This window comes from Terriglobus sp. ADX1, from assembly GCF_036877645.1.
In the GTDB taxonomy this organism is placed as follows: Bacteria; Acidobacteriota; Terriglobia; order Terriglobales; family Acidobacteriaceae; genus Terriglobus.
In genome coordinates this window covers 1-57671 of record NZ_JAEDXV010000028.1, presented here as the reverse complement: position 1 = coordinate 57671, position 57671 = coordinate 1, and the positions used below count along the sequence as shown (strand labels likewise).

46 protein-coding genes and 3 tRNA genes are annotated in these 57671 nt (G+C 56.9%); 34 read left to right on the top strand and 15 right to left on the bottom strand.

The genetic code is table 11. From position 1 onward, the window contains the following. Positions 1–198: 198 nt before the first annotated feature. Positions 199–651, bottom strand: coding sequence for a hypothetical protein (locus tag JAO32_RS16340; protein WP_334242346.1), 453 nt, complete (start codon positions 649–651; stop codon positions 199–201). A 133-nt stretch (positions 652–784) separates the two neighbouring features. Between JAO32_RS16340 and gyrA the strand changes: the two genes are divergently transcribed. Further along, entirely contained in the window at positions 785–3766 is a 2982-nt protein-coding gene (gene gyrA, locus JAO32_RS16335; protein ID WP_334242344.1) for a DNA gyrase subunit A, read from the top strand. 48 nt (positions 3767–3814) lie between these two features. Here the strand turns inward: gyrA and JAO32_RS16330 are convergent, their stop codons facing one another. Together JAO32_RS16330 and JAO32_RS16325 are read right to left on the bottom strand one after the other, a co-directional pair. After that, a complete protein-coding gene (locus tag JAO32_RS16330) occupies positions 3815–6454 on the bottom strand; it encodes a DEAD/DEAH box helicase family protein (protein ID WP_334242341.1) in 2640 nt (879 codons plus the stop codon). A gap of 28 nt (positions 6455–6482) precedes the next feature. Then, positions 6483–7139, bottom strand: coding sequence for a hypothetical protein (locus JAO32_RS16325; RefSeq protein WP_334242339.1), 657 nt, complete (start codon positions 7137–7139; stop codon positions 6483–6485). 1122 nt (positions 7140–8261) lie between these two features. Between JAO32_RS16325 and JAO32_RS16320 the strand changes: the two genes are divergently transcribed. Further along, a complete protein-coding gene (locus JAO32_RS16320) occupies positions 8262–9674 on the top strand; it encodes an outer membrane beta-barrel protein (protein ID WP_334242337.1) in 1413 nt (470 codons plus the stop codon). A gap of 70 nt (positions 9675–9744) precedes the next feature. Here the strand turns inward: JAO32_RS16320 and JAO32_RS16315 are convergent, their stop codons facing one another. Further along, positions 9745–10338, bottom strand: a complete 594-nt coding sequence (locus JAO32_RS16315) for a DUF1003 domain-containing protein (protein WP_334242335.1) — start codon at positions 10336–10338, stop codon at positions 9745–9747. Between the two features lie 92 nt (positions 10339–10430). On the opposite strand from JAO32_RS16315, the gene JAO32_RS16310 reads away from it, so the two are divergent. Both JAO32_RS16310 and JAO32_RS16305 read left to right on the top strand, forming a co-directional pair. Beyond that, positions 10431–10586 carry a DUF3309 domain-containing protein gene (locus tag JAO32_RS16310; RefSeq protein ID WP_334242334.1) on the top strand — a complete coding sequence of 52 codons (156 nt, stop codon included), beginning with the start codon at positions 10431–10433 and terminating at the stop codon, positions 10584–10586. A gap of 74 nt (positions 10587–10660) precedes the next feature. Further along, a complete protein-coding gene (locus tag JAO32_RS16305; protein WP_334242332.1) occupies positions 10661–11596 on the top strand; it encodes a CHAD domain-containing protein in 936 nt (311 codons plus the stop codon). A 45-nt stretch (positions 11597–11641) separates the two neighbouring features. Here the strand turns inward: JAO32_RS16305 and JAO32_RS16300 are convergent, their stop codons facing one another. Further along, entirely contained in the window at positions 11642–12484 is an 843-nt protein-coding gene (locus JAO32_RS16300) for a hypothetical protein (protein ID WP_334242330.1), read from the bottom strand. 122 nt (positions 12485–12606) lie between these two features. On the opposite strand from JAO32_RS16300, the gene JAO32_RS16295 reads away from it, so the two are divergent. Both JAO32_RS16295 and JAO32_RS16290 read left to right on the top strand, forming a co-directional pair. Further along, a complete protein-coding gene (locus JAO32_RS16295; RefSeq protein WP_334242327.1) occupies positions 12607–13809 on the top strand; it encodes a Gfo/Idh/MocA family protein in 1203 nt (400 codons plus the stop codon). A 47-nt stretch (positions 13810–13856) separates the two neighbouring features. Continuing rightward, positions 13857–14708 carry a sugar phosphate isomerase/epimerase family protein gene (locus JAO32_RS16290; RefSeq protein WP_334242325.1) on the top strand — a complete coding sequence of 284 codons (852 nt, stop codon included), beginning with the start codon at positions 13857–13859 and terminating at the stop codon, positions 14706–14708. Positions 14709–14837: 129 nt separating this feature from the next. On the opposite strand, the gene JAO32_RS16285 is transcribed toward JAO32_RS16290, so the two are convergent. Further along, positions 14838–16169 (bottom strand): Gfo/Idh/MocA family protein, encoded by a 1332-nt coding sequence (locus JAO32_RS16285; protein WP_334242323.1) that lies wholly within the window; start codon positions 16167–16169, stop codon positions 14838–14840. Between the two features lie 73 nt (positions 16170–16242). Here JAO32_RS16285 and JAO32_RS16280 point away from each other — a divergent pair, with 73 nt between their 5' ends. Together JAO32_RS16280 and JAO32_RS16275 are read left to right on the top strand one after the other, a co-directional pair. After that, positions 16243–16794, top strand: coding sequence for a regulatory protein RecX (locus tag JAO32_RS16280; RefSeq protein WP_334242321.1), 552 nt, complete (start codon positions 16243–16245; stop codon positions 16792–16794). A gap of 16 nt (positions 16795–16810) precedes the next feature. Beyond that, complete coding sequence (locus JAO32_RS16275; RefSeq protein ID WP_334242320.1) at positions 16811–17692, top strand: hypothetical protein; 882 nt, start codon at positions 16811–16813, stop codon at positions 17690–17692. Here the strand turns inward: JAO32_RS16275 and JAO32_RS16270 are convergent. From JAO32_RS16270 to JAO32_RS16260, 3 genes are all read right to left on the bottom strand, one after another. Beyond that, positions 17644–18828 carry a GGDEF domain-containing protein gene (locus JAO32_RS16270; protein ID WP_334242318.1) on the bottom strand — a complete coding sequence of 395 codons (1185 nt, stop codon included), beginning with the start codon at positions 18826–18828 and terminating at the stop codon, positions 17644–17646. The two genes, JAO32_RS16275 and JAO32_RS16270, sit on opposite strands and share 49 nt — an antisense overlap. A gap of 129 nt (positions 18829–18957) precedes the next feature. Next, positions 18958–20148 (bottom strand): GGDEF domain-containing protein, encoded by a 1191-nt coding sequence (locus tag JAO32_RS16265; protein WP_334242316.1) that lies wholly within the window; start codon positions 20146–20148, stop codon positions 18958–18960. Positions 20149–20303: 155 nt separating this feature from the next. Then, positions 20304–21779, bottom strand: coding sequence for an alpha-L-fucosidase (locus tag JAO32_RS16260; RefSeq protein WP_334242315.1), 1476 nt, complete (start codon positions 21777–21779; stop codon positions 20304–20306). 194 nt (positions 21780–21973) lie between these two features. Between JAO32_RS16260 and alaS the strand changes: the two genes are divergently transcribed. From alaS to JAO32_RS16220, 8 genes are all read left to right on the top strand, one after another. Further along, positions 21974–24898, top strand: a complete 2925-nt coding sequence (gene alaS, locus JAO32_RS16255) for an alanine--tRNA ligase (protein ID WP_334242313.1) — start codon at positions 21974–21976, stop codon at positions 24896–24898. A 47-nt stretch (positions 24899–24945) separates the two neighbouring features. Continuing rightward, the gene (locus JAO32_RS16250) at positions 24946–25278 is read left to right on the top strand and encodes a YegP family protein (protein ID WP_334242311.1); all 333 of its coding nucleotides are present in this window, start codon (positions 24946–24948) and stop codon (positions 25276–25278) included. Positions 25279–25712: 434 nt separating this feature from the next. Next, on the top strand, positions 25713–25976 hold the full coding sequence (locus JAO32_RS16245; RefSeq protein WP_334242309.1) for a hypothetical protein: 264 nt from the start codon (positions 25713–25715) through the stop codon (positions 25974–25976). Between the two features lie 68 nt (positions 25977–26044). Then, entirely contained in the window at positions 26045–28387 is a 2343-nt protein-coding gene (locus JAO32_RS16240; protein WP_334242306.1) for an N-acetylmuramoyl-L-alanine amidase, read from the top strand. A 41-nt stretch (positions 28388–28428) separates the two neighbouring features. Continuing rightward, entirely contained in the window at positions 28429–29565 is a 1137-nt protein-coding gene (locus tag JAO32_RS16235; RefSeq protein ID WP_334242304.1) for a DUF6599 family protein, read from the top strand. 322 nt (positions 29566–29887) lie between these two features. Next, positions 29888–29963, top strand: a tRNA-Thr gene (locus JAO32_RS16230). A gap of 144 nt (positions 29964–30107) precedes the next feature. Then, positions 30108–31598 (top strand): glycoside hydrolase family 32 protein, encoded by a 1491-nt coding sequence (locus JAO32_RS16225; protein WP_334242301.1) that lies wholly within the window; start codon positions 30108–30110, stop codon positions 31596–31598. 141 nt (positions 31599–31739) lie between these two features. After that, entirely contained in the window at positions 31740–32690 is a 951-nt protein-coding gene (locus JAO32_RS16220) for a tetratricopeptide repeat protein (protein ID WP_334242299.1), read from the top strand. Between the two features lie 68 nt (positions 32691–32758). Here JAO32_RS16220 and infC read toward each other — a convergent pair whose 3' ends face one another. Beyond that, the gene (gene infC, locus JAO32_RS16215) at positions 32759–33316 is read right to left on the bottom strand and encodes a translation initiation factor IF-3 (RefSeq protein ID WP_334242348.1); all 558 of its coding nucleotides are present in this window, start codon (positions 33314–33316) and stop codon (positions 32759–32761) included. A 283-nt stretch (positions 33317–33599) separates the two neighbouring features. Between infC and JAO32_RS16210 the strand changes: the two genes are divergently transcribed. After that, positions 33600–34214, top strand: a complete 615-nt coding sequence (locus JAO32_RS16210; protein WP_334242297.1) for a response regulator — start codon at positions 33600–33602, stop codon at positions 34212–34214. Between the two features lie 70 nt (positions 34215–34284). On the opposite strand, the gene JAO32_RS16205 is transcribed toward JAO32_RS16210, so the two are convergent. Next, on the bottom strand, positions 34285–34545 hold the full coding sequence (locus JAO32_RS16205) for a hypothetical protein (RefSeq protein WP_334242295.1): 261 nt from the start codon (positions 34543–34545) through the stop codon (positions 34285–34287). 181 nt (positions 34546–34726) lie between these two features. Between JAO32_RS16205 and JAO32_RS16200 the strand changes: the two genes are divergently transcribed. From JAO32_RS16200 to JAO32_RS16190, 3 genes are all read left to right on the top strand, one after another. Beyond that, a tRNA-Leu gene (locus JAO32_RS16200) sits at positions 34727–34813 on the top strand. A 107-nt stretch (positions 34814–34920) separates the two neighbouring features. Further along, complete coding sequence (trpC, locus tag JAO32_RS16195) at positions 34921–35721, top strand: indole-3-glycerol phosphate synthase TrpC (protein WP_334242293.1); 801 nt, start codon at positions 34921–34923, stop codon at positions 35719–35721. Positions 35722–35728: 7 nt separating this feature from the next. Then, positions 35729–36400: a phosphoribosylanthranilate isomerase gene (locus JAO32_RS16190; RefSeq protein WP_334242292.1), complete on the top strand. Its 672-nt coding sequence runs from the start codon at positions 35729–35731 to the stop codon at positions 36398–36400. Between the two features lie 103 nt (positions 36401–36503). Here the strand turns inward: JAO32_RS16190 and JAO32_RS16185 are convergent, their stop codons facing one another. Next, entirely contained in the window at positions 36504–36821 is a 318-nt protein-coding gene (locus JAO32_RS16185; RefSeq protein WP_334242290.1) for a hypothetical protein, read from the bottom strand. Positions 36822–37142: 321 nt separating this feature from the next. Here JAO32_RS16185 and trpB point away from each other — a divergent pair, with 321 nt between their 5' ends. From trpB to JAO32_RS16145, 8 genes are all read left to right on the top strand, one after another. Next, a complete protein-coding gene (gene trpB, locus JAO32_RS16180) occupies positions 37143–38378 on the top strand; it encodes a tryptophan synthase subunit beta (RefSeq protein WP_334242288.1) in 1236 nt (411 codons plus the stop codon). After that, the gene (gene trpA, locus JAO32_RS16175) at positions 38379–39140 is read left to right on the top strand and encodes a tryptophan synthase subunit alpha (RefSeq protein WP_334242286.1); all 762 of its coding nucleotides are present in this window, start codon (positions 38379–38381) and stop codon (positions 39138–39140) included. A 52-nt stretch (positions 39141–39192) separates the two neighbouring features. Further along, positions 39193–39459, top strand: coding sequence for a chorismate mutase (gene pheA, locus JAO32_RS16170; protein ID WP_334242284.1), 267 nt, complete (start codon positions 39193–39195; stop codon positions 39457–39459). A 72-nt stretch (positions 39460–39531) separates the two neighbouring features. Further along, the gene (aroF, locus tag JAO32_RS16165) at positions 39532–40551 is read left to right on the top strand and encodes a 3-deoxy-7-phosphoheptulonate synthase (RefSeq protein WP_334242282.1); all 1020 of its coding nucleotides are present in this window, start codon (positions 39532–39534) and stop codon (positions 40549–40551) included. 103 nt (positions 40552–40654) lie between these two features. Beyond that, complete coding sequence (locus JAO32_RS16160; RefSeq protein WP_334242280.1) at positions 40655–41338, top strand: dienelactone hydrolase family protein; 684 nt, start codon at positions 40655–40657, stop codon at positions 41336–41338. Continuing rightward, entirely contained in the window at positions 41335–42174 is an 840-nt protein-coding gene (locus JAO32_RS16155; RefSeq protein ID WP_334242279.1) for a prephenate dehydrogenase, read from the top strand. Before JAO32_RS16160 ends, JAO32_RS16155 begins: the two co-directional genes overlap by 4 nt. 61 nt (positions 42175–42235) lie before the next feature. Further along, entirely contained in the window at positions 42236–43693 is a 1458-nt protein-coding gene (locus tag JAO32_RS16150; protein ID WP_334242276.1) for a circularly permuted type 2 ATP-grasp protein, read from the top strand. A 294-nt stretch (positions 43694–43987) separates the two neighbouring features. Then, entirely contained in the window at positions 43988–45403 is a 1416-nt protein-coding gene (locus JAO32_RS16145) for a carbohydrate porin (protein ID WP_334242274.1), read from the top strand. Between the two features lie 136 nt (positions 45404–45539). On the opposite strand, the gene JAO32_RS16140 is transcribed toward JAO32_RS16145, so the two are convergent. Beyond that, on the bottom strand, positions 45540–48437 hold the full coding sequence (locus JAO32_RS16140; RefSeq protein ID WP_334242273.1) for an LssY C-terminal domain-containing protein: 2898 nt from the start codon (positions 48435–48437) through the stop codon (positions 45540–45542). A 464-nt stretch (positions 48438–48901) separates the two neighbouring features. Continuing rightward, positions 48902–48976 (bottom strand) — tRNA-Phe (locus tag JAO32_RS16135). Positions 48977–49210: 234 nt separating this feature from the next. Here JAO32_RS16135 and JAO32_RS16130 point away from each other — a divergent pair. Together JAO32_RS16130 and JAO32_RS16125 are read left to right on the top strand one after the other, a co-directional pair. Then, complete coding sequence (locus tag JAO32_RS16130; protein WP_334242271.1) at positions 49211–50770, top strand: adenosine deaminase family protein; 1560 nt, start codon at positions 49211–49213, stop codon at positions 50768–50770. Beyond that, on the top strand, positions 50767–51081 hold the full coding sequence (locus tag JAO32_RS16125; RefSeq protein ID WP_334242268.1) for a hypothetical protein: 315 nt from the start codon (positions 50767–50769) through the stop codon (positions 51079–51081). The genes JAO32_RS16130 and JAO32_RS16125 overlap by 4 nt, the downstream gene beginning before the upstream one ends. Positions 51082–51094: 13 nt before the next feature. On the opposite strand, the gene JAO32_RS16120 is transcribed toward JAO32_RS16125, so the two are convergent. Further along, on the bottom strand, positions 51095–51829 hold the full coding sequence (locus tag JAO32_RS16120) for a polysaccharide deacetylase family protein (protein ID WP_334242266.1): 735 nt from the start codon (positions 51827–51829) through the stop codon (positions 51095–51097). Between the two features lie 191 nt (positions 51830–52020). On the opposite strand from JAO32_RS16120, the gene JAO32_RS16115 reads away from it, so the two are divergent. The 4 genes from JAO32_RS16115 (at position 52021) to JAO32_RS16100 (ending at position 57638) form a co-directional block, all read left to right on the top strand. Continuing rightward, on the top strand, positions 52021–54825 hold the full coding sequence (locus JAO32_RS16115) for a PIG-L family deacetylase (RefSeq protein WP_334242264.1): 2805 nt from the start codon (positions 52021–52023) through the stop codon (positions 54823–54825). A 15-nt stretch (positions 54826–54840) separates the two neighbouring features. After that, a complete protein-coding gene (locus tag JAO32_RS16110; RefSeq protein ID WP_334242261.1) occupies positions 54841–55338 on the top strand; it encodes a metal-dependent transcriptional regulator in 498 nt (165 codons plus the stop codon). Positions 55339–55512: 174 nt separating this feature from the next. Further along, positions 55513–56424: a site-2 protease family protein gene (locus JAO32_RS16105; RefSeq protein WP_334242258.1), complete on the top strand. Its 912-nt coding sequence runs from the start codon at positions 55513–55515 to the stop codon at positions 56422–56424. 182 nt (positions 56425–56606) lie between these two features. Next, positions 56607–57638 carry a metallophosphoesterase gene (locus tag JAO32_RS16100; protein WP_334242256.1) on the top strand — a complete coding sequence of 344 codons (1032 nt, stop codon included), beginning with the start codon at positions 56607–56609 and terminating at the stop codon, positions 57636–57638. Positions 57639–57671 lie beyond the last annotated feature (33 nt).

Genomic DNA, 57671 nt, shown 5'->3' with positions numbered 1-57671 from the left:
TGCTTTCGGGCACAAAGAAGCCCTGCAAAGCAAAGCCGAACGAAGCGCAATCCCGCGAAGCTCCAACGAACGAAGTTCGTCATCCTGAGCGAAGCCGAAGGACCTGCATTCGTTAGCACCACGAGAATGCATCAGGAAAATCAACCAAACGAAAAGGGCCGAGGCGTTAACCTCGGCCCTTCCGAACATCGTTAAAACTTAATAGCCGTAGTAGCCGCGACGCGAATTCTGATTCGCCGCACCGGCAATCGCGCCCACACCGGCACCCGCCGCGCCACCAATCAGCGCACCCTTGCCGCCGCCCAGCAATCCGCCAAGCACCACACCGGCAATGCCGCCAATCGCCGCACCCGTACCCGGTCCAACGCCATGATGGTTGTCATAGTAGTAGGCGTCGTTCCGGTAGTAGCGAGTGTCATAACCGCCACGGTAGCCGTTATCACGATAGCCATCATTGCGATAACCATTGCCGTAATAGCTGCTGGCATACTGCCCCGGCCTCGGACCCTGCGCAGAAGCCGCTACTGGAGCCACCATACCCACCAGCAAAACACCCGACATCACCGCACGTCCAAACCGTTTCATCACGAACCGTCCTACGGCTTCCAGATCGCCGCGGCGCCCATCGCCGTCGTCGTCAAAAGCACGCATTCATGGAAACCCCATGTACAGAAAAAGTTGCACTGGAGTGGTTTTGGGAATTCCCGAAATGCCCCAAGCGTATCCGGCGATTCATTAGGAAAACAGGGCCATTCGATTCCCGCCATTTATACTGGTAGAGACAATGGCAGACGATCAGAACCAGCTTCCCCTCGGCTCAAACGGCGGCAACAACCCCGAAGAAAACGCGAAAGTTCCTGAAACCGCACCAGCAGGTTCAGGAGGTGACGGTGGCAACACGCCCACCGGCCCCGGCGCCGCGTTCATGATCCCCATCAACATTGAAGAAGAGATGCGCCGGTCGTATCTCGACTACTCCATGTCCGTCATCATCGGCCGCGCTCTCCCGGACGTCCGCGACGGCCTCAAGCCCGTGCATCGCCGCATCCTGTACGCCATGCAGGAGATGGGCCTCCAGAGCAACAAGAAGTACACCAAGTGCGCCAAGGTCGTAGGCCACGCCATGGGTAATTACCACCCCCACGGCGACTCCGCCATCTACGACGCCATGGTCCGCCTCGCCCAGCCCTTCTCCATGCGCTATCCGCTGGTCGACGGCCAGGGCAACTTCGGCTCCGTCGACGGCGACCCACCCGCCGCCATGCGTTACACCGAAGCCCGCATGATGAAGATCACCGGCGAAATGCTCGCCGACATCGACATGGACACCGTCGACTTCACCCCGAACTACGACGAATCCACGCTCGAACCCACGGTCCTCCCCGCGCGCTTCCCGAACCTCATCGTGAATGGCTCCAGCGGCATCGCCGTCGGCATGGCGACCAACATCCCCCCGCACAACCTCACGGAAATCATCAACGCCACCATCACGCTGGTGAACAACCCCAGCCAGGGCGCTGCCGCGGATCTCGACGCCGTACTCGAACACGTACAGGGCCCCGATTTCCCCACCGGCGGCTTCATCTTCGGCAAGCGCAACATCCGCGAGTCTTACCGCACCGGCCGCGGTCGCTTCCTCATGCGCGCCAAGTGCTCCACGGAAGAGCTGAAGGGTGGCCGCGAGTCCATCATCGTCAGCGAGATCCCGTACCAGGTCAACAAGAACAACCTCATCAAGCGCATCGCAGAACTCGTCACCGAAAAGATCATTGACGACATCTCCGACGTCCGCGACGAGTCCGACCGCGACGGCATGCGCATCGTCATCGAACTCAAGCGCGGCGCGCAGCCTGAGATCGTGCTCAACCAGCTCTACAAGAACACCTCCATGCAGGAGAGCTTCAGCATGATCTTCCTGGCCGTCCACAACGGCCAGCCCCGCGAACTCCCGCTGCCCGACGCCATCCGCGCCTTCATCGAGCACCGTATCGACGTCGTCCGCCGCCGCACTGCCTTCCTTCTCGGCAAGGCCCGCGAGCGCGAACACACCTTGCTCGGCCTGCAGATCGCGCTTGACCATCTCGACCAGGTCATCCGCATCATCCGCAACAGCAGCAACCGCGCCGACGCCCGCGAAAACCTCTTCGCCTACTTCAGCGGTCGCAGCATTAACCTCCGCGGCACCGAACTCGCAGGCGTCACGCTCGACCCCGCCAAGTACGGCATCGACAAGACGCTCCTCGGCTCTGCCATCGCACCCGCAGGCGCAGCTGGCACGCTCATCCTCAGCTACCGCCAGATCGACGCCATCCTCGAACTGCAGCTCTACCGCCTCACCCAGCTCTCCATCGACGAGCTCCTCAACGAGCTCGCCAAGGTCCGCGAAAACATCGCCTACTACGAGAGCATCCTGGCATCGGAAAAGAAGCTGCGCAAAGTCATCGTCGCCGAACTCGAAGAAGTCCGCGACAAGTACGGCGACGTCCGCCGCACGCAGATCGTCGATGAAACCGCCGAGCTGCAGCTCGAAGACCTCATCGCAGACGAGCAGGTCGCCGTCACCGTCTCGCACTCCGGCTACCTCAAGCGCACGCCCATCTCCACCTACCGCCAGCAGCGTCGCGGCGGGACTGGACGTTTAGGTATGAAGACGCGCGAAGAAGACTTCGTCGCCTCGCTCATCGTCGACAGCACGCACGCCTACCTGCTCTTCTTCACCAACACCGGCCGCGTCTTCTGGATGAAGATTTACGAAATCCCGGACGTTGGCGCCGCAGGCAAGGGCAAGCACATGGCCTCCATGCTCGCGCTCCAGCCCGGCGAAAAAATCGTCAATTACCTCGCCGTGCGCAACCTCAAGGAAGAGGGCAAATACGTCTTCTTCGCCACACGCGACGGCATCGTCAAAAAGACACCGCTCGTTGACTTCAGCAACGTCATGGCCCGCGGCATCATCGCCATCAACATCGATAAGGACGACGAACTCATCGGCGTCCGCATCACCTCCGGCGACGACGTGGTCTTCCTCGCCACCCGCGAGGGCATGGCCATCCGCTTTGAAGAAAAGTACGACCCCGAAAAGTCGGGCGGCCTCCGTCCCATGGGCCGCAACGCCGGCGGCAACAAGGGCATCACCCTCAAGAAGGGCGACTACGTCATCGGCGTCGCCGTCACACCGTCTGAGGATGCGCGCAACCGCAAGCGCCTTGAACTCGCCGCAAAGTTTGACGCAGCCAACCCGCCCAAATCCGGCAAGCCCACCATGGTGGACCAGGTGAAGCAGGCCATCGCTGACCTGCAAAAGGCCAAGGGCAACGTCCCCCTCGAACTCGAAGGCGACCCCAACGAGAACGTGGTGGAAGCCGCCGCGCCAGAAGAAAACGCAGCCCACCTCGAAGCGCTCGACAAGGAAATCGGCATCACCCCCTGCCTCATCCTCACCGTCAGTGAGAATGGCTTCGGCAAGCGGACAGACGTCGATGCCTACCGCCTCCAGTCACGCGGCGGCAAGGGCGTCATCAACATGCGCACCACGCCAAAGATCGGCAAGGTCAGCAGCATCCAGCTCGTCGATGAAACAACGGAACTCATGGTCATCAGCCAGTTCGGCAAGATCATCCGCATCGACACCAAGAGCATCCGCGCCGCAGGCCGAGCCACCATGGGCGTAAAGCTCCTCGACCTCGACGACGCAGACAAGGTAGCCGCTGCCGTAACCATCCCCAACGAAGAAAAGAACGAAGAAGAAAAATCGCTCGTGCAATAGCAGAAAAGCCCCAGCTAAGGCTGGGGCTTTTTCGTGTTTTGTTTCTGATTATGGATTTAATGGTTCCTCATAGTAATCGTTGAGAATGTTATCGATGGCCAACCGGTGCTGTTCGAGAATTTGCTGAATCTTGGAATCAGACAAGCTGTGAAGGTCGAGTTGTTTGAATTCACTGCAAAACGCCTTGAACGAAGTTGTCAGCCTCTTTAGGTTGGGGCGTCTCATGATTTGAACTGATTCTGTGAATCCTGCACCTTCTCCCAGTTGCTTACTCGGAATGATCATTACCTTTTTAGCGACAGCCGCAGGATAGTTCTGTTTGAACCATGCGCATGCGTTATTCATCTGCCCAGTTTCCGTTTTATAAATAGCCTCACGACCAAGATCTACTTCGCTTTTGCATTCTATTAATAGGTAGTGGCCGTCACGTAGGGCCCAGAGGTTATCGGGGCCACTTCGCCAGTCCTTATCGGGGCGCTGAGAAGAAAATCCTAAAGCAATACCTAATTGGTGTACCCCGTCTTCGAATTTGTCGGCTTGGGTTCCAAACGAAAGTTTAGTCGTGATTTCCTCAGCAGCCAGCATCATCGCCTCGTTGCTTTCGAAGGATTTTAGCCAAGAACGGACTTCTTCTACACGTTTTTGATGAACCTTGAGTTGTTCGATAACCATGCCTGATTGTGGTCGCATGAGAGAGTGGTTCATTTTGTGGGCTTTGATCTGAAGCAAGTTAGCTTCGGTCGCGCTTACCGCATGTTTATAGCGCGCCATATCTTGAACGTACCAACCTCGGTCATCTTTACTGTCCGCGGGTATGAATTTGTCTATTAGCTTTTGTAGTTCTTCGATTGCGCGCTCCGGCTCGCCATCACGATAGGCATGTTCAGCCGTGAGCTCAGCGGCGAACATGTCGAGTAAAGCTGGTTGAGTAGGGTTGACAGCAACCGATTCCATTTCCTGAGAGTAGAAGCTTTTCCATCCCTCGTCGCGCGTCAGGCACTGCTTCACTAGGCTATCGAGAGCACTTAGAGGATCCACACCTTCTGCAATCTCATCTCTTGCCAGATCGGCGATAGCTATACCAATCTCGATTTGCTTATGTGTCATCTCAGAGAAATTAAGTTTGGATTGACCTGTTCGCATGGCGCGAATGAGCGAAGCGCCAATCAAAACTACTACGCAGTAATCCCTCTGACCACGAACACCACGTCCGATACCTTGTTCGATTGTGCGGGCCTCTTTAAGTAGGGTGGATTCACTAAGAGGACGGCAGCTATCTTGATAGCGATCCAGAAGCCCCTCGGAGAATGGCTTTGAATCGATAATGAGGATTCTGCATGTGTCATCCGGAAGATCGATGCCATCGTATTTGTTGGCTAGCGCCAAGGTTTTAACAAAGTCTCGATTGTAAAGGCGTTGTATCCCAGAGTTAATGGTATTTCTGTCGACGGCCTCAGCTCCTCGGGCGGCCCAGTTTGATTGCGCCTTAAAGGAGGGAGTCAAAGCCACCACCCCGCCAGTCCGTCGTGCTCCAGGCTTGGCAAAGTGATCAACGATTCGATCACGAGTCAGCCCCTCATCTGCGGACGAAGGAATCAGGATCATCTTCTCGCCATACCACTTTTCAGCGCTATAAGTTAAAGGTTGGCTTATGGCTTTAGGTGCAATGTTCAATCCCTTAACAAGGAAGGCATCGTTCGTTATCGTGGCGGACATGAATATACGGTGTTTTGCCCTCCAGTACGAACCGAAGACTTCAAGCAACGGCAGTCTAGGTGCAATTTCTAATCCAAAGCCGGAGATGACACACTGACACTCGGGAAGCTCGTCTTTAATCAAAGCCCACGGAAACTTGATCTTATTGTCGTCAGTTTTGCGTGCAAGAAATCTTGTTACATCCGCGACCTTTTCTTTCCAAGACCAATAGGGGATAGGAAGAAAAGCATCAAAATTCCCATTCTTAATATCCGCGAGAGTGCCGGGACCTTGTACTTCGAGATCGTCGATAAATAGATCGAGAATTGCGGTGTAACAATCATGACCTCTCGGTAGTGAAATCGTGAACGCTTGCCTTATGGAATCCGCACAAGCGTGCGCATCGTCGAGCAGAATCGTTCCAACATCGACCGATTGAGCGCGCGTGCCGAATCGAGAGATGCCATTAAAGAGCTTGTCGACCGTATTTATTAAGATCGACCTTCCACTGGAGAACTCTTCAGAGTCTGGCTCATCGACGATGTTCTTAAAGCCAAATTCTCGGGCCTGCTTCTGTGTTTGCTGAACTAGAAATCGATCAGCACATAGAAACGCCGCCGGGCCGCGGCCTTCATTGAGTTTGGATTGAAGCATCAAAAGGCCGATGAGAGTCTTACCTTGCCCGGTTTGAAGCTTCACAACAAGATCGCGATCCGCTCGTCTCGAAGCATGCCAGTCAGCAAGAATTGATTCTTGTGCGGGTCGCAGAGGCCCCTTATCGCTGGCCCTATCCAAAGAGTCATATATCTTCGTGGGCTCAAGTTGTTTCGCTGTTAAACTTTTGCCGACTTTTTTGGAAAAATCAACCACAGCAATCCTTTCAGTGCATTGATTAAAGCTTAGGAGACCGTCACCATAAACGGCCCATCTACATCCACCTTCGGGAAATCCACCACAGGCGGCGCAGGCGTAGCCATTGAGGCAAAAACTCAAGAAGGGAGTGCGCCAATTCTAACTACAATCACCTGCATTGATAACGCCGCGTATTCATTAAATCGTCGCGATAAGAGGACGTGAAGAGCCGGACTAGCCCAGGACGACCGTCTGGCCTGGGAAGGTCCTGCCACGCAGTCCAGAAGCCTTTGCTGCCAAGCGAGACGACGCGGTTAGCGACCTCCTCCGACGACAGGTTCTCGCTCGCTGGCAGATGCACCACCTCTTCCTCGCTATTGCTGGCGCTTGATATGGCGAAACCTTGCTTCGGATCGGCAACGGTATACATCCAGCCATTCAGAACCATCCCCATCTCACGCATGACGCTATTCAGAGCCGGAACGTGCTCCCAACGGTGTTGCAGCGCCTCTTCAACCACTTCCGGCGCACCGTCCTTCGGCGTCACCAACAGCACAAGCCCGCTCTCGTCCACGTGATATCCATACTGATCCGCAATCATGCGTAACCGCTGCATCGGATCGGTGGGAAGAGGCTCCGCAGAAGCACCCCGCTCGCGGCAAATATCGGAGCCCTTCCGCAACACAATCCCCGCAGGCACCCCAGCGTCTCTCGCAGCCACTGCCATCGTCATCAGAACAGACATCGGGTCTTTCGGCTGCTGCTGCGCACTTGCAACCCCGCCCAACCCAGCCACCATCGCGACAAGGAACAGCAACCGTTTCATGCGCAGAATCCTACACGCATCCATCGCCCGCATTGCACCCTAAAACACAAACCGAATGCCCCAGGTTCGCGAAGCTAAGCTGGGTATCGCTCTAGCCAGAGCGATCCAACGCACAAAGGGGCGTCCAGTAATGCGTAAATGATCAAAGTCCGTCATTCTGAGCGCCGCGAAGAATCCCAACGCACTCCACTGTGCCGACAAAGCTGAACTTCTTTCAGCCGAGAGCCCAAACCAGCTTCGCGCAAAGCGCGAACCCTCGTAGTCGAGAACGGACGCCCCGTCGCAATTCGCCAACAAAGACTCATCGCAAGAATGCGGCACTCGGAAGGGCAGGGCTTTAGCCCTGCCGTAAAAACTCACCACCAAAAATGCGCGGCCCACAAAGCACAAAGGAACAAGCCGCATCGCGCCGCGCCTCATCGAATCCCGCGGCTGGCATTGCGCAAACCTTGTCAACCAGCCACAAAGACAAGCGCAGTACTTCGGAAGGGCAGGGCGCCAACCCTGCCCAAAAGTAAGCGCGATACTTCGGAAGGGCAGGGCTTTAACCCAGCCACAAAGACAAGCGCCAAAGGCGCGCCGACATCGTAGCCTAGGCCGAAGGCCTAGGTAGAACCCACCCCAAGAGAGACAAAGGGCCAAAGGCCCGTTCCATCAAAGCGCGGCCCCCAACGCACACAGGAGCCAACCGCACCGCGCCGCGCTCCTCCACCTACCGCGGCTGGCCGCGAAGCACCCTGTCAACCCCGGAACCATCCATCCACCGCAACAAACCCATTCCCAACAACCACTTAACCGTTCAACTTTGTTGGCATGTTTACCCACCCGAACTTTCTAAAATGAAAGAAGCAGAACCAAGGAGAGATTCCTCCAGCCGCTAACTCCTTTAGAAAGACGATTTTGCCCCTAACCCCAATCAAAAGACGATTTTAGAGGGGTACGCAGCCGTAACCCCAATAGAAAGACGATTTTGCAAAAACAGGGGGGAGGGGGGAAGGGTACATCTGTGGGATCTGCCGCATCTCCGCGCATCCCAATGCGCGGCAAGTCTTTACGAATTCCTGATGCCTTCTTTACAGACTTCCTACATCCTCTCGCTCTCTACTCAGGAGTGAGGAAACGATGCGTCTTGCAGCTTATTCATTGCTCACATTTGCTCTAACAGTTCCGACCCAACTCCATTCTCAGATCCAACCTGCACCACAACCAGACCGCAACTTCTTCCAGAGACTTGGCGATGCATACTGGCAGGACTGGAAGCCTTCGCCCGCCGCAGTGTCTGCACCTGCGCCAGAGCGTCGCGGTTATCCAGCACCATTGGATTCACCACCATTTCCCTCCAGCGATTACTCAGTCGGCGGAACGCCAGTCATCGGCGCACCAGATACGCAGACCTACATTCTGATGCAGGCCATCAACCAGAACCGTTCGCGTATCAAGGTCTACGGCTGGCTGAATGGAGGCTTCAATGTCTCCACGTCCAACAAGGGCGACGGCGCAAACGCTCCCGCGGCCTACTACTACAACCCCAACCGCATCACCGCCGATCAAGCTGTGCTGTACATTGAACGACTCCCGAACACAGTGCAGACGGACCACGTCGACTGGGGTTTCCGCATTGCCCAGCTCTATGGGCAGGACTATCGTTTCACCACGGCCAAAGGCATCCTGTCGCAGCAGCTACTGGCACGCAACCACGAGAACGGCTACGACCCCGTCATGGTCTACATCGATCTCTACATCCCAAAGGTTGCCAAGGGGATGAACATACGCGTAGGCCGCTACATCTCGCTGCCCGACATCGAAGCCCAACTCGCCCCGAACAACTACACCTATTCCCACTCCCTGCTCTACGGGGTTGACCCCTATACCCAGACCGGCATCGTAGCCAGCATCAAGCTCTCCGACCACTGGATGGTGCAGGCAGGCTTGTCTGCAGGCAACGATGTGGCACCGTGGACCAAAGATGCCAAGCCTACGTTTACTGCTTGCGTGGATTACACATGGAGTAAGGGCGGTGATGCGCTCTATACCTGCGCCAACTCCCTCAACGACGGCAAGTACGCCTACAACAACGTGCAGAGCTACTACGAAACCTGGTATCACCGCATCAATGCCACCTGGCATACCGACACTGAGACGTGGTTCATGTATGAGCGCCAGGTCCCCAACATTGCCGGGAATGTTGCCAATCCGCTACCCACAGAGACAGGGGCGAACGGTGCCTTCTGCTCCGCAGGCGAACGTACCTGCTTCGCACCAGAGGTGGCAGTAGTGAATTACCTGGAGCATGAGTTCAGCCCCCACCGGTACCTCTCCATCCGCAACGAGTTCCTCGACGACATCAAAGGTCAAAGAACTGGCTTCACAACAAAGTATTCGGAACATTTGGTGAGCTACGGCATGTGGATAGGATCAACCATTCTCTTCCGTCCGGAAGTGCGTCTGGAACACTCCTACGATCTAGCCGCCTACGATCTGGGGACCAAGCGCACGCAGTTCATCGTCGCAGGTGACCTCACCTATCATTTCTGACGTGTGCTCACCTCGAAGGACAGAATTGAAATCGCCTGACGTGGCGGACGTTCCTGTGAGTTTCGATCAGTCACGACTCGTCGGACAGGCTCTCTCGGATTGTCTCGGCCACCTGTTCAATTGAGGTTTCCTCGCTTAGTTCGGCCATCTCTTTGTTTCCTACGACGGCCTGCATGCCGAATCTCTCCGCCATCTCGCGGTTGATTTGCAGCAGCGCCGTCGTCTCTTTTTCTGTTAGTAGCAGTACCTGTAGCATCAGGTGGTCGCGTTCGTCGGCGCGTCTGCTCAGGCGTTGCTGACGCATCAGGATGAAGCTGGCCAACAGAATCGCTTCCAGCGCTACGATCGTGTCCAGCATCGCAAACGGGTAGGGATCGAACCGCCAAACCCGAAGCGCAGAAAGACTATTCCAGAAGATCCAACAGCCAAACAGGAGCAGGTGCAGCATGACGAACTTCATGCTGCCAGCAAATCCGGCCACAGCATCGCCCATGCGTTCGGATGGTGTGCGTTTCTCGGCGAACTCCTGTTCGTGTCGTGCGATCAGGTCAATATGTTCCTGCACGTGTTCGTGGGCCAAGCTTCTGCCACTCCTCGGTGGGCTTCGATAACGGCCCACGGATGATGAGATGACGGTTCTGGTCATGTAGCCTTCTGCCGCCAAGGCATTTTCCCGTCATGGTGATACATCCCGTCGGAAGCACGTGCATCCCACACAGCAACGTTTCTTTTTAGAAAAAACTTTGGGGTGACGGGATGCTGATCGTTCTTCTAATTGTTCTGCTTCTTATTTTCGGCGGCGGCGGATATTACATGGGCCCCGGCATTGGGTATTACGGCGGTGGTGGTCTCAGCTTGATTTTGTTACTGGTCATTCTGTGGTTGCTGTTTGGATCGCGCCGCGACATTTAATTTCAGACTGATTAGGACTTCGGCATTGGCGTGAAGAACTACGCCTGTTGCGGCTTGTGCATCTCACAGTAACGATGCCATCTGCTACTCGAAGGAACGTTACGCGCCTGCAACCGCTGCGGGCATTAAAGGAACAGATCGTTGCCTTGGATGCAGCGATGCTGGTTGCCATCACCTCGACAGAGGTGGGTGCAGTCCACAAGCTGCGGACAACTACGCGGCGTGTGCAGGCGCATCTGGAATTGATGGAATTGCTGGGGCACGGCAATCATCCGATGCGTCTGCCAGAACATCACATGGAAGCTCGCGGCGTAGTGCAGCGTTTACGGCGCATCCGACGCGCTGCGGGTTCGGTGCGCGATCTGGATGTGCAGACCAGCATGATCACGCTGGATGCACCGGAGAAAGCGGCCGTGCACAACGGCAGTACGGGCGATGCGGTAAGGAAGCAGGCAAAGAAGCTTCGCAAATATTTAGAGGCGCAGCGCGAGGATGAAGCGAAGAAGCTGGTGGCTGTGCTGAAGGATGAGGAGCAGGAGCTTGCAGCCTCATTGCGCGCATTGGAGCAGACGATCAAGCCTGCTCATTCCCGATCCCTGACAGCTGCAACATTGCTGGAACACGCGGAAGAGTTCTTCGTCGCTCACTTGAAACCTGTGTTGAGAGCGCAGCGCCCGCGCAAGAATGAGGATGAACACGCGCAGTTGCAGCGGCGGCTGGAACGGTTGGATGAAGATACGCTTCACGCTATTCGCAAGGCTGCAAAACTATGCCGCTACATGGTGGAGATAGCGCCGGAAGGCACTCCAGCACGCGCGACAGCGAAGCAGTTTGAAGCGGTGCAGGGAGCCGGTGGACACTGGCATGACTGGCTGCTGCTACAACAGCTGGCAACGAATTTCCACGGACGTAAGGCCGAGTTGACTCACCGTTATGAGATACACACAAGCGCGGCGTTAGCGGACTATCATCTGCGATTGTCGGAGTTACTACCAAAGCTAACGGCGTAAATGTCGATCGACATCTACGCCGTGTGGTGCAGGATGTGACGAGCATTATTGCTTCGGTGGTTCGCTTTGCTGTTTCTCCGGCTTGCTCTCGTTGGTAATGTCCTGGCCGTTGTAGATGATGCGTGCGGACGAACGATAACGGCGATAGTCGGTGTACTTCACCGTGTTGCGCATATGAATGTCGTTGGCCGGGCCGTCTTTACTGGCGGCAAAATGTACAGTGCCATCCGCGCGCGTGTAGGTAGGGAACCAGTTCACCGTATCCACCTGCTCGTAATACGTGGTGAAGGGAATGGAGAAGTGGCCGTGCTTGATATCGTCGGGCACGTTCTTGCCGTTGATCATCACGATCTCAAGATCCTTCTGATCCACCCACACGCGGCCTTCGAAGTAGCGATGCTTGAAGTCCGCGTTCTTCGGACTGGCGTCAAAGACGTACGTATCCAACTCATCGACTTTCTGCTTGCCCACGTACTTCACGTCGTAGTTCGGCAGGTCCTCCGTGGTGAGCACGAGTGGGATACGCTTCGCCACGTCTTCCAGGTCATACGCATCCAGGATCACGCGTTCCATGGTGTTCTGCGGCGCAAAGACCACGGTCTCGTTGCGCTTGCCATCTTTGTCGAAGCCGATGTCCGTCACCTGGCGATACTCGCCGTCGGGTTTGCCGTTGTCATCGTTGATGGTCTGCATGACGACGGTCTGACGGAAGGTGTAGTTATCGCGCGCTTTTACAAACTGCGATTCCTTCTTGCCCATCTCGGCAATGATCTGCTCCGGTGTCATGCCGGTGGGTTGCGAGGTGTCCAGTTTGCCCAGACCGCTCTGTGCGCCCGCCGTGGTCGCCATCAACAATCCCGCCATTACACCTGCCATCACGTACCGCATGCGCACACTGCTCCTTACCTTTTATAGTTTGACGTGGACGGACCACTACTGGCGTACTTTGTTCTGCCGGTGTAACGTGGATACGTCTTTTGGCACGGTATCAGTCCTGGAGTGAATACAAAGTGAGTGCAAACGAGTCTGTCAATCGTCGTGAGTTTTTCCGTCGCGCCGGCGCAATGGGAATGCTGGGAGCCATGCCGGATGTAATGGCATTTGCGGAAGGCGGCCAGGCCAATGTGCAGCACGAAGTGGTGCCGAAACAAGAAGTTCCGGCTCCTACGGAAAGCATTAACTTCGCCGTTTGCGGCATGAGCCATGACCACATTTACGGCATGGTGGGCGCCATCATCCGCGGCGGTGGCAAGCTGGTGGCGTGGTACGGCGCAGAGCCAAACAAGATTGCTCGCTTTGCCAAGGCCTTCCCCAACGCGAAACAGGTTCACAGCGAAGAAGAGATTCTGAACGACAAGAGCATCCACCTCGTACTGAGCAGCACCATTGCAAATGAGCGCGCGCCGCTGGGCATCCGCGCCATGAAGGCAGGGAAGGATTTCCTCTCCGACAAACCGGGTGCCACCACGCTGGAGCAGGTGGAAGCACTGCGCAAAACGGTGAAGGAAACGGGCCGTATCTACGCCATTTTGTACAGCGAACTGCTGGAAGTGAAGGCTGCTGTGTACGCGGGCGAACTCGTCAAGCAGGGCAAGATTGGCCGCGTGATCCAGACCATCAACATTGCGCCACACCAGATTGTGCAGGGTGGAGCCGCCAATGCAGGGAACGGCGGCGCGGATCCGCGTCCGGACTGGTTCTGGGTACCGGAGCAGTACGGCGGCATCCTGTGCGACATCGGTTCGCACCAGGTGGAGCAGTTCCTCTATTACACGGGTTCCACATCAGCAGAGGTTGTCGAATCGCAGATCAGCAACGTCGCACATCCCGAACATCCCAAGTTCCAGGACTTCGGCGACATGGTGTTGCGTGGCGACAAGGGCTTCGGCTACGTCCGCCTCGATTGGTTTACGCCGGATGCGCTTGGCACATGGGGCGATGGACGTCTCTTCATCCTTGGCACCAAGGGCTATATCGAAGTCCGCAAGTACACCAATGTGGGCGTAAACAAAGCAGGCAACAACCTGTTCATGGTCAACGGTACAGAGCAGAAGTTCATCGACTGCAACAACGTTGACCTGCCGTTCGGACGCCAGTTTGTTTCGGACGTGGTGCATCGCACGCATACCGCACAGGATCAGGCGCAGGCTTTGCTCGCTGCGGAGTTGGTCGTACGCGCGCAGAAACAGGCGAAGTGGGTCAAGCTGGCCTAATCGTAAAGATTTCAGTATCGGAACTTACTTAGTTAGGAGAACGAATCATGTCGCATCGTACGTTTACGCGTCGCACAGCCCTGAAGGGGCTCGGCCTTGCCGCAGCGGCGTCCGCAACTCCACGCTTTCTTTCGGCGATGGCGCCGAAGCCCTCGCCCATCCGTCTGGGCATCGCCAGCTATACGTTCCGTGAGTTCAAGCAGCCGCAGCAGCTTGTGGACTTCATGCACCAACTCAACCTGAAGAACATCAACCTCAAGGATTTCCACCTGCCCATGGGGCCGCTGGATGAGGTGAAGAAGAACGCAGACTGGTATCGCAGCCAGGGCCTCGTGATCACCGGTGGCGGAACGATCTACTTCCCGAAGGATGAGGACGAAGACATCAAGGCGAAGTTCGACTACGCCAAGGCCGCAGGCTTCCCGATGATCATCGGATCGCCCTCGCATGCCGCTCTGGAGCGTGTTGCAAGCTTTGTGAAGAAGTACGACATCAAGCTCGCCATCCACAACCACGGTCCGGAAGACAAGGAATGGCCGTCGCCGCAGGACATTCTTGCGAAGATCGGCAACCTGGATAAGCGTGTGGGCTTCTGCGTCGACGTAGGTCACACCATGCGCGCTGGCAAGGATGTTCCCGAGACCATCAAGGAAGTCGGCTCGCGCCTGTACTGCATTCACATGAAGGACCTGGCCGAGAAGGACAAGAAGGAAAGCCAGGTCGCTGTGGGCGAAGGCATCATGCCGGTGAAGCAGATCTTCGAAACGCTGGTCAAGATCAAGTATCCGGGCTGCGTTGATCTCGAGTACGAGATCAACGGCAAGGACCCCATGCCAGGCGTCACCAAGAGCATTGCGTACGAGCGCAAGGTGCTCGAAGAGATGGGATACACTGCGTAATCGCAATGATCCCGAAGGAAAACACAACAGCGCTGGCATCGACCAGCGGCTGTTGTGTCTCAATGAGCATATGGAAAGAGAAAGGCCTCGCCGAAGCGAGGCCTTTTCCGTATAGCGATGCGGTGAGAGTTAGACCGTCGGCTCCCAGCCCTTTTCGTAGGTGCGCTTGCGCTTTGCCGTAGCGGCGGGATCGTTAACGAACATGCCTGTCTCCGGATTTACCTTCAGTTCCTTCTTCAGGTCGTAAGCAACGTTTGCCATCAGCAGCGTGCCCACGGAGCGAGCCGCGTCTTCAATGGGCTGATCCTGCTTCGTGCTGCTGTCCTTGATGCAGTCGAGCCAGTTCTTGAAGTGGACGTCGGTCATGCTGTCGCGGCCCACGGTATCCATGCTGCTGGTCTTGCCAGCCTTCGGCACCTTCCACTCCTTCACGGTCTTGCCCTTCAGGTCGTGGATTTCGTAGCCGTCGCGATCAATGATCACAGTGCCTTCCGTTCCCACCACGGCAGTACCGCGATCACGACCCCAGTACTTGAGATGGTTGCAGCACAGGCACTCCCACTCAATCAGCTTGTTGTCATACTCAAAGCTGGCGTTCAGGGTGTCGTAGAATTCCCAATCGTCCTTGTAGTGGTAACGGCCACCAGAGACCGAGACGCGCTGCGGATACTTCACATCCAGGAACCAGCGTGCCACGTCCAGTTCGTGCGTGCCGTTGTTCAGCGCTTCGCCCGTACCCCACTTGTGGAACCAGTGCCAGTTGTACGGATGGATGTTGTCCTTGTACTCCTGGCGCGGAGCCGGTCCCTGCCACAGGTTCCAGTCGAGCGTTTCCGGCACGGGGATGACCTTACCCACGCCAATGCTCTTGCGCTCGTTGGTGTACCAGGTCTTGGCATAGTAGGCGCGGCCAATCAGCTTGCCGTCGCGGACAGCCTGCACCATCTCGCGCGTGTAGTCTGACGAGTGCTGCTGGTTGCCCATCACCACAACCTTGCCGTACTTCTTCTGCGCGGCGATCAGCAGTTCCGTTTCATGCAGATTCTGGCTGCAGGGCTTTTCCACGTAGACGTGCTTACCCGCCTTCAGGCCGTAGATGGCCAGCGGCGTGTGCCAGTGGTCAGGCGTGGCAATGGTGATGGCGTCCACGTCCTTCTGCTCCAGCGTCTTACGAAAATCTTTGTCTGCCTTCGGCGCAGTACCGAAATCCTTTTCGGTGGCGGCGGCATACTTCGCCAGGATCTTCGAGTCCACGTCGACCACGTGTGTGATGTTGACGGCGGACTCGTTTGCCTTCAGGCTGCTCAGGTGCGCGTAGGCGCGGCTGTTCAGGCCGATCACCGCCACGTTGACGCGGTCATTGGAGCCCAGAATGCGTGCATAGCTGTTTGCGGTGGAGGTGAAAGCAAGACCGGCGGCAGTGGCGACGGCGTTGCGGGAAAATTCGCGGCGCGTGAGCATAATTTCTCCTTGCGGATGCCCATTTTATACACAGAGCAGCCCAATGGTCATACCACTTGCTAATCTTTCTTTCATGGCATTCGGACGTCAACGCGGCACACGCACACCGCTGGACCGGGATCAGTTGATGGAGTACGCACTGAAGTCGCTTGGCGCACGCATGCAAAGCGTCCGTGACCTGCGTCGCAAGCTGTCTGACCGTGCGGAACCGGGACCATCCGGCGCGGAAGCGGTGGACTGGGTGCTGGCGAAGTTGCAGGAGCTGCGCTACCTTTCGGACGACCGCTTCGCCGCAGACTTCACGCGACTCCGCCAGGAAAATCGCAGCTTTGGCCGGCGGCGCGTTCAGCAGGATCTGCAGGCAAAAGGCATCGCGTCGGAAGTGATTCAAACCACGCTGGATGAGGCTTACGAAGGCGTGGATGAACAAGCATTAGTGCGGCAGCATCTGGAGCGCCGACGGATTCCCGCACCCACAGACGAGAAGAGCACCGTCCGCGTTCTGCGCCGGTTAACGGCTGCTGGCTTTTCGTCGAAAGCCATCTTTGCAGTCTTGCGAAGTTTGAAGAGTGGCGAGGACGCCCTGAATCGCGCAGAAGCAGACGCATCCGACGATCAGTCCTAAGCAGCATCCAATCAGAATGATGCAACCCTCCACCATCATTGCCATCGACTGGTCCGGCCGCGTGGATACGGCTGGGCAGCGCCGCCACATTGTTGCCGCAACATGGCGTGATGGGAAAGTCCGCGTGGAGAGCGGCCGAACCCGCGACGAGATTGCGGAGTGGCTGATCGCGCAGTCAAAAAAGGATCCCGCAATGGTGGTGGGATTCGATTTCTGCTTCAGCTTCCCGGCGTGGTTTCTGCGCGAAGTGGGTGTCACGAGTGCGCCAAAGTTCTGGCATGTGGTCGCAGAGCATGGTGAACGTTGGCTGTCCCGCCAGAACGAAGACCGCCGTTTCTGGGGCAAGCCCCACAAGCGTCCAGCGGAGTTCAGCGGCGAGCAATTGCATCGGATGCTGCGGGCGACGGACATTGACTGCAAGCTGGTGGCGCACATTCCCGAGGAGGAGCGTGCACTGCGCGTGAAGGGCATCACGCCAAAATCGGTGTTTCAGATCGGCGGTTCGGGGTCGGTGGGAACGGCCTCATTGCGCGGCATGAAGACGTTGCAGCGACTGCATGAAGCTGGCTTCCGCATCTGGCCATTTGATCGACCAAAGGCAGGCGAGCCTCTGGTGGTGGAGATGTATTCACGACTGAACACTGGCCCCGTGCACAAGTCGAACGCGACTGCGCGAGCGGATTACCTGGCGCGCAAACGAACGGAAGATGCGGCATATTCACGGCTCGGGCCAGCGGCCATTGCAAAGGCGAAGGCCAGCGAAGATGCGTTCGATGCACTGATTTCCTGCATGGTGATGGCGGAACATCGTGATCAGTTTTATGCGTTGAATCAGCCGCGCGATCCCAACTATGCGTTGGAAGGATGGACCTGGGCACCGCCGCCTTCTGCGCGGTGATCCTTCATGAGCATGGCGGCGTTCTGGCTGCGAGTGATCTGCTTTTCGCGATAAAGAAGAATGTCGCTTGCATGCAGAAGATCCTGCACCGTCATGTCGTGCTTGGAAGAAGTAGCCACTCCGATGCTGACCTGAATACGAAAAGGCGTGTCATCCACGGCAAGCAATGTGCATCCGGCAACACTCTGTCGGAGCTGGCTAGCGATCCATTCGGCGTTGTCTTCTCCACATTCGGGCAGTAGGACGAAGAACTCATCGCCACCGTGCCGGGTGATCACATCATCGGTCGGCCTCAGCATGGACTGGAGAATCCCCGCCACGGCGCGCAGCGCTGCGTCGCCCGCCGCATGGCCCATGGTGTCGTTGATCTCCTTGAAGCGATCAATGTCCATCATCAGGGCGGAGCAGGGCTTTTCCTGGCGGATACACCGTTGCAACTCGCGATGCGCCACCACCTCAAGCGCACGTCGGTTCAGCAGCCCGGTAAGGGGATCGGTCATGGCAATGCGTTCCATCTCGTGCCGAGAACGCAAAGCCTCCATGCCCAGAAAGCTGCCACCTAATCCCACCACAATGATCATGCCCGCATAGGCCAGCCAACGTGAATGGAAGGCATCCGTCAGGATGTCATTGGTGCGCAGGCCGAAGACCAGAACATGGAGAAGCAGGAACATGGCCATGGCAATGTTGGCCAGTCGCGTGGGGCTTTCCCTGTGGTGCAGCAGGAACCAGATGTTGACTGCTTGCATTGCGGGGATAGAAAGAATGGCTGGGGCACGGTGCAAAGGTGAATCTGGGAAGAAGAAACTCAGAACGACAGTACCCAGAAGACAGACCGTGCTGATACTGACCATCCAGGGGAGGGTGCGGCGTATGCTTTGTCGTGTTGCAAACCCGATGGCTGTGTGTACAAGACTCGGCGTCGCGACGAAGAGAAAAACGCCGGCCCAGTGAAGTGCATCGGAACGGGTGCTCAGGGCTACCAGGCCAGCGCCACCGCAGAAGCAGCTTGCGGCAATCCAGTACGCGGTGCGATCTGTCTTCTGCGTCTGAATGGCGCGGTACAGCAGCGCCACAGCGAAACCTGTGGAGAGCAGCAACAGACCGTACATGCGGTAGATCGACAGGTTTTCCATTGGAGAAGACAGACAAAGAAGAAAATAAAAAGCAGACAAAGCCTAACGGCAACCGACTCTATCTTCCGGTTCGTTATGGAAGAGTGTCAATTGTTTGTTTTTGTTACCTTTGGCCCCAGATATGGGTAACTAAGCGTTGTAGGGCTGAACGCGGCGTGGACCGGGGGCCTGCATTAGCTGCGGCTTCATCTCGGCAGCGCTTTCGGAGCGTAACGCCTGCTTTTCCCGGTAGAGCATGACATCGCTGCCGTGGAGCAACTCTTCCAGCGAGGCATTCTGCCCTTGGAGGGTGATGCAGCCAATACTGGTGCTGATCGTGAAAACGACTTCGCTCATCGTCTTCAGTCGCATTGCCTCAATGGCGGCCTTTAATCGCATGACGATTTCGCTGGCCTGAGATTCACTGCAGTCCGGCAGCAGGACGAAAAACTCGTCACCGCCCAACCGTGTGGCGATATCGGTAAGACGAAGTGTCTTTTGCAGCGTTTCCGCTACGGCGCAGAGCGAGGCATCACCTGCCGCATGTCCCAACCCATCGTTGATCTGCTTGAATTTGTCCACGTCGATCATGAGCGCAGAGCATGGCAGATCGCGACGCTTGGCGCGCTCTAGTTCGCGAACGGCAAACACATCCAGAGCGCGGCGATTGAACAGTCCCGTCAGCGGATCAGTCATGGCCGAGCGTTCCAGCTCGGCATGCATGCGCAGGTTGCCAATCCATAGATAGCTGAGTGCCAGGCCCGCGATCGTGATGATGCCGCTCCAGGCGTACCAAGCATCGGCCACGTGATACTTCCAGGCCAATAGGATGCGGATGAAGTTCGGCAATGCCTGCAGGATGAAGCAGGCGATCATGGCACGCATAGCCGGACGGATAACCTCATCTTGATTCCGCAGGATGAGATCAATGCAGGCCAGGTACATGACCGCAACAATGGGAACCGCCTCAATGGTGCGAAGCAACACGTTCGGCTGCCACCACGTGTAGTAGGCGTAATTCATCACCGTGGCTACATTCAGAAGCATCAGCAGGACGAAATAGTCGCGCTTCTGTTCAGTGGTTTTAGCGATCGCCCGGTTGGTCAGCGGGCCAAACATCAGGAACAACCCATTGCCGCCCAGAATGGCGAAAACATCAGGGATAATGTCGCGATACGCCTGCAGCCCAAGCCCCAGCCCTGCGCAGAAGTAGGCCGCAGCAAACCATCTGGAGCCCTTATCGCGGCGATTGCGTGACTGGAAATAAGAAGACGCAAGGATCACGCCGCCCAGAAAGAGCAGCAGACCGGCCTGCACCGTGAATAATGTCCGTCGGTCCATGCGTTCGAAAGGCGGCAGCAACACTGTCGTCACGAAGCCGCGAAAAACGCCGCCCCGAATGCAGACAGGCAGATGGCACAGTGTAGCACTTCAGCGCGAGCCAATTCCGCGCAATTCCGTACACCCGCCCAGTCTTTTCACGTTTTTGAAAAGGGCTAGTCCCGATTCAGGAAGCAGCCCCACTCACTCAGCGCAACGGGCGCCGCACAGCGAACACTCAGCCGTACCTCGCTCGCCTGAACAGGAGCTTCCAACCGCACAATGCGGCAGTTGCCAATGCTCTCACCAGAACCCACACGCACCCACGGTCCGTTTCCGTCGCGCACCTCCAGCACGAAGGAGCGGACGCGCTGGCCCATGCTGATCTCCTCCCGAAGCCGGAACAGATTGAGTTCCTTCCTGCCTGCAAACGTCGCTGTAACAGTCCCTTCCGTAACGTTGTCCGCGGTGCTCCAGAAAGTGTCAGGCAGACTGTCCACCAGCTTTGCAGGGGAGCAGCTGGCCGAACGCACATTCGATGCAGTCAACTTCGCGCCCCGCAGCAGGTTGGTGGCAAACATCTTCTGAACGCGTTCGGCAAAGCCGTACAGAACATCCGCATCCACATCCGCAATCAGGCCGCGCGTATCCGGCGGAATGTTTAGCAGCAACCCCGCGCCATGGCCCACCGATTTTTCATAGATGTTCAGCAGCGTCTCGACAGACTTCGGCTTCTCTTCCGGGTGATAGAACCAGCCCTTGCGGATAGAAACATCGCACTCCGCCGGAATCCACTCTTTGCCGTCCGGCGAGCCAGCGCCCGAAAGCTTGGTATCCACGTCGCCCGGAACAGCTGTACCGTCATGCTTCTCGCTGAGCAGAGTGACCGTGTTCCAGCAGTCTTCCGCGGCGATGCCACGCTCGTTCCCAACCCAGCGAACGTCCGGGCCAGCGTCACTAAAAATGACAGCTCCCGGTTGCAGCTTGCGGACCAGCGCCCACGTTGTCGGCCAGTCGTAATACGTGTGTTTGTCGATGGTCCGCTTTTCACGCGCGCCGCCGTAGTAGCCATCGCCACCATTCGCGCCGTCAAACCAAACCTCAAACACCGGCCCATACTGCGTCAGCAGTTCGGTGATCTGCTGGCGGTAGGTCGCAATATATTCCGGCTTGCCGTAGTTGGCGTTGTTGCGGTCCCACGGCGAAACATACACACCAAACTTCAAGCCATGCTTCTTCGCCGCTGCAGAAATGTCGCGAACAATATCGCCCTTGCCGTTCTGAAACTTGCTCTTGCTGATGTTGTGATCGGTAGACTTCGTGGGCCACAGGCAAAACCCATCATGGTGCTTGCAGGTCAGAATCACACCCTTAATGCCGCCCTGCTTCAGCGTCAGCACAATACTGTCCGCATTGAACTCGGTAGGGTTGAAGATGTTGGGGTCTTCATCACCCAACCCCCACTCGCGCCCCGTGAAAGTGTTCACCGTGAAGTGAAGAAACGCGGTGGTCTCCATGCGCTGCCAGCGAAGCTGGCGCAGCGACGGCGTAGGGCCGAACTTTGTAGGCGCACCCGAACCTTTGGACTGTGCTGCGGCTGCTACGCCCACCGCCAACCCACCACTAACAAACATCCGCCGGTTCAAACGCATCGACACCATCACCTCACCAGGATGGTTTCCATGCTACGGCACAAACCACAGCGAAGCTCATACGGTCGAAGACCGTCATCCTGAGCGAAGCCGAAGGACCTGCATTTCCTTTCCCTGACTTGAATGCACATGAAAACCGGAGCGGATGCTCGTAGGATTTGGAAACCCATACTCACTGCTAGACTTTATAGGTCATGCAATACCGTTCCGGAAGCCAGATTCGCGAAGATTTTCTGCGGTTTTTTGAGGGCAAGGGCCATCGCCGCATCCACTCGTCGTCGCTCGTGCCGCACAACGACCCAACGCTGCTCTTTGCCAACGCGGGTATGAACCAGTTCAAGGACGTCTTCCTTGGCTCGGACGTGCGCACCTATTCGCGCGCCACCACCTCGCAGAAGTGCGTGCGTGCGGGCGGCAAGCATAATGATCTGGAAAACGTCGGCTTCACGCGCCGCCACCACACCTTCTTCGAGATGTTGGGCAACTTCAGCTTTGGCGACTACTTCAAGAAAGACGCCATCGCCTTCGCATGGGAACTGCTCACCTCGCCCGACTGGTTCGGTATCGATAAGGACAAGCTCTACGTCACCATCTTCGAAGGCGACGCGCAGACCCCGCGCGACGACGAAGCGGAGCAGTTCTGGATTGAAGCAGGCGTTCCGAAGGAGCGCATCTACCAGCTCGGCGCCAAGGACAACTTCTGGCAAATGGGCGAAACCGGCCCCTGCGGCCCGTGCTCTGAGATTTACTTCGACCTCGGCCTCGCCGCCAGCGAAACCGGCGAAGACAAACCCTTCGGTGAAGACGACCAACGCTACATGGAGATCTGGAACCTCGTCTTCATGCAGTTTGACCGTCACATCACGCCCGGCGGCCTGCCGGAACTCACGCCGCTGCCCAAGCCGTCGATTGATACCGGCATGGGCCTTGAGCGTATCTCCTGCGTGCTGCAGGGTAAGCTCTCGAACTATGAGAGCGATCTGTTTCTGCCCTTGATTAGGAGAGCGCAACAACTGACTGGTCCTAGTCCTACTGACGAGGACGTTGCCAATGCAGCGATCAGTGATTTCAAGAATGCGGCAAGCCTGCGCATCATCGCAGACCACGCACGCGCTGCAACATTCCTCATCGCCGATGGCGTGAATCCTGCGAACGAAGGCCGCGGCTATGTGCTGCGCAAGATCCTTCGCCGCGGCATCCGTCACGGACGTTTGCTCGGTCAGGAACAGCCCTTCATGCACGAGATGGTCCACGCCGTAGTCGGCGAAATGAAGGTTGCGTATCCCGAACTCCTGGATGCGGAAGATCGTGTAGCAAAAACAGTTTTGCAGGAAGAACAACAGTTCGCACGTGTTTTAGCTATTGGTGCAGTGGCTCTTAATGGTGAGCTGCGGCGTGCAAGAATGCCGCTAGACGAAGAGTTCCTCGTGGATTGGGGCTTACAGCCAGAGAAAGCAATTGGAGCATTGGGGGCTCTTCGCGCCCTGTATTCGCGAGATGTCGACGTCGACCCGATTCAGAACGTCGAGATCATTGGCATGATCGAACCATTCGTCACAAATCGGAGTAACTGGCCCCGGTCATCAGGCGTTTTGATTTCTGAAATCCAGAAACGTAAACCTACGCTAATTGGCAGGGTTGCGTTTCATCTTTACGAAACGTATGGAATGCCGCTCGACTTCATGCAGGACGCAGCGCGTGACGCTGGCATTGAATTCGACATGGACGGCTTCGAGCGTGCCAAGGAAGCAGAACAGAAGCGCGCACGTGCGTCATGGAAGGGCGGATCACAGAAGACCGCATCGCCTGCATTCGCTTCATTAGATAAGACAGAGTTCGTCGGTTACACCGGCCTCCGTGCCGATGGTGCAGAAGTTCTCGCACTGGTGAAGGACGGTGTGGGCGTGCAGACATTGCAGCCGGGCGACACAGGCGAAGTCGTTCTCGATCGCACGTCGTTCTACGCAGACAGCGGCGGTCAGGTAGGCGACACCGGCTGGCTCTTCCCCACCGATCACACCTCGACCATTGCGGAAGTGCATGGTTGCACCAAGCCTGTCGCGGGTGTCTTCGCGCACAAGGTCACTGTGAAGCGGCCCATCGCCGTGGGTGACCGCGTCGATGCAGTGGTCGATGGCGCAGAACGCACCGCCACCACGCGCAACCATACCGGCACGCACTTGATTCAGGCTGCGCTGCGTGAGGTTCTGGGCACGCATGTAAAACAGGCCGGATCGTTGAACAATCGCAATCGTCTTCGCTTTGACTTCTCGCACTTCGCGCAGGTGGCAGATGAGGAGTTGCAGGAGATTGAGGACATCGTCAATCAGCAGGTCTTGGCGAATACAAAGGTAGAAACCTTTGTGGACGTTCCCATTGACGTTGCCATCAACGAGTTCAAGGCAACCGCACTCTTCGGCGAAAAGTATGGCGATAAGGTACGCGTCGTAAAGATTGGCGATTTCTCCACGGAACTCTGCGGCGGCACGCACACCCTGGCTACAGGCGAAATCGGCCTGCTGAAACTCACCGGCGAATCAAGCGTGTCCAGCGGCATCCGTCGCGTGGAAGCCATCACCGGCACCGGTTCGCTGTCTGAGTTCCGCAAGGGATTCGCTCTGGCGAAGATGGCATCGACTCTAGTCGGCGCCAACGATCCCGAAGGCTTCCAGGCAAAGCTCGCCGCTCAGGAAGAAGAGTTGAAGAAGCTGCGCCGCGAACTGGATCAGGCCCGCATGAAGTCCGCCTCGGCCTCCACGGAGAATGCTGCGGATTCCGCAGTGGAAGTGAAGGGCATCAAGGTGCTCGCGCAGAAGGTCAGCGGCCTTGACCGCAACCAGATGCGTACACTCGTTGACACACTGCGCACTCGCCTCGGCTCCGGTGTCGTCGTGCTCGGCGCAGCCACGGAAGATGGCAAGGTCGCTCTCATCGCTGGCGTAACCAAGGATCTCGTCGGCAAAGTACAAGCTGGCAAGGTCGTTGGCGCGGTCGCCGCCAAGGTTGGCGGCAAAGGCGGTGGACGCCCGGACCTCGCGGAAGCAGGCGGAACCGACGCGTCGCAGCTTGATGCGGCACTGGCCTCGGTACCGGATACCGTGGGAGGGCTGATCGCCTAAGTGTTCCCTTCTTAACAGAGGAGCGGTATCGTATCGGCGGAGGTTTTATGGCAGGCAAGTTTGTACTGAAACCAACATCGTCCGGCGGTTACCGCTTCAACCTGAAGGCTGGTAACGGCGAAATCATTCTCACAAGCCAGAGCTACGCGGCAAAAGAGAGTGCTTTGCACGGTATTGAATCCGTCAGAGAAAACGCACAGAAGGATGAGCGTTTTGAACGCCTCACGGACAAGGCTGGTCAGCCCCGGTTCAATCTTCTGGCTGGCAACGGCCAGGTGATCGGCACCAGCGAAAGCTACAGCTCCACTGCAGCGCGTGATCACGGCATTGAGTCTGTAAAGGAAAACGCTCCTAAGGCAGCGGTGGTGGAAGAAGTCTAAGCGCACACAAGTGGCCTGCATGACGCAGGCGGCGGTGGGGTGAAACCTGTCAAGCCCTGTAACCACCCAAATAGAACAAAATAAAGTAAATAGGGTTGGCATGGTATTTCCGCCAAACCTTTAAAATAGAACTAGAGCAAAACGCAGGGCCGCAGCGATGCGGCCCTAACTTCTTTAGAAAGAAGATTTTGCCCCTAACCCTAATGGGCAGACGATTTTACAGCCGCAGAATCCCTAAACCCAATAGAAAGACGATTTTAGAAAAACAGGGGGGAGGGGGGTACCCCACCGGGGAGCGTGTCGGCTTTGCGCGGCTAAAAACAACGTGCGGAGAACGCTCGGCAACTGCAGGCCTCTTTGTCGGCACAGCAGCCATCTGCTAACTCTTCCTGGCGAAGTTCCACATGGCAGACGTTGCATAGCGCAACATGCTTATGCAGTACCGCATCATGCATCTTGTGGCTCACGTCAGTGATCTTGTGCCCGGCATCGTGCATGCGATGTTTCAGTGCGGCCATCACGTCGTGCAACGAATGGTGGTGCGGATGCACTTGCGGGGCATGGGAAATGTTGGTGTCGGGCATCGCAGTACCTCCCGGGCCGTAGCCGTCAACGCCTACGTTGTATTCCCATCGCAATATCTTTGGCTAGTGGATTTTGCTTCCCATAAAGAAATTGTCGGCATCATTTCAGGGTAATCAGCGAAGCTACCCTTCCGGTTTTCGCCACGGAGAACGGCTTTGGACCTCGATACACTGAAGCCGGTTTGGCTTCTTTCGCTCCATTCCGAAGCGCACGATGCGTTGTCGCTGCGGCTCTGTTGTTGCCGTTGGCTCTAAGCGCGGTTGCGCAAAGACCGAGGACGTCCGCAAGTACATCTGCTACAGCGCAGAAGTCGCGTAAGAAGCCTGTCGAGCAGACGCCGTGGCAGATCGCCGAGGCTGCACGCGAGCAGTTGATGGCAATCCCGCCAGAGCAGCGCACCCGCGACGACTACGCGACCGTGATGGACGCCTACCGGCTGATCTATCACGGCAATCCCGCAGACGTGCACGCACCGGAGTCCATCTATAACGTAGGCCTCCTACTCGCAGACCAGGGCATGACGCTGCACGAACCCAGGATGCTCACCGCGGCGATTGGCCAGTTTGAGTTCCTCCGAACGCAGTACCCGCGATCAAGCTTCCGCATCCTCGCATTGCTGGAAGAAGCGCATGTCGCCGCGAATGATCTGCATGATGTGAAGCTGGCGAGGACGAAGTACTCGGCGTTCGTGGAAGAGTATCCGCAGTCATCGCACATCGACGAGGCGCAGGCCGCACTGAAGAGTCTGAAGGCTGGTGTCTTGCCAGTCTCTGCGGACAACGCACAGCCCAGCACGAAGCAGCCGGCGACTGCACAGTCGAGAGGATCGCTGTCGCGCCTGCCGGAAGGAAGCGCGTCCGCGTCCAACGGTGTTCCAGCGGCGACAGTCCCGCATGAGATCCGTGACGCAGCAAATGCCGCAGCATCGCAGTCGTCAGCGCTGCCAGCACTGAAGCCAACAGCGCGCATGCAGGAAGTGGAAGATGCATCGGCGAATGTGCCAACGCATACCCGCAGTGGCTTGGCCACAGTATCCGCAATCCGCCACTGGTCCACCCCCACCTACACACGTGTAGCCATCGACCTCGGCGACGAAGTGCAGTATGAGGCGGCGCGTGTGCCGAACCCCGATCGCATCTACTTTGATCTGCATGGAACCCGACTGGCCCAGGAGTTGAGCGGCAAGGCATTCAGCGTAACGGATGATGGATTCCTGAAGAAGATCCGCGCGGCGCAGTACTCCAACGATGTGGTTCGTGTCGTGCTGGATGTGAATGATGTCACGGAGTATTCGGCCTTCCTGCTGCCGAATCCGTATCGTCTGATCATCGACATTCATGGCGGCGCGAAGAGTTCGACGTCTGCCGCACCTTCTCCTGCTCCAACGACTTCATTGAGTAATAAGCTGCATGGAGACGATCTGCTGCATGCGCCGACAGTGACACAGAGCGCGGCGAACAATGCCAATCGCGCAACAGGTGTGTCGTCGTCCGGAGTTTCGTTGCCGCCTGCTCCCGTTCCTGCAGATACGGCAGCGGTTCCAAGTACGGTTGCCACGCGCAGCAGTAGCCGTGATGTGACGAGTCTGAGCAAGGCTCCTGACACGCAGAAGGCAACGCTGTTGCCGACGAGTAAGCCGATTGCCGTGGTGGCGGATACACGCACCGGCGACATTCCCGTGCCAACACACAAGAACGGCAAACGGAATGAGAAGGCGGTGGAAGCTGCGGAGCCGGGACAGGCGGCTGCCCCCACGTCCGATGGCGCAAGAACACTACAGCGGGCGCTGGGACTGAAGATCAACCGCATCGTGATCGATGCAGGACATGGTGGCCACGACAGCGGCACGCTCGGCGTGGGCGGCATCATGGAGAAAGACATCGTCCTGGATGTTGCGCTGAAGCTGGGCAAACTGCTGCAGGACAAGCTGGGTGCCCAGGTGATCTACACGCGCAGCGATGACACATTCATCCCGCTGGAAACTCGCACTGCGATTGCGAATAAGGCGGAAGCGGATTTGTTCCTGAGCATTCATGCGAACAGCTCGCAGGACGAAACGGCGCGCGGTGTGGAGACGTATTACCTTAACTTCACATCGCAGCCGGACGCGCTGGATGTTGCGGCTCGCGAAAACGCAGTCAGCGACCAGAGCGTGCATCAGCTTGCGGACCTGGTGAAGAAGATCACGCTGAAGGACAAGCTGGATGAATCGCGCGAGTTTGCCGCGGATGTAGATAAGTCTCTGTTTGACGGACTGCATCGTGGCAACGAAGGCCTGAAGGATCGTGGTGTGAAGAAGGCCCCGTTTGTGGTGCTGATTGGTGCAAATATGCCGTCGATCCTGACGGAGATCAGCTTTGTGACGAATCCTCGGGATGCGGCACAGCTGCGAACACCGGAGTATCGTGAACGCATTGCGGAGTCTATCTATAAAGGTGTGGCGCGATACACCAGCGGTCTGAGCAGCGGTTCAGTAACGACCCGGGTTGCGAAGACGTCTTCGCCTGATCCTCGCGGCCAGTAGACGCTTTCTTTTGGGCGATGGTGGTAGTCTCACTTTGAGTGATGCTGCGTTTTTCCCATTTCGCGCTTGTCTCCGCTTTGCTGGTTTCTTCTGCCGTAGCGCAGACGCCGGCGGCTTCCACTCCGGTTTCTGTTCCGCCTGCACCACTGTTGGCCGATCACTTTGGCCCGTGGCAGGCTTCTGCGCCAGCGACTGTCAATGACATTCATTTGCCGGACGATGTAGCGAAGGAACTGATCGTTAAGCGATCGGACGCAAAGATCTACGAGGCGGAAGGAAACAAGGCTGCGGTGTCGGCTGTGGAACTAGCCGATGCGACAGGTGCTTACAGCGCATTCACCTATCTGCGCACGACAGAGATGCGTCCGTGCGCGACGGGCAATAGCCTGGGTGTGGATTGTGCCGTGTCCTCAGGACGGTTGCTGTTCTGGCAGGGAGACACAGTGGTGATCGTTGCACCCGCAGGACTGAAGGGCATTGCTGCGGGTTCGTTCACGGATCTGGTCGGCACGCTGCCGAAGCCAAGCGGAGCAAAGGCAGCGCACCCATTACTGCCGGGCAAGTTGCCTACGGATGGTCTGGAGAAGACCAGCCTGCGTTATGCCGTGGGGCAGAACACGTACGCCGCTGGTGGTGGAGTGATTCCTGCTGCGGCGCTGGACTTCAGTAAGTCACCTGAGATTCTTACCGCGCACTATCGTTCGTCGAAGAGCGGTACAGGGTTGTTGACGTTGATCTTCTATCCCACGCCGACGATCGCAGGTGATCGCATGCGTGCGATTCAGAAGGCAATAGAAGACAAGCAGATGCCTGCGTCGTTCCTTGCGGGCGAACCGCAGATTGCGCGATCAGGACCGATTGTTGCGATTGCCTCCAGCGGCTTTACGGCAAAGGAAGCTGCGAAGCTAGTCGGTGGTGTGAAGTATCAGGCGCAGATTGCCTGGGACAAGCCCGAAGGCTACATGGAGCAGTTCAAGGTATCGAACGCTGCGAGCGTGTTGGTGCAGATCATGATCTTTGTATTCGTGATGTGCGGCGCGGCGCTTGCATTGGGTATTGTGTTCGGTGGTGGTCGAGCTGCCTTCCGTGTATCGCGTGGTAAATCGGCTTCGTCGCTGGCAGATATGGAAGTCATCAGCCTGGGTTTGCGCGGTAAGCCGGAACACAAGCTCGAGTAGCGGATCCCCAATTCTCATACGCCTTTGCGTGAGTGAATAAAAGAGAATAAAAGGCGAAGTTATTCGCGGGTTGTGTAGCGGAATCTATTCATTAAGCCACATGTTTTCAATGGCATGCGATTCTCCTTGACACCGCCTGAAGTAGAGCCATAGACTTTCGCCAGAAAGTTCAGATGGCTTTGCCTCCGTCCGGACTATTCTCCCTGAGAAAAAGCCGCCCGCTCCGCAGGCGGCTTTTTCGTGCTCGATTTTGAGTTGTGGAAACACTGCTTTGAGCGCGATTTGGCACACACGGCAACCCACGATAGAATCACTAAGGAACGCCGACGTAGCTCAGTTGGTAGAGCAGCTGATTCGTAATCAGCAGGTCAACGGTTCAAGTCCGTTCGTCGGCTCCATATGCGTTCCACTCCCTACCCCTCTTCCCTAGAAAACATTGGTTCGATCATCCTGCCCTGAGTGGCTATGTGGGATCGTTCTTATTTGCGATTTGCGTAAGATGGTGTGACTTGAGCAGAGCAAAAGTTGTGGAGCGCACCCGAATGAATCAAAGCCGTCGTAATTTTCTGGCATCGATCGCAGTCGCCGCCGCGCTGCCACCTGCTTCATTCGCAGAAGCTTCTGCCGCTTTACGACCTGCGGCTGCGCTTGCGCAGGACCCTTTGCGCCCACAGTATCACCTGCTCCCAGCTCGCAACTGGATGAACGATCCCAATGGGCCCATTTTCTGGAAGGGCAAGTACCACATGTTCTTCCAATACAACCCTGGTGGCGCCATCTGGGGCGACATGCATTGGGCTCATGCCGTTAGCGAGGACATGATTCATTGGAAGCATCTTCCTGTTGCGCTGGCTCCTACACCCGGTGGGCCGGATGCTGATGGAGTGTTCAGTGGTACCACCTTCGTTAAGGACGGCCGTGTGGGCATGATGTTCACCGGCGTACGGAAGCCAACGCCGGAGGAAGAAGTACTTCGTGGCTCGTCATTGATTGAATCGCAGTGCATCGCGATGGCGGATAACGATGAGCTTACGAGTTTTACCAAGGTGAAGGATGCTGTCATTGCTGCTCCTCCCCCGCAATTGCAGACGAACGGGTTCCGTGATCCATCTCCGTGGAAGCAGGGAGATTGGTGGTATACGCCCATTGCTTCGGGCATTGCAGGTGCTGGGGGTGCCATTCTGCTGTATCGATCGCGTGATTTGCGGCAGTGGGAGTTCGTTCACATCTTTGCGCAACGGCAGCAGTGGTTTGAGGCTTACACGCCGTGGGATGTCTGGGAGTGCCCGGAGTTCTTTCCGCTAGGTGATCGTCATGTGCTGATCTTTTCCACCTATGGAAAAGCGTTCTGGCAGACAGGGCGCTTTGATGCGGAGCGGCTTCTGTTCCATCCGGAACAGCAAGGCATTCTCGATCACGGATCGTTCTATGCCCCCAAGACGCAGCTTGATGCTCATGGAAACCGCATCCTGTGGGGATGGATTCAGGAAGCGCGCTCGTCCGCGGAATATGATGCGGCGGGATGGTCCGGCATGATGTCGCTGCCGCGTGTCCTGACGATGGCAAACGATGGGACGTTGCGCTATCGAGTGGCGGATGAAGCGCTTGCGCTAAGGAAGCTGGAACGAAGTGCGGCGGGAGCAGACGCCACAACGGTGAAGCTGGAAAACTGCTGCGGCGAGGCTCTGTATCGCGTGCATCGGGGTGACAAGGCGTTTCGCCTCGTCTTGCGTGGTGATCGCACGAACGACATCTGGATGACGGTTAGCTATGATCCGGCGCATAGCGAACAGATCCAACTGGACTACCGGCCTTTTGAAACAGCATCGGGCGGAACGTCAGAGGTCCGCCTGCATGTGGATGGATCGGTGGTGGAGATCATTGTGGATGGGCAGATCGCGTGGAGCCGTCGTTTCTACTACAAGGGAGCGCAGCAGGCGGCATTGCTGAAGTGGGAGGGAGACGCGGCGTCGCTGCTTGAGGCGAAGTGGTGGCAGATGAAACCCATCTCTGCAGATCGTCTGACGACCTAGAGCGAGCCATTTAACCGCCTGTTCAAGAAAAAGAATCAGTTGTGGTACAGGTTACCCACAAGATTCTTCATTTCGTGCTTATAGGTATCTTGCGCACAGTGTCCGGCGGCATCATACTCGGCATTAGGTGAGCAAAAGCGTATGGACCTGCTCACCGCTGGAGCACAGACGATGCCCGTAATGACAGCGCCTGTTTCCCGTTACAGCCGAGCGCAAGCCGCACGGATCCTGGGCGTTCCCGCGCGCCAGGTGACTTCGTGGCAACGCGCCGGGCTGATTGCCGACACGTCCGATTTCACCATTCGCGATCTGGCTGGGATGCGCAGTCTGCGTGATCTGCAGCATAAGCGGCATTCTGCGAGGTCAATCCGTGTCTCGCTGGAGGCCATGCAGCGCGCAGGGTTTGCCGATCCGCTGCACAGTTTTGCTCCTGTATCGCAGGGCGCGAAGCTGGTGTTTCGCCATGCTGGAGCGCTGCTGGACCCGCTGACACAGCAGCTTGCCTTTGATTTTGAAGCGCCGAAGCGGGCGCTTTCGGTGGTGCGGCGAGAGTTGCCGCGCGACCAGCAGCTTCGTGATCAGGCGCGCGCGCAGGAATTATTCCAGCGTGCTGTTCAGTTGGAAGAGAAACAAGAGACGCTGGCTGAGGCCGCTGAGTTATACGAGCAGGTACTGGCCATCTGGCCGAAGCATGCTCCCGCTTCCATCAATCTGGGAACGATTCTTTATAACGACCGCAGGTTTGAAGAGGCGGAGAGGCGGTATCGCGCGGCTGCGGAGATTGATCCGGACTACGCGCTGGCCTTCTTTGACCTGGGCAATGTGCTGGATGAGTTGCGTCGGTTGCCAGAAGCGATTGTGGCTTACCATCGCGCGATTCAGCTTGTGCCGCAGTATGCCGATGCGCATTACAACCTGGCGCTGGCGTATGAGCGTACCGGAGAGAAGCGCAAGGCGTTGCGGCACTGGCTCTGTTACGTGCGCTTGGACCCGGTAGGGCCTTGGGCGACGCATGCTCGACTACAGGCACGCCGTACGCTGGCCAGTGAGCGGCTCAGCATTGTTTCGCGATTTGGGAAGATGGCAGGATAAGAATTCGAGCCAAAGGAATAAAAAATGCGCGGCTTAAGCCGCGCATTTCTACTTGTTTCTGACCGCGCTTACGCTTCAGTCGGAACAGCTTCTTCCGCAGCGGCCTTCTTCGGCGCTGGTGCTTCCTGCTTCTTGCTGGGAGCGATAATGGCGTGGAGCGTGGTGCCTTCCATGCGCGGCATGAATTCCACAATGCCTGCAGGACCAATGTCCATGATGAGGCGGTTGATGATCTTGTAGCCCAGGTCGCGGTGCGCCATCTGGCGGCCACGGAACCGCAGGCTGGCCTTCACCTTGTCGCCATCATTCAGGAAGCGGACAGCCTGGTTCTTTTTCGTCTGGTAGTCGTGTTCATCCACGGTGACTGAGAACTTAACTTCCTTGATGACGATGACCTTCTGCTTCTTGCGTGCAGCGCGGTCGCTCTTGTCCTTCTCGTAGAGATACTTGCCGTAATCCTGAATGCGGCAAACGGGCGGGACGGCGTTGGGAGAGATTTCCACGAGATCCAGCGAACGCTCGCGTGCGATCTTCAGCGCGTCGAACGGGGCCATGATGCCAAGCTGTTCGCCATTTTCATCGATCACGCGGATTTCGCGCGCGCGGATTTTTTCGTTGGTGCGGATGAAACTCTTGACGGAACGCTTGTCAGTAAACGGTGGAATAGCTCGCCTCCGCAGCGCACCTCATATGTGCCGCTGCACAACCCAGTATACAACGTGGTGCGATAGGTCGAGCGGTTTCTGTGTGCCATCAACCGCTGAATCTGCGCCTTGCGTTTGGTCTGGAAGCTTGTCCTGGGGAGTGAAAAGTGCCGTAGAAGGCGGTACATCGGGGTGGGAAAGAGGTATGCTTGCATGTGGTGCACACGCAGGCAAGGTTCTGCTGCACGGGAGATAGACACGTTCCATGAAACGTCGCATTCTGCTGGTTGATGATGAAGTTGCCGTTCTGCTTACTCTCAAGGCGGTTCTTGAGATCAGCGGATTTGATGTGGATACGGCCACAAGCGCACGTGAAGGCAAGAGCCGCATTCGCCATCGTGAATACGAGATGGTGATCACGGACATGCGCATGGAAGATGAGCATGCTGGTGCGGAAGTAATCGCTGCTGCCAAGGAAGCTCCTTACAATCCTGCCATTGCTCTGCTGACGGCGTTCCCTGTGGATGATGAAGCGCTTTCGACGATGGGCGCGGACAAGATGCTGGTGAAGCCGATGCACACGCGCATTCTGCTGCAGCAGCTTGAGGCGTTGTTTGCGCGTCATACCGCGGCGAAGGAAAAGGCAACAGTGAAGAAGCCGGTGAAGTCAGCCGCGAAGAAGTCAGCCGCGGTGGTGAAGAAGTCCGCTCCGGCGAAAAAGACGGTTGTGGCTAAGAAGGCTGCTCCGGCCGCGAAGAAGGTTGTTCCAGCGAAGAAGGCTGCGCCTGCAAAGAAGGTCGTTGCCAAGAAGGCAGCACCGGTGAAGAAGGCCGCTGCGAAGAAGCCGACAGTGAAGAAGGCCGCAAAGAAATCGCGCTAAGCGTATGGGGATTTTCCCCCCACAATAAAAAGCGCTCCCAGGCGGGAGCGCTTTTTATTTTCTGTATTGCTTATTTAGGACTGTGCGTCTTGATGTAGCTGCGCAGTGCGAGGTTGATTTCGAGCGCCTTGCTGGTACCGTTGTCGAGCATGTGCAACCAGTCGCTGGCGGGCGATTTCAGCCCCGCCGTGCTGAGCAGGTAGCCGGTCTGCACGATGATTTCAAGGGCATTGCTAAGGTCGTGCGCCAGCTTGCGGATCTCAAGCGCGAGGTCTTCCGGAATCACGGATTCGGTTGCGGGGGCAGTCGGGTTTACGTTGCTCTGGTCCATGCGAAACGGCGCTCCCAGCGTTAGTTCAGTGGTGTGCTGCGCTTTGGATGCTACTGAAAAGTCTGAAGGTTGGATAGCAGGTGGCGATGAATGCGGCCTGGTTTGACATCCTGTTCATCCTTTGGGACACTGAAAGAGCTGCAAGCGAAGTTCTGGCTCATGCCTGTGACGCTCGCTCCGTGCCGAAATGGCGGAATTGGCAGACGCGCATGGTTCAGGTCCATGTACTCGCAAGGGTGTGGAGGTTCGAGTCCTCTTTTCGGCACCATCAAGTTCTGTAAGGAACGTCAGAAGCGCGATGCCAAGGCATCGCGCTTCTGCTTTTTGTGGAATTTACAGCCTCTTTCCCATCCGGGTTTAGCATTAGGAACAGTCATGACGCATCTTGATCGCATTCTTGTTCAGACCCGCATCGCACTCTCGCAGCGGCGGTCGCCCGACCGTTTGCGTGAACTGGAGCGGATGGCCGCTGACCACACGCCGCGCGGATTTGCCGCAGCGCTGCGGACGGCTGCGAAGACTCGCCCAGCGGTGATCGCGGAGTTGAAAAAGGCTTCGCCCAGCAAGGGGTTGATTCGCCCTGAATTTGATCCGGCATGGTTGGCGCAGTCGCTGGAGCGCGGCGGAGCGGCTTGCCTGAGCGTGCTGACGGACGAGCCGTTCTTTCAGGGATCGCTGCGGAACCTGGAGATTGCTTCGCAATCGGTGAAGCTGCCGTGTCTGCGCAAGGACTTTATCGTGGACGAATTTCAGATTGTGGAAGCGCGTGCGCATCGGGCGGATGCCATTCTGCTGATTGTGGCGGCTCTGACCGATGCGGAGCTACGGACGCTGCGCAAGGCTGCGAAGGATGCAGAGCTGGACGTGTTGTGCGAGGTGCATGACCGCGAAGAACTGGCTCGAGCGCTGGATCTTGGCTGCGAGATGTTTGGTGTAAACAGCCGCAATCTGCGCACCTTTGAGGTGAATACGGCAGAGGCGGAGAAGTTGGCCGAGTTACTGCCGACGGATTCTGTGCGTGTGGCAGAGAGCGGTATCGGTTCTGCTGCGGATATTCGCCGCATGCTGGGTGCAGGGTATGACGCCTTCCTGATCGGCGAGTCACTGATGCGGAAGGATGATCCGGGCGAGGCACTAGCTGCTCTTTTGCAACCGCAGCTTGTGGCGGCGGAGTAGCAGTCCCATGTGGGTGAAAATCTGCGGCAATACGCGGCTGGAGGATTGCCAGCGCGCCGTTGACCTGGGCGTGGATGCGCTTGGATTTATCTTTGCGCATGGCAAGCGGCTGGTGACGGCGGAGCATGTTCGGAAGATCACTTCGCAGCTTCCCGCGCATGTGGCTACCTTTGGCGTGTTCACACAGTGTGATCCAGAGTTCATTCTGCGTACGGCAGAGGCGGCAGGAATCAAAGGCATTCAGATGCACGGCGCCTTTGATGCTTCCGTGGCGTCGGCTCTGCGTCCGCATTTTCCCAAAGGTGATTCGCCACGGTTGATTCAGGTGGTGCATTGGGATGTGGTTGAGCCTGTGGATACGCAGCAGACTCGGCTACGTGCTGAATTGAACGCGCTGGCGGACTCCGGTTTGGTGGATGCTGCGTTGATGGACTCGCGGACCAAGCAGGGCAGCGGGGGGACCGGTGTGACGTTTGATTGGGCTGCTGCGGCTGCAGTAGTGCAGGACTCGCGGTTGCCGGTGATTGCAGCAGGTGGTTTGCGTCCGGAGAATGTGGCAGAGGCGGTACGCGTTCTCAAGCCGTGGGGAGTCGATGTTTCCAGTGGCGTAGAAGCAGCCCCGGGTGTGAAGGATGCGACGCAGCTGGAGCAGTTTATCCAGGCCGCACGACGCAGTTGAGTGGAAAGATAAGGGCGAGTAGCCGTCGCCACTCGCCCTGCTTGTCCTCGCCAAAGGACAAAGTTGAGACTCATACTCGCTCTTTTTCGGAACGAATACAAGTTTAGTTTCTTGGTTCGTCCGGATGCGCGGTTTCCTCACGCTTCTTGATTGAGTTGTGCTTGCGCGCCTTGTTGGCAACCACGCCGCCAGTTGCGCCAATGCCTGCTCCAACAACCGCGCCCACCGGGCCACCCACAAGAGCTCCCGTAGCAGCGCCGCCAGCGGCACTGCCGCCTACGATCTTTGCCTTGTTGTGATGCTGGGCATCGTGCTCTTCTACCTGGGCCTTGGCATCAGCGTGAGATTCCTGCGCCATTGCCGCAAAAGGAGCCAACATACCTGCCACTGCAACCGCTGCTGCCATTCGTTTTAAAAACATCGCATCTCTCCCGCGAGGGCCGTTTGGGGGACCGGCCAACGCACGTGATGGGAATGGATGGGATCATTGCCGGGAAGGTTTCCTTTTCAAAGCGCGTAATTTCAGGTAGAGTTTTCCCTGATGGTGCGTTCTGTCTATTTTTGGCGATTTACTTTCCGTTACGGGGCAACCCCCGCGGCGCCAATGGAACACGCTCTCTAAGCAATCGCTGTCAGGTAAGGGCAGCCAAGTAAGAGATCAGAGATTCCCGGAGCCGCGGACCCACTAGGGCCGCGGTTTTTAGTTTTTGAACGCAGGACAGACGCAGAAGGATAGCAAGAGATGCCGATTCTGGAATCGACAACGGAAGTAAGTCGCTCGCTGGGCACGGGGCGCTTTGGCGCGTACGGCGGCCGTTATGTGCCAGAGACGCTGATGGCGGCGCTGCTGGAGCTTGAGCAGGCCTACGTGGAGGCGCGTGAAGATGCAGCGTTTCAGGCAGAGCTTGCGGACCTGCTGAAGCACTATGTGGGACGCCCCACGCCGCTCTACTTCGCAAAGCGTTTGAGCGAAGAACTTGGCGGAGCGCAGATCTACCTGAAGCGTGAAGACCTGCTGCACACCGGCGCGCATAAGATCAACAACGCTCTTGGTCAGGGATTGCTGGCGAAGCGCATGGGCAAGAAGCGCATCATTGCAGAGACTGGTGCAGGCCAGCATGGCGTTGCGACGGCTACGGTTTGCGCACTGCTCGGCCTTGATTGCGTCATCTACATGGGTGAAGAAGACATGCGGCGGCAGGAGCTGAATGTGCTGCGCATGCGTCTTCTGGGCGCTGAGGTGCGTGGTGTATCGGCTGGCTCGGCCACACTGAAAGATGCCATTAACGAAGCGATGCGTGACTGGGTCACGAATGTTCGCAACACGTTTTACATCCTGGGTTCGGCGCTGGGATCGCACCCGTATCCCACGATGGTGCGCGACTTCCATCGCGTGATCAGCAAGGAAGCAAAGCAGCAGTTTGCAGAGCAGGTGGGGCGTAATCCGGATGTGGTGATTGCCTGCGTCGGTGGCGGATCGAATGCGATTGGCGCGTTCTACGAATTCATTCCGGATGCGAATGTGCGTCTGATTGGCGTTGAGGCTGGCGGGCGCGGTACTGCGCTGGGCGAACATGCCGCGCGGTTCAGCGGTGGTCTTCCGGGCGTTCTGCAGGGAACATATAGCTACGTGTTGCAGGACGATGCGGGACAGGTGGCTTCCACGCATTCGGTAAGCGCTGGTTTGGACTATGCCAGTGTTGGACCAGAGCATGCCATGCTGCACGACCAGAAGCGTGCGGAGTACGTCAGCGCCACGGACGACGAGGCTTTGCATGCGGTGAAGGTGCTGGCGCAAACCGAGGGCATTCTGCCGGCGCTGGAGTCCGCACATGCTGTGGCACATGCGATCAAAGTCGCGCCAACATTGGGCAAAGACAAGATCGTGATGATTAATGTGAGTGGCCGCGGCGATAAGGACATGGGCATCCTGGCGAAAGAGATGCAGCTGCGCGGAGCTGAAGGGAAGGGGCTGTAAGTGGCGATTGATTTCAGTAACAAGCCTGGACTGGTTGTCTATCTGACCGCAGGTGATCCTTCTCTCGATGCGACGTATGACATCGCTCTCGCAGCCATCGATAACGGTGCGCAGGTGTTGGAACTGGGTGTTCCGTTCAGTGATCCGCTGGCGGATGGGCCGGTGATTCAACGGGCTAGTGAGCGGGCTGTGGCCCGTGGCGTGCGTTTGAGCGATGTGCTGGCGCTGGCGAAGAAGATTCGTGAGGCAAGGCCGCAGGCGGGCATCATTCTGTTCAGCTATCTGAACCCCGTGGTTCGTATGGGATTGCCGGAGTTCTGCAAGGCTGCCAAAGATGCGGGTGCCGATGGCGTTTTGCTAACGGACATGATCGTGGAAGAGGCAGGCGAATACCTGGCGGAGATGGCCAAGAACGATCTGGCGCCGGTGTTTCTAGCTGCGCCCACTTCGCCCGATGAGCGTTTGAAGGCCATCGCGGAGCATAGCAAGGGCTTCGTTTATGCCATTTCGCGTGTGGGAATTACGGGTACGCAGGCGCAGATTGCCTCCGATGCAGAGTCGCTGGTGGCGCGGTTGAAGCAATTTGCAAAGATTCCGGTGGCGGTGGGTTTTGGCATCTCCACGGCAGAGCATGTACGCTCGGTGAGCGAATTTGCGGATGCGGCGATTGTCGGCAGCGCGATTGTGAAGTTGATTGAAGACAGCAAAGCGGGCGAAGAAGCCGCGAATGTTGGGAAATTCGTGAAGTCTTTGCGGTCGTAGCAGCGGCCGCGCCGGATAATAGAACACAAGACCAAAAGAGCAGAGGGTAACGATGGAGATTGCAGACTGGCGGCAGAAGATCGACGGTATCGACGAGCAGATCGTCAAGCTCCTGTGCGAGCGCGCAGCGGCAGCCGCAGCCATTGGCGAGTTGAAGTCACAGAGTGGCAGCAACATCTATGAGCCAGAGCGCGAACAGGCAGTTCTGGCACACGTCGCCGCAAGCAACACAGGCGAGATTCCGCAGGCCGAACTGGCCGACATTTACGAACGCATCATGGACGTGATGCGCGGCCTGCAACGCAAGCCGAAGGCGTAAGCCGCAAAAGTTAGTGAAGAAAACGAACGATTCTGCCGTGAGAGCCGGCAGGGAAGCGAAGGAACAGCAGCGATGATCGTGGTCATGCAGGGAACCGCCAGCAAGGAGAATATTCAGGCGGTCATTGAGCAGATGGTGGAGCTCGGCTTCAACGTGCACCGCACCAGCGGTGAAGGTCAGATGATCCTGGCGGGTGTGGGTACGCCGGCGGCTTTTGATGTGGCGGAGTTTCAGGTGCTGCCCGGCGTGCAGACGGCGTATCGCATCTCGTCGCCGTACAAGCTGGCGGGCCGCGGCTTCCGTCCTGAGGGAACGGTCATTACCTTCCCCAACGGCGTGAAGGTGGGCGGCCAGAACGTGACCATCATGGCGGGCCCGTGCTCCGTAGAATCGCGCGAACAGATTCGCCTTTCCGCGCAGCAGGTAAAGGCTGCTGGTGGCCAGTTCCTGCGCGGTGGCGCGTACAAGCCGCGTTCGTCGCCGTACAGCTTCCAGGGCATGGGTGTGGAAGGCCTGAAGCTGCTCCGCGAAGTGGGCGATGAGACTGGCCTGCTGGTCATCACGGAAGTGATGGAAATCTCGCAGATTGAAGTGATGTTGCCCTACATCGATTGCTTCCAGGTGGGCGCGCGCAACATGCAGAACTTCAACCTGTTGCGTGAACTGGGCCACGTACGCAAGCCGGTGCTGCTGAAGCGCGGCATTGCGGCAACGATTGAAGAGGTTCTGCTGTCGGCTGAGTACATCCTGTCCGGTGGCAACTATGACCTGATGCTGTGCGAGCGCGGCATCCGCACCTTCGAGACGGCTACCCGTAACACAATGGACATCTCGGCGATTCCGGTGCTGAAGAAGCTGACGCACCTTCCGGTGTTGGGTGATCCGTCGCACGGCGTGGGCAAGCGTGAGTTTGTTCCGGCCATGGCGCTGGCTGCGGTGGCTGCTGGTGCAGACGGCCTGCTGATGGAGATGCACCCGAATCCGGATAAGGCGATGAGCGATGGCGCTCAGTCGCTGTTCCCGGAGCAACTGGAAAAGCTGGTGGAACAGCTTCGTCAGCTTGCACCTGTGGTGGGACGCACCGTCGCTTAACCCATCGCGCCACTATGTGCATAGGCCGTGCTCTTCGGGGCACGGCCTTTGTTCATTGCATGGAACGACGCGCTACACTCAAAACCAACAGGAGACAGCAGTCGTGAGTGAGTGGGTAAAACTGACCGCATCCGATGGGATTGAGTTGAGCGCGTATGTGTCGCGTCCGAGCGGCGAGCCGAAGGGCGCGTTGGTAGTAGTGCAGGAGATTTTTGGTGTGAACGACCATATCCGCGCTGTTACGGACGAGTGGGCCGCCGAGGGCTATTTGTGTATTGCGCCTGCAATCTTCGACCGCATTGAGAAAGACGTGTTTCTCAACTACGACGAGGCTGGCTGGGCAAAGGCCGGCCCGATGTATCAGAAGCTGGATGTCGCGAAATCACTGCTGGATGTAGAGGCTGCAGTGGCCTGGCTTCGTGAGCAGGCGAATGTAAAGGTGGGCGTTGTGGGCTACTGCTATGGTGGATCGATGGCCTGGGTCACGTCGTGCCGGTCAAAGATCGACGCTGCAGTCGGTTATTACGGTGGCCTCATTCCGACCCTGGTGCAGGAAACGCCGCGCAATCCCATCATTCTGCATTTTGGAGGGGCAGATACGCATATCTCCGCAGAGGCGATTGCGAAGATTCAACTTGCGCATCCTGAGGTGCCGGTATTCCTGTATCCCGGCGCTGGTCATGCGTTTAATCGCAAGCCTGATCCGAGCAGCTACGTGGCGGATGCCGCAGACCTGGCGAAGCGGCGATCCATACTCTTCTTTGAAGAGTATCTTGCAGCGAAATGAAGTCGGTTCTCATCATCGGCACGGGGCTCATCGGTGCATCGGTGGGCCTTGCGCTGCGTGATGCCGGATTTACCGGTTCCATTACGGGTATTGATGCCAGCGGCGATGAGCTGAAGGCAGCGGAAGCATCCGGGGCGATTGACCGAGCGGCGCGTTCACCAGAGGAACATCGTTCGGCAATTGCTGCGGCGGATGTGATTGTGCTGGCGGTTCCGGTGATGGCCATTCTGCAATGGATGCAGGGCATTGCGCCGCAACTGCGGTCAGGCCAGCTTGTGACGGACGCGGGCTCCACCAAGAGCGAAATCGTGCGCGCAGCGGAACGGCTTATGCCGGATCAATTCCTACCTGGGCATCCCATGGCAGGAAAAGAGAGTGGTGGCTCTGCCTTGGCAGAGGCCTCGCTGTTTCGCGGCGCGACGTGGATTTTTGCGCCCATGCATGCGGCCACTTCCATTGAGGCCGAGTGGCGCGGCTGGGTAGAGAAGTTTGGTGCAAAACTGCTGGATATGGACGCCGCGCGGCATGACGAAATCTGCGCGTGGGTGAGCCATATGCCCCAGATGGTCTCCACGGCCATGTCTGCCATGTTGGAGGACAAGTTCGGTGATTCGCCGGAATTGCGTGCCATTGGCGGGCGAGCGCTCCGCGAGATGACGCGGCTGGGAAGCAGCCCGTTCAGCATGTGGCGTGACATTGCTCATACGAATCAGGAAAACATCGCAGAGACGCTGTTGACGCTGGAGCAGCGTTTGCAGCACCTGCGCGAGAACCTGAAGACGCCGGAACTGCGCGAGGAGTTTGGGCGGGCAAATGCGTTTCGACGGCAGCTGTAGAAGTCTTTTGCAGAGGAACTAGTCGGTTCGCAGGAGTGCGACTCTATACTGTCAGCAACTCATGGACCCTGTAGAACTTCTCAAGCCCAATCTGGATGGATATCTGCTGGATAATGCGTACGACGAAATGTTCGCCGCGCCGGGCGAACTGCGGTCGCAATATCAGGTATTGATGGAACAGTTCTCCTCGCTGCCAAAAACAGAGGTAGAACGGCGCAAACAGGCTGCAGATCTGTCGTTTCTTAACCAAGGCATTACCTTCACGGTCTATGGCCGTGACGAAGGTACAGAGAAGATCTTTCCCTATGACCTGCTGCCGCGCATGATTACCGCTGCAGAGTGGGCCATCGTGGAACGCGGGCTTACGCAGCGCATCACGGCGTTGAACCTGTTTCTGAAGGACATCTACAACGAAGGCCGCATCCTGTCCGACGGCATTGTGCCGCGTGAGATTGTGTATAGCTGCAAACAGTTTCGGCGACACATGATTGGTCTACAGGTGCCGCGCAATGTGTACATCTCGGTTACTGGAACAGACCTGATTCGCTTGGAGAATGGCGAATTCGTCGTGCTGGAGGACAATCTTCGTGTACCTTCAGGCGTCAGTTACATGCTGACGAATCGTCGCGTCATGAAACGCATTTTCCCGGTGATGTTTCGTCGCTACAACGTGCGGCCCATTGAGCAGTACACGCAGTTGTTGCTGAGTACGTTGCGTTCGCTTGCACCGGAAGGAAGACCGGAGCCGAACATCGTTCTGCTTACTCCTGGAGTGTTCAATTCGGCGTATTACGAGCACGCTTATCTTGCGCGTCAGATGGGTATTGAGCTTGTAGAAGGTCGCGATCTAACCACGCATGACAACGTGGTGTACATGCGCACCACCAGCGGCCTGCGTCGTGTGGACGTGATCTATCGCCGCGTGGACGATGACTTTATTGATCCCATGAGTTTTCGTGCAGATTCCATGTTGGGTGTTGCAGGTTTGTTTAATGCGTATCGCGCGGGCAATGTCACGTTGACGAATGCGTTTGGCACTGGTGTTGCGGATGACAAAGCGTTGTATGCCTATGTGCCGGATATCATTCGTTACTATCTGTCGGAAGAGCCGGTTCTAAAGAACGTGGAAACGTATCTCTGCGCACGTGATTCTGAACGCTCTCATGTGCTGGCTAATCTGGACAAGATGGTGGTAAAGGCTGTGGGTGAGAGCGGCGGCTATGGCATGTTGATCGGCCCACAAAGTACCAAGGAACAGCGCGAAGAATTTGCACGCAAGATTCAGGCTGATCCTCGCAACTATATCGCGCAGCCGACGATTACTTTCAGTCGTGCACCTTGTTTGTTTGGCGAGGGATTTGAGCCGCGTCACGTGGATCTGCGCCCGTATGTCCTCTATGGTGACAAGGTCCGCATTGTTCCCGGTGGATTGACGCGAGTGGCCTTGAAGAAAGGCTCGCTGGTAGTGAACAGCAGCCAGGGTGGCGGTAGTAAAGATACGTGGGTTTTGAGTCAATGAAACAAGGGCCCTTCGGGGCCTTTGTTCGTTTGGAAACTTACGATTTCTTTATGCCGGATATTGCGGCACACATGACACAATGATGAAGGCGCAACTGCGCAAGAGATATCTCAATGACCGTTACAGTTCAGGAGCCTCCGAGTACGGACGGCCGGCTGCTGTGACGATGCGGATGTAACTGCTCCGCTTCGTCATGGCTTTCCCCAAGATCATGACAAGCGTCGTTGCACCGCCCTTCTTTTCAATGGTTGCTTCGGGCGCATGCCAATCGCGCGTGACGAAAGAAGTTTCGAAATGATTTCCATGACTCTCTTCTTGCGGCTTTTTGCCGCTGCCATTCTTTGTGGCCCATTTTGCCTGAATGCTCAGACTGCGGATGTGCCGCAGGCGCCCTCGCCCTCCCCAACAGTCTTTCCTCATTCAGACAATGCTCCGTGGTTTGTCGCAGGGCAGTTCAACAGCATTCTGCAGGGACACCCTGCATTCCATTCGCCGTACGAAGGTCCGAATAGTCTGCGTGCTCGCGGCGAGTACAAGGTTTCCATGGTGGGTACGCTGTTCCTGGGCTTGCAACCATGGCAGATGTTGGGCCATACAGGAACAGCTGCGAAACGCTACAACACCGATGTGATTCTCGACGTGGAAGCGACTGGTGGGCGCGGCATTAGTCAGGCGCTGGGACTTGCCGGATTTACGAACCTGGATGTGGTGCGCAATCCTAACCTGGGATCGAAGCCGTACATTGCGCGTGTTGAGATACATCAGACGATTGGCTTCACAAATGAGATGACGGAGAACGAACGCGGGCCATATGCATTGGCCACCGAGGTTCCGGTGCGACGTTTGGAGTTGCGTGTAGGCAAGATGTCGTCGCCGGATACGTTCGATATCAATAGCGTGCTCAGCGATAGCCATCTACAGTTCACGAACTGGAGCATTGATAACAACGGCGCGTGGGATTATGCAGCGGATACGCGTGGTTACACTTATGGCGCAGTGGCTGAATATCAGGATCGTGACTGGGCAGTGCGGTACGGTTTGATGCTGATGCCTACGGTAGCCAATGGCATTGATCTGGATTGGAGCGTTAAGCGCAGCCGTGGTCAGAACATGGAAGCCGAGTTACGCCACGGATGGTTGCCTGGACATGACGGTGTGCAGCGCGTACTGGCTTTTGTGAATACCGCGCATATGGGAAGTTATCGCGAGGCGATTGCCGCGTTTCAGAACGGCACAGACAGCACCCCGGACATCACGAAGCATGAGCACTTCGGTGCAACGAAATATGGCTTTGGCTACAACTTCGAACAATCGGTCACCAGCAATTTGACGGTCGCTGGACGCTTCGGATGGAACGATGGCAAGACGGAATCCTACGCCTACACGGAGATCGAACAGACGGTGACACTGGGCGCGAGTTACAACGGAAATCAGTGGGGACGCTCCATGGATAAAGCAGGACTCGCGTTCACTTCCAATGCGATCAAGCGCGATCATCAGCAGTATCTTGCGGATGGTGGCCTGGGCTTCATTCTAGGCGATGGGGCGCTGCGATACGGACGAGAGAACACAGTAGAGGCCTACTACAACGCGCACGCATGGCGCGGCATGTACTTTGCACCGGGGCTTTCCCATATCAACAACCCCGGGTATAACCGTGATCGTGGGCCAGTCTGGGTGCCGTCGTTCCGTGCACATGTAGATTTTTAGGGAAGTTGTCGTGGCCTATTCGTAACGGTTACGATTGCGTGGCCGCAACCGAGTATGTTTCATCCCAAAGCTGTGAAGGGAGGGATTTAGGCATGGCGTCTCCTTGAAGTCCTTAGGGTCCACGATCCATAAGAGGCTAGAACGTAAATCCTACTCCCAGGGTGAACCGGTTCTGGAGAAATGCACTATCCTGCTTCACCTTATAGACAGTCGCTGTATAGGTCTCATCAAGATCCGGCGAGTCATAGTCCTTGTAGCTGTCAGAGATAATGTCGGGATTTCTGCTCCACGTCTCACGAAAGTCGGCTCGAAGCATAACGCGCGGAGTCGCCCGGTACTTGATACCCCCTCCATATTGAAGGCCGAACTGGAAGATACCGCCGCCCTCTAGCGGAGGTGTGTTGCCGAAGTCGAAGGCCGCTGCGATGAGGCCGATATTTCCCAGGCCAAGTTTGAAGGCTCCATTGGCCTTCTTGAGCGGAGCACCGTTGAGTGCAAGCAGTTGAAAGACTGGCCCTGCGGCAATGTAGGGTCTCCATCGAGAGGAGGGAGGGCGCAGTTGGGCCAGCAGGTTATATTCCCACTGGCGCGTTACCAGGCCAATGTTGGCATATTCGAGCGTGCCATCCTCATTTTCACCTGCCTGATTTATTGAGGCTTCGACATTGAAAAGTCGATATTTTACCTGCTGGCGAAAGTAGCTGAACTCATTCGAGAAATGCTTCCAGCTATTGATCGTGACCGAACCCCCTGCTGCCCACCCATCGCCCACATCGTCGCCCAACCCGATGTACTGTGTCGGTTTCGAAGGATCGCTTGAGATCTGTTCAATGACGACCTCCGATAGGAAATCCTGACGCATATGCATGTATCCACCTTCAAGCCACAGTTCGTAGTGAGGTGGGTCCCAGCGATGACTCTCGTTCATGCGTTGCAGCGAAGCGCGATCAGCGGCGGTGAGCGGCGGGGATACCCACGCGAATCCCGATTCGATTTCCGAATTCTCGCCAAGACCCGTATAGACGACACCCGCCGCATCCGTCTGTCGCCAGGCACTGGCGTTTTCCGGCAACGTGCTCGAACTCTTAAGGTAATTGCGCAGTTTAATGGCGCCGTTGATTCCCGTGTAGAACACATTGCCGCGAAAGAGATCATTGCGGATCGTCAATGCGGTGTCTCGCGTAATTCGTTGAAAACGGTTTGGTGGTAACGCGGGCGTCTCCGGTGTGGTCCCGGGACGATCGCAGGCATTGATCCGAAGTACTGCCGCTGCGCCGTCTGTCCGAAGCCGTTCCCCTGTGGAGTTGTATGCGTCGAGGGGAACCCAGGGTCGGCTCACCATATCCACGCTTTGAACGCAGCCAGTGAGTTCAAGGTCATTCACGATCTTCGACCGTTCGTTGTCTATGTGCTCGTCGATTGCGTGAATGAACGTCTTCTGCCTCGATGAAAACGCAATTGCAATGTCCTGCGTTGAGGAAGCCGTGAGAACTGTCTGGTCTGCGAAGTTCTCTTGCGTGGGATAGATGCGCACATGATGGCGCGCCGCAAAGGTATTCGTGGTCTTGCTGAGTGTGAATGCCGGAGCGCGACCGTCAAGCAGAAGAACAGACATCGGTGCCTGGCGATAAGTCTCGTTTCCGGTGATGGCCTTGACGGTACGGAACGTCGATGCTGGTGTCAGTTCATCGGTGGCCACCCACCCCGCTGCACTGAACGCCCGTCGCAAAGCCTCCGGCGACCCGACGAACACCAGATTCGTAATATCAGAAACCTTGTTCGTACCTTGGGTTGCTGTGCGGAAAGGCAGCTTTCTTACGAAGGACTGAAGTTCACCCGCCTGGGCGGCAGTTGTGATGGACGGAGGTACAGCTGGCGGATATGTCTGCGCCGTGATCACCGGTTGCGTGCTCGTCAAGACGAGTTCTGTTCCCGCGTGATACAGAATCTCAGGCTCGGCAAAGCCCAGAACTCCGCTGCCAGAGGATGCTGCAAACAGATAGAGGATCGGATCGAAGTTCGCTACCGAAAGCAGGCCGTTCTCGGCGGTGTGCCCGGGTGTTCCCGTGGAGCGAATCCCCTGTATCTTCCCGTTGTCCTTCACCTCTTCCTGCGCGTTTTCTACCTCGAAGACTCGTGCCGGGATGGCTAACTCTCTTCCGGCAGGCAAAATCATACGACTCCAGTTGATGGTGAGCGAAGCGGTCTCATGCTTAAATCCCCAACCAACGGAATTTGCCTGCACCACCTTGCCTTCGAGCGTCGAGCCAGCAGGAACGAGAATCTCTCCGTCGAGGACGAGAGGCTCGATCAACAATGCGCGCACGGTATTTCCTTCGTGCGTCGTTGTAGACGAGAGCGTATCGAGCATACGCACAGAAAAATGCGTCTCTGCCGGAATACCTTTCACTGGTGCGAGTTCGCTCATTCGGACCGAGTAATTCGCATCTTTACCTTTTATCTCAAGGGTTTCCCCGTCAGTGATCCATGTCCCGCGCCGAAGCGTATCGTCGTGCTGGACCAGTAGTGCACGGCCACTCGAAAAGACCTGCACATATTTTGGCGAGGAGGGAGTGGTCTGCGATGGAGCAAAGATGTGATGCGCGAGTTCGGTACCCAGAAGATCCGCCGTCGGCACGCTGCGGTGTTTCCCATCATGTATGTTTGTGTATTCGAGTGAGTCGCCTGCAAATTTTGGTGAGGAGGCGCCTGGCAGCACACCGGTAGCAGCCTGGTCATCGCTCACAATGGTGACCGGAACTCCGTCTCGGAGTTGGTTGCCTGTTAGCGCAAATGCCCACCGTTCCTGATGGTTTGAAGTTTCCTTCAGGTCGCCTCGACTGAACGGCATCGTGCCAAGCACACGATGCCGTCCATTATCCAGGTCGTAGTAGATAAGGGAATATTGCTCCTCTGCATTGCCCTTCGCGGACTGCAGAATGATTGCGAGCGCGCCTTCACCCCCACGTACGATCCATCCTTCCACCACCCGCCGCGCGACCCGGACGTTCTTACCTCGAAGAGAGATCCGCATGTCGCCGTCCTGCCGTCCGGGCTGTCGCGTGATTGCAATTTCAGCGACGTTCGAATCCGGCGTACCTGACGTCGTCCCCTGGCATGCACCTGGAGTGGAATGAAAAAAGAACATCAACAGAAAGCAATTCACTATCCGTGGGGGCTTGTACATCTCTACCTCGCATGCGCACTAAGCAACTTCACGGGCACAGATAAGGGAATTGCAAAAGCGATACAAGATCAGCCCGGGGGACTTATATGACTAGAACCATGACCTTTGATCGATAGCATTTCGATCTAGATCGTCAATCTACTCCGATGGCGACAATTTGGCGAGCACACTTCTTTGAAGAGACTCTCAAGCCTTGCATCGAACAGCGTGGCCCGAAGACTTGCCCTTGCGGAGACAGGATCGCCCGCAGTGCGAATGCAAGGTTCCCGGGTACGGATTGTGCGAGGAGTTGGTGGGTAACTGAATAAGGGTGGTGGCCAGAGACGGGATCGAACCGCCGACGCCGGCCTTTTCAGGGCCGCGCTCTACCACTGAGCTATCTGGCCTTGGGAGATCTGTCGTTTTGCATTGACCGGGGTCCCTTGCACCCGCCGGCTCTCTGAAGCGTGCGGCGCAGAAGGTGCGGCGGCTCAGAACGACTTTTTGAGTATACCAAGGCTGAGGCGATGCGCCAAATCGGGTTCCGGCCGGTTGGCTCCTCCGCTATCCTTAGGCATCGCGTTTTCCTCGCTGCTCGTGCATGGGCAGCCATTGCATTTTGTGTAAGGAGCTTCTGCTGCATGACTTTTCTGCCGCGTATTGCCACATTTTTGTTGGGCGCTGTCGCCTGTACCAGCCTCTCCGTGGCGCAGACGCCGGGGGCAGAATCACGCGCATCCGCGCGGCTGGAAGCAATTCGCAACAGCCCGCCGCAATTGCGCGCATTCCTGACGCGCATGCCGAAGGGCGGCGATTTGCACATGCATCTTTCCGGCGCGGTGTATGCCGAGACGTTTATCGCAAATGCTGCGGCTGACAATCTTTGCGTGGATCCGGTGAAGCTGGTGCTGCTGCCGAATGTGGGCACCACACGCAGTTTGCCGCCCAAGCCCGTGTGCGCGGAAGGAACGCAGCCAGCGGCCGACGTCTTCAAGAATCAGGGACTGTACGACCGTTTGATTAACAGCTTCAGCATGCGCTCGTTTGTGCCGTCTTCGGGATGGAGCGGCCACGACCAGTTCTTTGCCACCTTTGGTCGTTTTAGTGGCATTCACAAGGAGCATCAAGGCGAGTGGGTGGATGAGGTCGCGACTCGCGCCGCTTCGCAGAACGAGCAGTACCTGGAAATCATGACTACGCCGGACTTTGGTGCGGCTTTGAAACTGGCCGGCCAGCAGCATTGGGATGGCGATCCTGCAAAGATGCGTGATGCGCTGTTGGCTGGCGGGCTGCGTGAAAACATTGCCACGGATCGCGCGGAGTTGGATGCGATGGACCGTACACGCAATGAGCGCGAGCACTGCGGTACGGCACAGGCCACGGCTGCATGCAACGTGCAGGTGCGTTATCTGTATCAGGTGTTGCGCGGCGGCGAGCCAGAGCGTGTGTTTGCGCAGACCCTGCTGGGTTTTGAGGTGGCCAGTGTGGACCCACGTGTGGTGGGCATTAACTTTGTGCAGCCGGAAGATACTTACCTGTCTATGTCGCAGTATGAAAACCAGATGCTGATGTTGAAGTATCTGCGCAGTGTGTATCCGAAGGTGCATCTTTCATTGCATGCGGGCGAGTTGGCTCCGGGCATGGTTCCTCCAGCTGGATTGCGTTTTCACATTCACGACGCGGTGGAAGTCGCTGGTGCGGAACGTATCGGTCATGGCGTGGATGTGATGTTTGAGACAGATGCTGCGTCGTTGCTGAAGACGATGGCAGCAAAGCACATCATGGTGGAAGTGAACCTGACATCGAACGATGGCATCCTTGGCGTGAAGGGCAAGGATCATCCGCTGCATAGCTATCTCGCCGCGGGTGTGCCATTTGCTTTGTCCACGGATGATGAAGGTGTTTCGCGTATTGATTTGACGAATGAATATCTGCGCGCTGTGACAGAGCAGGGACTCACCTACGCTCAGTTGAAGACGAGTGCACGGGCCTCTCTTGAGCATTCGTTTCTTGCAGGCGATAGTCTGTGGACCGCGCAGGATCGCTACACGGTGATGCGTGGTGGATGTGCGGCATCAATGTCCACACCATCGGCATCGTGCAGCACCTTCCTGAAAGAGAGTGACAAAGCTGCGCAGCAGTGGGAACTGGAGCGTCGCTTCCATGCGTTTGAATCGGAAGTAGCGAAGGAGACACGATGAAGCATGTGATTGCAGTGCTGTGGCAAACGGGCCTGCTAATGGTTTCGGCCTTTGCCGGATTCATTGCAGGCATGGTTGTTCCATCCATTCGTATACAGCGCGTGGTGTCGCAGTCGGCTACGCACATCCGCACGTATGACTTCAACTGGATCCTTGCAGTATTGGCCGTGTTCATTGTGCTGCTGGTGGTGGGAGCAATCTTGAAGCGGTTTCGCGAGGTGGCCATTACTGCGACGATTGCGCTGGTGATTACCATCGTAGGTCTGGCGTTGTTCACGCAGATTGGCATTAAGGACGTTAGCTTCTCCTAACGTCCGTAATGCATTACAGCCAATCCAGCGGTGTTACGAAGTGCAGATCGCTACGTTGCAATAGCGTGCGTGTCACCGCAATCGTGTCTTCGCGTGAAGCAGGGTCCTTGCCGTCGAGATGCGATGCGTCGTGTAGCAACACGTTGGATGCGCGGTGTGCACGGCGATTTTTTGCAATACCCTGGTCGATGCGCGATTGAATTTTTGTAACGCCAATAGGATCCCAATCGTGCGCTGTGATGTTCCACATTACCGGCGTTAATCCCATCGAACGCGCAATCTTCAACACGGCTGGTCGGCGCGCACCGTAGGGTGGACGAAAGAGTTTGGCCTTCACTCCCAGCGTGTCTTCCAGAGTCTTCTGGCAGCGTTCCAGTTCCTGCTGTACGCGCTCGTTATTCTGCCGTGCCAGGTTGGGGTGCATGGTGGTGTGGTTGCCGATGACGTGACCTGCTGCGGCAACACGTCGCGCAAGTTCCGGATGTTTACGAACGTGTTCGCCGATCAGAAAGAATGTGGCGCGTGCGTTGTGTTCTGCAAGAGCATCCAGCATCGCCGGTGTGTTGCGAGGGCTGGGGCCGTCGTCGTAGGTCAGTGCGACGTTGTGTTTCCCATCAGTGGCATCGGGGCCGCTGATGAGCGTCTTGCCGAAGATTTGCGAGGTAGGCCAGTTCGCCGCATAGGCGTAACCTCCTGTCATCAAACCAGCAGTGACAACTCCGGCGGCAACATCAAGCAAGGGATTCATCGCACATCAGTGTACTGTGAGGTCACGCCGAGTGTGCAGGGAGAGGCTAAGGTGAGGCTTTCTTTGGCGCTGCAGTATTGCGCGTCCGGCGTGGGTGTTGCGGCATCCAAAACGCAAACCGTAGATGCAATGCGGTACATTCCAGTTACACGCAATTTATCTGCCTGTTTGCTGCCTCCGGAGGATCCGCCGTGACTGAACGCGCCACCCATCGTTTGCATACCCTGCTTGCTCTCAGCGCTGTCGCTTTTGCGCCCGCCTGTTTGTGTGCGCAGAGTGTGCCAGACGCGCAGCATCAGCCGGATTCAGCATTCGCCATGCCGCTCCCATTCGATCGCGGCGCTGCGGGCTTGGCTCAGTCGTTGCGCAAACTGAGCACGCGTGCCAGTTTCTTGCAGATTAACGCGCACCCTGACGATGAAGACGGCCCTACGCTTGCCTATGAAAGCCGCGGTGTGGGTGCGGAAGTTTCGTTGCTAAGCCTGAATCGTGGCGAAGGTGGACAGAATGTGATGACCAGCGATTTCTGGGATTCGTTGGGCATTCTGCGTACACAGGAGCATCTCGCTGCCAATCGCTATTACGGTGTGCATTTGTATTACACGCGAGTGGCGGATTTCGGATTTTCGAAGACGCGCGAAGAAACGCTAAAGCAGTGGGGACATGAGCGTGTATTGGCGGACGCCGTACGCGTAGTACGTGAGACACGGCCGATGGTTATCACCAGCGTATTCGCCGGCAATGTGTCGGATGGGCATGGACATCATCAGACCGCAGGTGTAACCGCGCAGGAAGTGTTTACTGCAGCGGCTGATCCGAAGATGTTTCCAGAACAGTTGAAGGAAGGTTTGCGTCCGTGGTCGCCATCGAAGGTCTATGCTCGCGCACCGTTCGCACGCGCATCTGGCAAAACGGTTTATGACTACGCGACTGGTAAGACTGAGCCGCTGCTGTATCGCAACTATGTCACCGGTGGCACGATGGACTCGGTCCCGGCGGCAACGGTTACTGTGCCATCCGGCACATACAACTCGTTGTTTGGTGAGAGTTATGCGCAGATTGCACGCGAAGGATTGAATCAGCAGAAGTCGCAGAATGGTGGTGTTCCGGTGCCGCTTCCCGGGCCTTCCATTGCCAGCTATCACTTGTATGCATCGCGTGTTGGTGGATCTGCATTGCCAGAAACGGAACAAGGCTTTTTCGAGGGGATCGATACTTCTCTGCAAGGGATCGCCTCCTATCTTCCGGCGGGTAATCAAGCAGATGCGAAACAGAAGTTGAATGCGATTGCATCGCAAGTCAGCGAAGCTGCGGCGATGTTTGATGCGAATGATCCTTCCAAGTCTGCGCCAGCATTGGCCAAAGGATTGGATCAGACGCGCGCTTTGATTGCTTCGTTGAAGTCGACCAAACTGCCAGATGAATCTCGCTATAACGCTGTGTTTGAGCTTGAGATTAAGGAGCGGCAGTTTGAAACTGCGCTGGCGCAATCGCTGGGCATGAGCCTGGTGGCCAGCCTGCCTTCAGGGGGCAGAGGTGAATCTTCCGCGCAGAGCGTCATTGCGGGTGAGACTTTTGGCGTGAATGTACACGTTACCGATCAAGGCATGACGCCAGTGAAGATCGACACTGTTCATCTCGTGGCTGCGAATGGCGGTGATTGGAAGCTGAATGCAGACAAGGTTGCGGGTGAGACATTGCCTGCGGGAGCTGCAAAGGACTTCTATCAGCAAGCGACTGTACCTGCAGATGCTGCACTTACAGCTCCGTATTTCTCTCGTCCGACATTGGAACAGAGTTACTACGACATTCAGGATGCGCGATATCTCACTTTGCCTACGATGCCGTATCCATTACAGGCAGTTGCGGAATATACGTTCAACGGAACACACGCATCGCTGGCGGGAGTAGTGCAGGCAACACATCGTTATAACGGCATTGGCACTGTCTATGAACCATTGGTGGTTGCGCCGGCCATCTCCGTTACTGTTTCACCGGCCAGCGGCATTCTTCCTTTGAATGACACAACGTTGCCTGTGCAGGTCACAGTACATAGCAGTGTGAAAGGTGCGGCAGAAGGAAAGCTGGAACTGAAGCTTCCTGAAGGGTGGTCAGCTGAACCTGCGTCTGCTTCGTTCCACACCATGCGTGCAGATGAAGATGTTGTGTTGAAGTTCCGCGTGCATACACCAGGACTGCAGCAGAAGACGTATCGCATCACGGCAGTTGCAGATTACAACGGCAAGCAATACACGCAGGGTTTCACCACTATTGGATATCCGGGCATTCGTCCCTATCCGCGCTATGCGCCTTCCACCAGCCGCATCACTGGCGTGGACGTGAAGGTGGCTCCGTCGCTACGTGTGGGGTATGTGATGGGCTCAGGTGATGAAGTGCCGGAGAGCCTGCACGAGTTGGGTGTTGATCCTGTCCTGCTCACCGATGCAGATCTGCAACGTGGTGATCTCGCTGCGTATGACTGCATTGTGCTTGGCGTTAGGACTTACACGGCGCGGCCGGTGCTGCGTTCCGCGAACAACCGTCTGTTGGATTATGTGCGGAATGGTGGCACGGTGATTGTGCAGTATCAGTCCGGCGAATTTGATCACGACTATGGTCCGTATCCGATTTCGGTTCCGGGCGATCAGGCGCACACGGTCGTCGAAGAGGATGCGAAGGTGACTATCCTTCATCCGGATGATCCGCTAATGACGTGGCCCAATCGTATTGGCTCGTCCGATTTCGATAACTGGGTCGAAGAGCGTGGTCATGGTTTCACACGTTCTTTTGTACCGGAATACAAAGCGCTCACCGAAGTGCATGACACAGATCAGGACCCGCAGCAGGGTGGTTTGCTGTATGCGCGCTATGGCAAGGGCACCTATATCTATCTGGCTTACGCGTTCTTCCGCGAGATGCCGGAAGGTGTTCCCGGTTCGTTTCGCATCATGGCGAATCTACTCAGTGCGAGCAAGAATCCTAAGCTAACGCACTAAAGAGTGGGCGGTAGAATGGCAGCTATGGCAAAGCAGAGGGTAACGGCCCGGCGTAGCAGTGAATCCGTGGACGATTACCTGAAGGCGATCTATGCGCTTGGTGGCGAACCGCCGCGGCGCGTTGGTAGTTCTGAGCTTGCCAAGCGGCTTGGTGTGGCACCCGCGTCCATTACCAACATGCTGCAGAAGTTGTCTGGTGAAAAAGGTTCGCTGATCGACTACAAGTTGGGGCACGGTGTGTTGCTTTCGCCTGCCGGGCGTAGCCGCGCGCTGGAGATTGTGCGTCATCACCGATTGCTGGAGACATTTCTGTTTCAGGTGCTCGGTTATCCGATCGAAGAGTTGCACGACGAAGCAGAGCGCCTGGAGCATTTCATTTCTGAGCGGTTTGAACAGCGCATTGCAGAAAAGCTTGGTGATCCGACGCGCGATCCGCATGGACACTGCATCCCCGCTATGGATGGCACCTTGCCTCCGCAACATGGTGTGGACTGTAACTGCGGCCGTCCTTAACGGAAGCGTAAGATTATCTCTAGCGCTGTGCCGGATTATGCCAACTCGAATGCCCTCCTGCCTGGAGCAGTAACTGCGGAACCGGCGGTTATTCCTCCTCCTGAAGCGATCTACTCCTGTCCAAACTGTGAGCATTGGATTGCTGAGGGTGTCCTTGCATGCCCCGATTGCGGCATGCTCGTGTACACACAGCATCTGAACCGCATCGGTGCCGCTGCTGCGCGCGCAGAGCAGGAAGATCGGTTGGCGGATGCGCGTGAGCTGTGGCTCTCGGCTTTGCCTTGGCTGCCCGAAGACGCTTCGCAGGCGGACCAGATTCGTCAACATATTGCATCGCTGGAAGGGCGTCAGCAGGCAGTAGATGACCGGCAGGCGAAGTGGAAGAAGCGGTTAGGGCCGCTGTTCCCGCTGTTTGTTGCTGCGGTGAAGCTGAAGAGCTTCTTCTTCCTCATCTTCAAGCTGAAGTTCCTGCTGGGATTTCTGGGCTATTTCGCTCTGTATTGGGCGCTCTTTGGCTGGAAATTTGCACTTGGATTCATTGCCGCAATTCTTGTGCATGAGATGGGGCATTATGTGGCGGTACGGCGCCGGGGGCTACGGGCGGACTTGCCTGTGCTGCTACCGGGGCTGGGGGCGTATGTCCGCTGGTACAGCGAGGGCATTACGCTGCCGGACTTGGCGGCCATTGCGCTGGCGGGGCCGGTGTGGGGATTGGGTGCGGCGCTCGCCTGCTTGGGACTGTTTGCGTGGACACATCAGCCGGTGTTCCAGGCGCTGGCGTATACAGGTGCACTCATCAACCTGGTGAACCTGATTCCGGTGCTGTGGTTTGACGGTGCGCAGGCGACGTATGCGCTGAACCGGTTGGGACGTGGGTTGCTGCTGGTATCGTGCGTGCTGTTCTTCGGGCTGATGCATGAGGGCGTCTTCCTGTTCCTGGCTGCGGGTATGGCGTGGCGTATGTTTACGCCGGATGCGCCGCAGGAGAACAGTGTGCGGACGCTTACGGTGTACCTGGCGCTGCTGATTGCGCTGGGAGCCTTCCTGTACTTTGTGCCCGATCCGGGAGCGATTGGACGACGCTAACCAGATCAGGCAGATGTGCTTCTGCGGACAGCCGCTGGAAGCGCTGGTGCATCGGAAGATGTGGGCTGCTTCAGGCGCGGGTTCTGGCGCGGCCTTAAGGTTGGCGTAAGCCGCATCTGGGACACTGTCGGAGATGTGCCGGTCTGTCCGGCCACCGACACCGTGAACGGGAGTTTGGACACTTGGCAGAACTGCATCCTCTATCGCGCCGGTCGTTTCTCCGGCAGACATTCGCCTTCTCCGCTCTGGCAGCGATGCATCCGTCTTCGCTGTTTGCGCAATCGGCATCGTTTGCCAAGCCGGATTCTGCGGCGGCGCACATGTTCATGATCGGGGACTGGGGTACGGATAAGTATCTGGACCAGCAGAAGGCTGTGGCCGTGTCCATGGCGAAGTGGATGCAGAACAACCAGAGCAATCCTGGTGCGATGTTCCTGCTGGGCGACAACTGGTATGGGCGTCTTCCCGGCGGGACGAACGATCCGCGTTGGAACGACCAGTTCGAGAGTATGTATCCGGCCAACCTGTTTCCCGGGCCTGCTTATGCGGTGCTGGGGAACCATGACTATGAGCACCATGCCGGGTTCGACAAGGTGCAGTTGCAGTTGGACTATCCGAAGCAGCATAAGACGCGCTGGACGTTGCCGGATAAGCGCTATACCTTCACGTGGCCGGAGAAGAACCCACTCATCACGTTCATCTGCCTGGACTCCAACCTGCCGGGGACGAAGTCCTGGGACTTTACGCCTGGCAGTTACCTGATGAGCCACCACGAGGCCGACGCACAGGATGCGTGGTTTGCCGAGCAGCTAAGCAAGCCGCGGACGACGCCGTTTGTGGCGGTGGTTTGCCATCATCCGCTGTACACCAATGGTGTTCACCGCGATAACCGCGTCCTTATTCCGCGCTGGGATCCGTTGTTGCGGCAGCACAAGGTGGACTTCTACATCACAGGGCATGATCACGATCTACAGCACCTGGAGTTCGATGGGCATCCGACGTCGTTTGTGGTGAGCGGCGGCGGTGGAGCGGAGCTGGTGAACTGGTCCGTTCCGCCAGAGAAGCGCGGACCGTTTGGTGGCAAGGTGATCGGGTTTACTCACCTGGAGGCGGCTAAGGATGGTGTAATTCTGCGGCATGTGGGCGCGGATGCGAACCAGTTGCATGCCTTCCGAAAGACAACGGATGGGAAGGTTACGATTCTGAAGTCGTAGTGCTTCGTGGGTTCTGCAGGCAGGGGTACCCCC

Excerpts from the sequence above, each read along its gene's own strand:
- JAO32_RS16310 (WP_334242334.1), top strand. The coding sequence starts at position 10,431 with ATGCTGATCGTTCTTCTAATTGTTCTGCTTCTTATTTTCGGCGGCGGC.
- JAO32_RS16110 (WP_334242261.1), top strand. The coding sequence starts at position 54,841 with ATGGCAGCTATGGCAAAGCAGAGGGTAACGGCCCGGCGTAGCAGTGAA.
- JAO32_RS16235 (WP_334242304.1), top strand. The coding sequence starts at position 28,429 with ATGCTGCGTTTTTCCCATTTCGCGCTTGTCTCCGCTTTGCTGGTTTCT.
- JAO32_RS16190 (WP_334242292.1), top strand. The coding sequence starts at position 35,729 with ATGTGGGTGAAAATCTGCGGCAATACGCGGCTGGAGGATTGCCAGCGC.
- trpB (WP_334242288.1), top strand. The coding sequence starts at position 37,143 with ATGCCGATTCTGGAATCGACAACGGAAGTAAGTCGCTCGCTGGGCACG.
- JAO32_RS16155 (WP_334242279.1), top strand. The coding sequence starts at position 41,335 with ATGAAGTCGGTTCTCATCATCGGCACGGGGCTCATCGGTGCATCGGTG.
- JAO32_RS16290 (WP_334242325.1), top strand. The coding sequence starts at position 13,857 with ATGTCGCATCGTACGTTTACGCGTCGCACAGCCCTGAAGGGGCTCGGC.
- JAO32_RS16275 (WP_334242320.1), top strand. The coding sequence starts at position 16,811 with ATGATGCAACCCTCCACCATCATTGCCATCGACTGGTCCGGCCGCGTG.
- JAO32_RS16120 (WP_334242266.1), bottom strand. The coding sequence starts at position 51,829 with ATGAATCCCTTGCTTGATGTTGCCGCCGGAGTTGTCACTGCTGGTTTG.
- JAO32_RS16280 (WP_334242321.1), top strand. The coding sequence starts at position 16,243 with ATGGCATTCGGACGTCAACGCGGCACACGCACACCGCTGGACCGGGAT.
- JAO32_RS16150 (WP_334242276.1), top strand. The coding sequence starts at position 42,236 with ATGGACCCTGTAGAACTTCTCAAGCCCAATCTGGATGGATATCTGCTG.
- JAO32_RS16220 (WP_334242299.1), top strand. The coding sequence starts at position 31,740 with ATGGACCTGCTCACCGCTGGAGCACAGACGATGCCCGTAATGACAGCG.
- JAO32_RS16245 (WP_334242309.1), top strand. The coding sequence starts at position 25,713 with ATGCAGTACCGCATCATGCATCTTGTGGCTCACGTCAGTGATCTTGTG.
- gyrA (WP_334242344.1), top strand. The coding sequence starts at position 785 with ATGGCAGACGATCAGAACCAGCTTCCCCTCGGCTCAAACGGCGGCAAC.
- aroF (WP_334242282.1), top strand. The coding sequence starts at position 39,532 with ATGATCGTGGTCATGCAGGGAACCGCCAGCAAGGAGAATATTCAGGCG.
- JAO32_RS16225 (WP_334242301.1), top strand. The coding sequence starts at position 30,108 with ATGAATCAAAGCCGTCGTAATTTTCTGGCATCGATCGCAGTCGCCGCC.
- JAO32_RS16270 (WP_334242318.1), bottom strand. The coding sequence starts at position 18,828 with ATGGAAAACCTGTCGATCTACCGCATGTACGGTCTGTTGCTGCTCTCC.
- alaS (WP_334242313.1), top strand. The coding sequence starts at position 21,974 with ATGCAATACCGTTCCGGAAGCCAGATTCGCGAAGATTTTCTGCGGTTT.
- JAO32_RS16125 (WP_334242268.1), top strand. The coding sequence starts at position 50,767 with ATGAAGCATGTGATTGCAGTGCTGTGGCAAACGGGCCTGCTAATGGTT.
- JAO32_RS16340 (WP_334242346.1), bottom strand. The coding sequence starts at position 651 with ATGCGTGCTTTTGACGACGACGGCGATGGGCGCCGCGGCGATCTGGAA.
- JAO32_RS16205 (WP_334242295.1), bottom strand. The coding sequence starts at position 34,545 with ATGGACCAGAGCAACGTAAACCCGACTGCCCCCGCAACCGAATCCGTG.
- JAO32_RS16285 (WP_334242323.1), bottom strand. The coding sequence starts at position 16,169 with ATGCTCACGCGCCGCGAATTTTCCCGCAACGCCGTCGCCACTGCCGCC.
- JAO32_RS16300 (WP_334242330.1), bottom strand. The coding sequence starts at position 12,484 with ATGCGGTACGTGATGGCAGGTGTAATGGCGGGATTGTTGATGGCGACC.
- JAO32_RS16185 (WP_334242290.1), bottom strand. The coding sequence starts at position 36,821 with ATGTTTTTAAAACGAATGGCAGCAGCGGTTGCAGTGGCAGGTATGTTG.
- JAO32_RS16320 (WP_334242337.1), top strand. The coding sequence starts at position 8,262 with ATGCGTCTTGCAGCTTATTCATTGCTCACATTTGCTCTAACAGTTCCG.
- pheA (WP_334242284.1), top strand. The coding sequence starts at position 39,193 with ATGGAGATTGCAGACTGGCGGCAGAAGATCGACGGTATCGACGAGCAG.
- JAO32_RS16325 (WP_334242339.1), bottom strand. The coding sequence starts at position 7,139 with ATGAAACGGTTGCTGTTCCTTGTCGCGATGGTGGCTGGGTTGGGCGGG.
- trpC (WP_334242293.1), top strand. The coding sequence starts at position 34,921 with ATGACGCATCTTGATCGCATTCTTGTTCAGACCCGCATCGCACTCTCG.
- JAO32_RS16305 (WP_334242332.1), top strand. The coding sequence starts at position 10,661 with ATGCCATCTGCTACTCGAAGGAACGTTACGCGCCTGCAACCGCTGCGG.
- JAO32_RS16145 (WP_334242274.1), top strand. The coding sequence starts at position 43,988 with ATGATTTCCATGACTCTCTTCTTGCGGCTTTTTGCCGCTGCCATTCTT.
- JAO32_RS16130 (WP_334242271.1), top strand. The coding sequence starts at position 49,211 with ATGACTTTTCTGCCGCGTATTGCCACATTTTTGTTGGGCGCTGTCGCC.
- JAO32_RS16210 (WP_334242297.1), top strand. The coding sequence starts at position 33,600 with ATGAAACGTCGCATTCTGCTGGTTGATGATGAAGTTGCCGTTCTGCTT.
- JAO32_RS16140 (WP_334242273.1), bottom strand. The coding sequence starts at position 48,437 with ATGCGGATCTCTCTTCGAGGTAAGAACGTCCGGGTCGCGCGGCGGGTG.
- JAO32_RS16250 (WP_334242311.1), top strand. The coding sequence starts at position 24,946 with ATGGCAGGCAAGTTTGTACTGAAACCAACATCGTCCGGCGGTTACCGC.
- JAO32_RS16260 (WP_334242315.1), bottom strand. The coding sequence starts at position 21,779 with ATGCGTTTGAACCGGCGGATGTTTGTTAGTGGTGGGTTGGCGGTGGGC.
- JAO32_RS16265 (WP_334242316.1), bottom strand. The coding sequence starts at position 20,148 with ATGGACCGACGGACATTATTCACGGTGCAGGCCGGTCTGCTGCTCTTT.
- JAO32_RS16105 (WP_334242258.1), top strand. The coding sequence starts at position 55,513 with ATGCTCGTGTACACACAGCATCTGAACCGCATCGGTGCCGCTGCTGCG.